The organism is Mycobacterium sp., assembly GCF_047975165.1.
In the GTDB taxonomy this organism is placed as follows: domain Bacteria; phylum Actinomycetota; class Actinomycetes; order Mycobacteriales; family Mycobacteriaceae; genus Mycobacterium.
In genome coordinates this window covers 1-41,632 of sequence record NZ_JBKECZ010000041.1, presented here as the reverse complement: position 1 = coordinate 41,632, position 41,632 = coordinate 1, and the positions used below count along the sequence as shown (strand labels likewise).

At 67.5% G+C, this 41,632-nt stretch carries 42 protein-coding genes, 5 tRNA genes and 1 other RNA gene; 29 read left to right on the top strand and 19 right to left on the bottom strand.

Translation table 11 applies throughout. From position 1 onward, the window contains the following. Window positions 1-392, bottom strand: a 392-nt coding sequence (locus tag ACK5M9_RS04315; protein ID WP_416891955.1) for a YbaB/EbfC family nucleoid-associated protein, incomplete at its 3' end; no start/stop codon positions are given. 98 nt (window positions 393-490) lie between these two features. On the opposite strand from ACK5M9_RS04315, the gene ACK5M9_RS04310 reads away from it, so the two are divergent. Continuing rightward, window positions 491-1,261 (top strand): Rv3717 family N-acetylmuramoyl-L-alanine amidase, encoded by a 771-nt coding sequence (locus ACK5M9_RS04310; RefSeq protein ID WP_416891954.1) that lies wholly within the window; start codon window positions 491-493, stop codon window positions 1,259-1,261. Here ACK5M9_RS04310 and ACK5M9_RS04305 read toward each other — a convergent pair. Then, on the bottom strand, window positions 1,258-1,707 hold the full coding sequence (locus ACK5M9_RS04305) for an SRPBCC family protein (RefSeq protein ID WP_416891961.1): 450 nt from the start codon (window positions 1,705-1,707) through the stop codon (window positions 1,258-1,260). The genes ACK5M9_RS04310 and ACK5M9_RS04305 overlap by 4 nt on opposite strands. A 295-nt stretch (window positions 1,708-2,002) precedes the next feature. Between ACK5M9_RS04305 and ACK5M9_RS04300 the strand changes: the two genes are divergently transcribed. Together ACK5M9_RS04300 and ACK5M9_RS04295 are read left to right on the top strand one after the other, a co-directional pair. Then, window positions 2,003-2,392, top strand: a complete 390-nt coding sequence (locus tag ACK5M9_RS04300) for a TA system antitoxin ParD family protein (protein ID WP_416891953.1) — start codon at window positions 2,003-2,005, stop codon at window positions 2,390-2,392. 22 nt (window positions 2,393-2,414) lie between these two features. Further along, window positions 2,415-2,987: a zeta toxin family protein gene (locus tag ACK5M9_RS04295; protein ID WP_416891952.1), complete on the top strand. Its 573-nt coding sequence runs from the start codon at window positions 2,415-2,417 to the stop codon at window positions 2,985-2,987. A gap of 158 nt (window positions 2,988-3,145) precedes the next feature. On the opposite strand, the gene ACK5M9_RS04290 is transcribed toward ACK5M9_RS04295, so the two are convergent. From ACK5M9_RS04290 to ffs, 3 genes are all read right to left on the bottom strand, one after another. Beyond that, complete coding sequence (locus ACK5M9_RS04290; protein ID WP_416891951.1) at window positions 3,146-4,981, bottom strand: DNA polymerase III subunits gamma/tau; 1,836 nt, start codon at window positions 4,979-4,981, stop codon at window positions 3,146-3,148. Window positions 4,982-5,227: 246 nt separating this feature from the next. Beyond that, window positions 5,228-6,511 (bottom strand): aminotransferase class I/II-fold pyridoxal phosphate-dependent enzyme, encoded by a 1,284-nt coding sequence (locus ACK5M9_RS04285; RefSeq protein ID WP_416891950.1) that lies wholly within the window; start codon window positions 6,509-6,511, stop codon window positions 5,228-5,230. 44 nt (window positions 6,512-6,555) lie between these two features. Further along, window positions 6,556-6,652: signal recognition particle sRNA small type (gene ffs, locus ACK5M9_RS04280), an RNA gene on the bottom strand. Between the two features lie 89 nt (window positions 6,653-6,741). On the opposite strand from ffs, the gene ACK5M9_RS04275 reads away from it, so the two are divergent. After that, window positions 6,742-6,830, top strand: a tRNA-Ser gene (locus tag ACK5M9_RS04275). Window positions 6,831-6,911: 81 nt separating this feature from the next. Beyond that, window positions 6,912-7,901 carry a hypothetical protein gene (locus ACK5M9_RS04270; protein ID WP_416891949.1) on the top strand — a complete coding sequence of 330 codons (990 nt, stop codon included), beginning with the start codon at window positions 6,912-6,914 and terminating at the stop codon, window positions 7,899-7,901. Window positions 7,902-8,034: 133 nt separating this feature from the next. Here ACK5M9_RS04270 and ACK5M9_RS04265 read toward each other — a convergent pair whose 3' ends face one another. Then, window positions 8,035-8,178 carry a hypothetical protein gene (locus ACK5M9_RS04265; protein ID WP_416891948.1) on the bottom strand — a complete coding sequence of 48 codons (144 nt, stop codon included), beginning with the start codon at window positions 8,176-8,178 and terminating at the stop codon, window positions 8,035-8,037. Window positions 8,179-8,344: 166 nt separating this feature from the next. On the opposite strand from ACK5M9_RS04265, the gene ACK5M9_RS04260 reads away from it, so the two are divergent. From ACK5M9_RS04260 to ACK5M9_RS04250, 3 genes are all read left to right on the top strand, one after another. Next, window positions 8,345-9,322 carry an SDR family NAD(P)-dependent oxidoreductase gene (locus ACK5M9_RS04260; RefSeq protein ID WP_416891947.1) on the top strand — a complete coding sequence of 326 codons (978 nt, stop codon included), beginning with the start codon at window positions 8,345-8,347 and terminating at the stop codon, window positions 9,320-9,322. 72 nt (window positions 9,323-9,394) lie between these two features. Then, window positions 9,395-11,290 carry an alkyl/aryl-sulfatase gene (locus tag ACK5M9_RS04255; protein WP_416891960.1) on the top strand — a complete coding sequence of 632 codons (1,896 nt, stop codon included), beginning with the start codon at window positions 9,395-9,397 and terminating at the stop codon, window positions 11,288-11,290. 29 nt (window positions 11,291-11,319) lie between these two features. Next, a complete protein-coding gene (locus ACK5M9_RS04250) occupies window positions 11,320-11,745 on the top strand; it encodes a hypothetical protein (protein WP_416891946.1) in 426 nt (141 codons plus the stop codon). A gap of 59 nt (window positions 11,746-11,804) precedes the next feature. Here the strand turns inward: ACK5M9_RS04250 and ACK5M9_RS04245 are convergent, their stop codons facing one another. Beyond that, on the bottom strand, window positions 11,805-13,319 hold the full coding sequence (locus ACK5M9_RS04245; protein WP_416891945.1) for a carboxylesterase/lipase family protein: 1,515 nt from the start codon (window positions 13,317-13,319) through the stop codon (window positions 11,805-11,807). A 137-nt stretch (window positions 13,320-13,456) separates the two neighbouring features. On the opposite strand from ACK5M9_RS04245, the gene ACK5M9_RS04240 reads away from it, so the two are divergent. The 3 genes from ACK5M9_RS04240 to ACK5M9_RS04230 all read left to right on the top strand — a co-directional run bounded on the left by ACK5M9_RS04240 (window position 13,457) and on the right by ACK5M9_RS04230 (window position 15,623). Further along, a complete protein-coding gene (locus ACK5M9_RS04240; protein WP_416891944.1) occupies window positions 13,457-13,861 on the top strand; it encodes a hypothetical protein in 405 nt (134 codons plus the stop codon). Between the two features lie 160 nt (window positions 13,862-14,021). Then, a complete protein-coding gene (locus ACK5M9_RS04235) occupies window positions 14,022-14,381 on the top strand; it encodes a hypothetical protein (RefSeq protein ID WP_416891943.1) in 360 nt (119 codons plus the stop codon). A 108-nt stretch (window positions 14,382-14,489) separates the two neighbouring features. Next, window positions 14,490-15,623, top strand: coding sequence for a 1,4-beta-xylanase (locus tag ACK5M9_RS04230; RefSeq protein ID WP_416891942.1), 1,134 nt, complete (start codon window positions 14,490-14,492; stop codon window positions 15,621-15,623). A gap of 103 nt (window positions 15,624-15,726) precedes the next feature. On the opposite strand, the gene ACK5M9_RS04225 is transcribed toward ACK5M9_RS04230, so the two are convergent. The 3 genes from ACK5M9_RS04225 to ACK5M9_RS04215 form a co-directional block, all read right to left on the bottom strand. Continuing rightward, window positions 15,727-15,817: transfer RNA gene (locus ACK5M9_RS04225), tRNA-Ser, on the bottom strand. Between the two features lie 29 nt (window positions 15,818-15,846). Next, entirely contained in the window at window positions 15,847-16,305 is a 459-nt protein-coding gene (locus ACK5M9_RS04220) for a nucleoside deaminase (RefSeq protein WP_416891959.1), read from the bottom strand. 20 nt (window positions 16,306-16,325) lie between these two features. After that, window positions 16,326-16,847 (bottom strand): tRNA adenosine deaminase-associated protein, encoded by a 522-nt coding sequence (locus ACK5M9_RS04215; protein ID WP_416891941.1) that lies wholly within the window; start codon window positions 16,845-16,847, stop codon window positions 16,326-16,328. 93 nt (window positions 16,848-16,940) lie between these two features. On the opposite strand from ACK5M9_RS04215, the gene ACK5M9_RS04210 reads away from it, so the two are divergent. Then, on the top strand, window positions 16,941-17,912 hold the full coding sequence (locus tag ACK5M9_RS04210) for a prephenate dehydrogenase (RefSeq protein ID WP_416891940.1): 972 nt from the start codon (window positions 16,941-16,943) through the stop codon (window positions 17,910-17,912). On the opposite strand, the gene ACK5M9_RS04205 is transcribed toward ACK5M9_RS04210, so the two are convergent. Beyond that, window positions 17,875-18,429, bottom strand: a complete 555-nt coding sequence (locus ACK5M9_RS04205; protein WP_416891958.1) for a putative glycolipid-binding domain-containing protein — start codon at window positions 18,427-18,429, stop codon at window positions 17,875-17,877. The two genes, ACK5M9_RS04210 and ACK5M9_RS04205, sit on opposite strands and share 38 nt — an antisense overlap. A 232-nt stretch (window positions 18,430-18,661) precedes the next feature. On the opposite strand from ACK5M9_RS04205, the gene ACK5M9_RS04200 reads away from it, so the two are divergent. Next, the gene (locus ACK5M9_RS04200) at window positions 18,662-19,045 is read left to right on the top strand and encodes a LapA family protein (RefSeq protein WP_416891939.1); all 384 of its coding nucleotides are present in this window, start codon (window positions 18,662-18,664) and stop codon (window positions 19,043-19,045) included. Window positions 19,046-19,048: 3 nt separating this feature from the next. Here the strand turns inward: ACK5M9_RS04200 and ACK5M9_RS04195 are convergent, their stop codons facing one another. Beyond that, window positions 19,049-20,098, bottom strand: a complete 1,050-nt coding sequence (locus ACK5M9_RS04195; protein ID WP_416891938.1) for a phosphotransferase family protein — start codon at window positions 20,096-20,098, stop codon at window positions 19,049-19,051. A gap of 120 nt (window positions 20,099-20,218) precedes the next feature. After that, window positions 20,219-20,827, bottom strand: coding sequence for a histidine phosphatase family protein (locus ACK5M9_RS04190; RefSeq protein ID WP_416891937.1), 609 nt, complete (start codon window positions 20,825-20,827; stop codon window positions 20,219-20,221). A gap of 154 nt (window positions 20,828-20,981) precedes the next feature. Between ACK5M9_RS04190 and ACK5M9_RS04185 the strand changes: the two genes are divergently transcribed. After that, window positions 20,982-21,746 (top strand): SDR family NAD(P)-dependent oxidoreductase, encoded by a 765-nt coding sequence (locus tag ACK5M9_RS04185; RefSeq protein WP_416891936.1) that lies wholly within the window; start codon window positions 20,982-20,984, stop codon window positions 21,744-21,746. Between the two features lie 38 nt (window positions 21,747-21,784). Beyond that, the gene (locus ACK5M9_RS04180; RefSeq protein WP_416891935.1) at window positions 21,785-23,098 is read left to right on the top strand and encodes an acyl-CoA dehydrogenase family protein; all 1,314 of its coding nucleotides are present in this window, start codon (window positions 21,785-21,787) and stop codon (window positions 23,096-23,098) included. On the opposite strand, the gene ACK5M9_RS04175 is transcribed toward ACK5M9_RS04180, so the two are convergent. Both ACK5M9_RS04175 and ACK5M9_RS04170 read right to left on the bottom strand, forming a co-directional pair. Next, window positions 23,037-24,578 carry a sensor histidine kinase gene (locus tag ACK5M9_RS04175; protein ID WP_416891934.1) on the bottom strand — a complete coding sequence of 514 codons (1,542 nt, stop codon included), beginning with the start codon at window positions 24,576-24,578 and terminating at the stop codon, window positions 23,037-23,039. The two genes, ACK5M9_RS04180 and ACK5M9_RS04175, sit on opposite strands and share 62 nt — an antisense overlap. Continuing rightward, complete coding sequence (locus ACK5M9_RS04170) at window positions 24,556-25,260, bottom strand: response regulator transcription factor (RefSeq protein WP_416891957.1); 705 nt, start codon at window positions 25,258-25,260, stop codon at window positions 24,556-24,558. The genes ACK5M9_RS04175 and ACK5M9_RS04170 overlap by 23 nt, the downstream gene beginning before the upstream one ends. Before the next feature lie 174 nt (window positions 25,261-25,434). Here ACK5M9_RS04170 and ACK5M9_RS04165 point away from each other — a divergent pair, with 174 nt between their 5' ends. Continuing rightward, window positions 25,435-26,433, top strand: coding sequence for a phosphotransferase family protein (locus tag ACK5M9_RS04165; protein WP_416891956.1), 999 nt, complete (start codon window positions 25,435-25,437; stop codon window positions 26,431-26,433). A gap of 91 nt (window positions 26,434-26,524) precedes the next feature. Here ACK5M9_RS04165 and ACK5M9_RS04160 read toward each other — a convergent pair. Both ACK5M9_RS04160 and ACK5M9_RS04155 read right to left on the bottom strand, forming a co-directional pair. Continuing rightward, window positions 26,525-26,597 (bottom strand) — tRNA-Arg (locus ACK5M9_RS04160). A 29-nt stretch (window positions 26,598-26,626) separates the two neighbouring features. Next, window positions 26,627-26,718 (bottom strand) — tRNA-Ser (locus ACK5M9_RS04155). 82 nt (window positions 26,719-26,800) lie between these two features. On the opposite strand from ACK5M9_RS04155, the gene ACK5M9_RS04150 reads away from it, so the two are divergent. The 3 genes from ACK5M9_RS04150 (at window position 26,801) to lipE (ending at window position 30,138) form a co-directional block, all read left to right on the top strand. Continuing rightward, on the top strand, window positions 26,801-27,865 hold the full coding sequence (locus ACK5M9_RS04150; RefSeq protein WP_416891933.1) for a pyridoxal phosphate-dependent aminotransferase: 1,065 nt from the start codon (window positions 26,801-26,803) through the stop codon (window positions 27,863-27,865). A gap of 176 nt (window positions 27,866-28,041) precedes the next feature. Next, on the top strand, window positions 28,042-28,866 hold the full coding sequence (locus tag ACK5M9_RS04145) for a crotonase/enoyl-CoA hydratase family protein (RefSeq protein ID WP_416891932.1): 825 nt from the start codon (window positions 28,042-28,044) through the stop codon (window positions 28,864-28,866). A gap of 36 nt (window positions 28,867-28,902) precedes the next feature. Continuing rightward, complete coding sequence (gene lipE / locus ACK5M9_RS04140; protein WP_416891931.1) at window positions 28,903-30,138, top strand: lipase LipE; 1,236 nt, start codon at window positions 28,903-28,905, stop codon at window positions 30,136-30,138. 21 nt (window positions 30,139-30,159) lie between these two features. Here the strand turns inward: lipE and ACK5M9_RS04135 are convergent. After that, window positions 30,160-30,246 (bottom strand) — tRNA-Ser (locus ACK5M9_RS04135). Window positions 30,247-30,282: 36 nt separating this feature from the next. Here ACK5M9_RS04135 and ACK5M9_RS04130 point away from each other — a divergent pair. Further along, on the top strand, window positions 30,283-31,296 hold the full coding sequence (locus ACK5M9_RS04130) for an NAD(P)H-quinone oxidoreductase (protein ID WP_416891930.1): 1,014 nt from the start codon (window positions 30,283-30,285) through the stop codon (window positions 31,294-31,296). Window positions 31,297-31,337: 41 nt separating this feature from the next. On the opposite strand, the gene ACK5M9_RS04125 is transcribed toward ACK5M9_RS04130, so the two are convergent. Continuing rightward, window positions 31,338-32,534 carry a cysteine desulfurase-like protein gene (locus ACK5M9_RS04125; RefSeq protein ID WP_416891929.1) on the bottom strand — a complete coding sequence of 399 codons (1,197 nt, stop codon included), beginning with the start codon at window positions 32,532-32,534 and terminating at the stop codon, window positions 31,338-31,340. 127 nt (window positions 32,535-32,661) lie between these two features. On the opposite strand from ACK5M9_RS04125, the gene ACK5M9_RS04120 reads away from it, so the two are divergent. The 9 genes from ACK5M9_RS04120 to ACK5M9_RS04080 form a co-directional block, all read left to right on the top strand. After that, the gene (locus ACK5M9_RS04120) at window positions 32,662-34,620 is read left to right on the top strand and encodes a DUF6541 family protein (protein WP_416891928.1); all 1,959 of its coding nucleotides are present in this window, start codon (window positions 32,662-32,664) and stop codon (window positions 34,618-34,620) included. A gap of 31 nt (window positions 34,621-34,651) precedes the next feature. Beyond that, entirely contained in the window at window positions 34,652-35,227 is a 576-nt protein-coding gene (locus ACK5M9_RS04115) for a bacterial proteasome activator family protein (RefSeq protein ID WP_416891927.1), read from the top strand. A gap of 3 nt (window positions 35,228-35,230) precedes the next feature. Further along, window positions 35,231-36,073 carry an ABC transporter ATP-binding protein gene (locus ACK5M9_RS04110; protein ID WP_416891926.1) on the top strand — a complete coding sequence of 281 codons (843 nt, stop codon included), beginning with the start codon at window positions 35,231-35,233 and terminating at the stop codon, window positions 36,071-36,073. Beyond that, window positions 36,066-36,980, top strand: coding sequence for a glycosyltransferase (locus tag ACK5M9_RS04105; RefSeq protein ID WP_416891925.1), 915 nt, complete (start codon window positions 36,066-36,068; stop codon window positions 36,978-36,980). The genes ACK5M9_RS04110 and ACK5M9_RS04105 overlap by 8 nt, the downstream gene beginning before the upstream one ends. Continuing rightward, window positions 36,977-37,807: an ABC transporter permease gene (locus ACK5M9_RS04100; protein WP_416891924.1), complete on the top strand. Its 831-nt coding sequence runs from the start codon at window positions 36,977-36,979 to the stop codon at window positions 37,805-37,807. The genes ACK5M9_RS04105 and ACK5M9_RS04100 overlap by 4 nt, the downstream gene beginning before the upstream one ends. Window positions 37,808-37,879: 72 nt before the next feature. Next, entirely contained in the window at window positions 37,880-38,314 is a 435-nt protein-coding gene (locus ACK5M9_RS04095; protein ID WP_416891923.1) for a GtrA family protein, read from the top strand. A 32-nt stretch (window positions 38,315-38,346) separates the two neighbouring features. Next, window positions 38,347-39,741 (top strand): FAD-binding protein, encoded by a 1,395-nt coding sequence (locus ACK5M9_RS04090; protein ID WP_416891922.1) that lies wholly within the window; start codon window positions 38,347-38,349, stop codon window positions 39,739-39,741. Between the two features lie 10 nt (window positions 39,742-39,751). Then, window positions 39,752-40,528, top strand: coding sequence for a decaprenylphospho-beta-D-erythro-pentofuranosid-2-ulose 2-reductase (locus ACK5M9_RS04085; RefSeq protein ID WP_416891921.1), 777 nt, complete (start codon window positions 39,752-39,754; stop codon window positions 40,526-40,528). 2 nt (window positions 40,529-40,530) lie between these two features. Continuing rightward, window positions 40,531-41,632 (top strand): arabinofuranosyltransferase (locus ACK5M9_RS04080; RefSeq protein WP_416891920.1); only part of this gene is annotated, 1,102 nt, incomplete at its 3' end.

Below are 41,632 nucleotides of genomic sequence, written 5' to 3'. Positions count from 1 at the left end.
GCGGGCGGAGCGGGAGGCGCCGGCGGAGCGCCCGGGCCTGCCGGCGGGGCGCCGGGGGCTGCCGACGGAGCACCGGGGGGTGCGGGCGGACGCATACCGCCGGCCAGTGCGCCCAGCCGCTCCTGCGCCATCCGGGTGACCTGTTTGGACGCGTCGCTCATCGCACCGACGATCAGGTCCTGCAGGGTTTCGATGTCGTCGCTATTGACCACCTTGGGGTCGATCGACACCCCGATGAGTTCGCCGCTGCCCTTGACCACCACCTTGACCAGGCCACCGCCGGCCTGACCGTGCACCTCGGAGTTCGCGAGCTGCTGCTGGGCTTCGAGTAGTTTCTGCTGCATCTGCTGTGCCTGAGCCAGCAGCTGCGACATGTCTCCTCCGGGTTGCATGACAATCGCCTCGCATCTTGGTCTCGACTTGATTTCGCCTACGGGTGTCGGGTCATTCAGAGCATTCAGCGTAGCCCGCAGCGCGCTACCTTGGCCGAGTGGACGTACGTGCAAGGCTTCGTGTCGGGATCGCAATCCTGATCGGGGGGATCGCCGGGGTGTTGGCCGGTCCGCCTCCGATGACACCCCCCGCCACCGCCGCACCGGCCGGCATCGCCGGCATGATCGTATTCATCGACCCCGGTCACAACGGCGCCAACGATGCGTCGATCAGCCGTCAGGTGCCCACCGGCCGAGGCGGTACCAAGGACTGCCAGACCAGCGGCACGGCGTCGGACAGCGGATACCCCGAGCACACCTTCACCTGGGATACAGCCCTGCGGTTGCGCGCCGCCCTCAACGCCTTGGGTGTGCGAACGGCCATGTCCCGGGGCAACGACAACGCACTCGGCCCCTGCATCGACGAACGCGCCGCGGTGTCGAACTCGCTGCACCCCAACGCCATAGTGAGCCTGCACGGCGACGGCGGCCCGGCCTCCGGGCGGGGATTCCACGTCAACTACTCGGCGCCGCCGCTCAACGCGGCCCAGTCGGGTCCCTCGGTGCAGTTCGCCCGGGTCATGCGCGATCAGTTGCAGGCGTCGGGGATACCTCCGGCCAACTACATCGGCCAGGGTGGCCTGTACGGGCGTGCTGATCTGGCCGGCCTGAACCTGGCGCAGTACCCGTCGATCCTGGTCGAGCTCGGCAACATGAAGAACCCTGCGGACTCGGCACTGATGGAATCGCCGGCGGGGCGTCAGAAGTACGCCGACGCGCTGGTTCGCGGTGTCGCGAGCTATCTGGCCACCCAGGCGCAGGCGCGCTAGCTCGCCGACCCGCCTTCGAGCGACTGCTTCAGGTTGGCGAGCACCTCGCCCTGGATCTTCTTCAGCCCCAAGGGTGCGAACGTCTTCTCGAAAACCCCTTTGACCCCGCCGGCACCGGTCCAGGTGGTCGTCATGGTGACGCTGGCGCCCGGGCCGGCCGGCGCCACCGTCCAATTGATCACCATCGAGGAGTTCGCGTCCTTTTCGATCACGGTATGGCCGGCTACATCCACATCGACCTGGACATTGCGCACCCGCGACTCGGTCGCCTGCAATCGCCACTTGGCGACCGTGCCCTTCCCCCGACCACCCTTGACCACCTCGTACTCGCTGTACTGCGGGGAAAGAATTGCCGGACGGACGTTCCGGTAGTCGGCCACCGCGTCGAGCACCGCCCCGGGCTCGGCCTCGACCAATACCGTGCTGACCGCCCTCACCTGTCCCATCAGGCGCCACTCCTCTGCTGTGATGACCATGCCGCGGGCCAGGATCTCGATCCGCCGCACGCTCTGTTGTCTGCGACCACGATATATGCGGCGTCTGTCAGTGATCGCCGGCTGGCCTTCGACGGCGGAGCCCCGCGGTGGGACCCAGGGCCGGTACTCGCCGCCGGCTCGCGGATCATCCATACCCTTTGGCTGACCCGAGGATGCGGTAGTGGCCGAGAGGAAGTGCGTCACCGCACACATTTGTAGCAATCCGCTACACGCAATACCATTCTGCTACAGGAGGTGCAGAACTATGAAGAAGGCCACCGATCGCGTCACCAGGGTAGCCGCCGATTTGGTGGACAGTGCCGCCGCCGAGGGGGCCCGGCAGAGCCGGTCGGCCAAGCAGCAGCTCGACCATTGGCTGCGGGTGGGCCGGGCGGTGTCGAGCCATCAGACCGCCTCGGGTCGGCGCGTCGAGGCCGCGCTGGCCGGCCTTCTGGACACCAACGAGCTGTCCACAGACGAGGGGCTCGTCTTCAACGCAGAGGTTGCGGCCGCGCTCCAAGAGACCCTGGCCGCCACCCACTACGGTGATCTGCTGGCAACGCAGGGCATCACAACAGTGGCACTCAACGACGACGGCGAGATCGTGGAGTACCGGCCCGACGGCACCACCGCGGTCGTCGACCTCAACCGATGATCAATGCCGCCACCGAGCGCCGGTGAATCGACTCGACGTCGTCGCAGGCCCGAACGGCGCCGGAAAGTCGACCTTCATCGCGGTCACGCTCGCGCCGCTGTTGCCGCGCAGCGTAGTGGTCAACGCCGATGAAATCGCACGGCAACGATGGCCGGACGATCCCACCGCGCACTCCTACGATGCCGCACGGACCGCTGCGGATACCCGCGCCAAGCTGATCGTGACCGGCCGCGCATTCATCGCCGAGACCGTCTTCTCCCATCCGTCGAAGCTCGACCTGGTCCGCTCAGCAGGTAATGCGGGCTACGTCGTCGCTCTGCACGTGATGCTGATCCCCGAGAACCTCGCCGTCGAACGCGTGCGGCAGCACGTTCTGCACGGGGGCCACCACGTCCCCAAAGATAAGATCCGTGCACGGCACCGTCGAATGTGGCCAATTCTGGCTGAAGCGATCGAGTTGGCCGACATCGCTACCGTCTACGACAACTCACGGCTCGACGGCCCGCGAATCATCGCGCAGCTGACGGCGGGGGTGATCATCGGCGAACCGGCGTGGCCGGCGTGGGCGCCCGGGGAATTTCAGCACCGCTGGTGACTGCCGGGAGGATCCCCCGTCTGCGACGCACGGGCCGCACCCTGACCTGCCCTGGCGCCCCCCGGGTGCCCGTCCCCCGCCTACCCGTTTAGCCCAAGGCCCGACCTGGACCAGGCGGCCGCCGTCGGGCCCGTCCCCCGCCTGCCCGTTGAGCCCGGTCAGCCGTTGTCGATGCGGCGGGCGCCCAACTCGTTCTGCAGCAACTCCAGGGCGGCCTCTTCCGGATCTCGGCGCGACTCTCCTGATGCGCCGCGGCCGGCTTCGGCAAGCATGCTTTCCTCCTCATCGCGCCAAGTCGCCTCACCGGGCTCGGGCGCCGGCTCGGCCGCCCCCGACGGCGCGGCTGGAGTGTCGGCCGGCGCCACTGAGCCGGTCTGACAGCGCACCCGCCAGTCGACGCCCAGCGCGTCCCTGAGCGCTTCGGCGATGACATCGGCGTTGCGCTGTTCGGACAGCCGCCGGGCCAGCGGGGCGGCTTCGTGGGTCAGCACCAGGGTGTTGTCTTCGACCGCGTGGACCGTTGCGCCCGACAGCATCACCGCGGTGGTGCGGCTGCGCTCGCGGACCTTGTCGCACACCGTCGGCCACATGCTTCGAATGGCCGTCGCGTTGAGCTCGCCCGTTGCCGGGGCCGAAGCTAAGGCCGGCGCTGGGGCTGGGGCTGGGGCTGGGGCGCTGACGGACGGCTGTGCAGGTGTTTCCTTCGGCCCGCGCTCGGGCACATTTCTCGCCGCAGCCGATTCTCGGCGAGAAGAAGGCTGCCCGACCGAGGATTCCCCGGAACGGCGAGCCGCCGAAGCCGGCGCCGTTGACTGCTCGCCGTCGGGTTCGGGCAGCGACATGGCCAGCCGGGTCTCGATGCGTTCCACCCGCTGCAGTAGCGCCGACTCGGCGTCGGCCGCCGACGGCAGCAGCAGTCGTGCGCACACCACTTCCAGCAGCAGCCGGGGCGCGGTAGCGCCGCGCATCTCACCGAGGCCGGCCTGAACCACTTCGGCGTACCGGGTCAAAGCCCCCCGTCCGATGCGGGCAGCCTGTTCGCGCATCCGGTCCAGCACGTCCTCCGGGGCGTCCACCACGCCGCGAGAGATGGCGTCGGGGACCGCTTGCACAAGGATGAGATCGCGGAATCGCTCCAGCAGATCGCTCGCGAAGCGGCGAGGGTCGTGGCCGGCGTCGATCACCGCTTCGACGGCCCCGAACAGCGCCGCGGCATCCCCTGCTCCGAGTGCGTCGACCGCGTCGTCGATCAAGGCGACGTCGGTGGCGCCCAGCAATCCCAACGCGCGCTGGTAGGTGATGTGTTGCCCGTCGGAACCGGCCAACAGCTGGTCCAGCACCGACAGGGTGTCCCGCGGCGAGCCACCCCCGGCCCTGATGACCAGCGGGTACACCACCTCGTCGACGACGACGCCCTCCTGCTCGCAGATCCGGCTCACCAGGGATCGCATCGTGCGGGGCGGCAGCAGCCGGAACGGATAGTGATGGGTGCGCGAGCGGATCGTCGACAGCACTTTCTCCGGTTCGGTGGTGGCGAAGATGAAGATCAGGTGCTCGGGCGGTTCCTCGACGATCTTGAGCAGCGCATTGAAACCCGCCGTGGTCACCATGTGCGCCTCGTCGACGATGAACACCCGGTACCGCGACTGCGCCGGAGCGTAGAAGGCGCGGTCTCGTAGCTCCCTGGTGTCGTCGACACCGCCGTGGCTGGCGGCGTCCAGCTCAATCACGTCGATGCTGCCGCCCGCGTTGGGCGCCAATGCCTGACACGACTCGCACACTCCGCAGGGGGTGGGCGTGGGGCCTTGCGCACAGTTGAGCGAGCGCGCCAGGATGCGCGCCGACGATGTCTTTCCGCAGCCCCGCGGCCCCGAGAACAGGTACGCGTGGTTGACCCGGCCCGCCGTCAGCGCGACAGACAACGGCTCGGTGACGTGCTCCTGCCCCACCACCTCGGCAAAGTTTGCCGGCCGGTACTTGCGGTAGAGGGCCACGATGAGCAGGCTACCCAGCCGACTGGCACTGACGCCCGTCGGTTGCCGGGCAAATCGCCCGTTGCCACTGCGCCAGTGGGGCGATCTCCCCCACCGACTCTGCACTCATGGCGCAGTCCACTCGCACTTTCGCGCCCTCGGCGCAGAGTCAACGTCACCGCCCAGCCCCCCGGGCGTTCACTCTGCACTCACGGCGCAGTCCACTCGCACTTTCGCGCCCTCGACGCAGAGTCAACGCAGAAACCCTTACACCAGCAGCGACTCGGTCGCAGCCAGCAGCGCACACGTCGCCAGCCCGTCGACCGCATCGCGCAGGTCGGGTATCGACGGGAACGATGGCGCGATCCGGATGTTGGTGTCGTCGGGGTCTTTTCGGTAGGGGAATGACGCGCCCGCCTCGGTGACTGCGATACCGGCATCCTTGGCCAGGGCCACGGTCCGGCGCGCGGTGCCGGCCATGACGTCGAGGCTGACGAAGTAGCCGCCTTTAGGATCGGTCCACGAGGCGATCCCCGATGCGCCCAACCGCTGCTGGAGGATCTCGGCGACCAGGGCGAACTTGGGCGCCAGGATCTGCTGGTGCCGCTGCATATGCAGGCGCACCCCGTCGGCGTCACCGAAGAAGCGCAGGTGCCGCAACTGATTCACCTTGTCCGGCCCGATCGACTTCTTCCCCGCGTACTGCAGGTACCACGCGATGTTGCCGAGTGAACCGCCGAAGAAGCTCACGCCCGCACCGGCGAAGGTGATCTTGGACGTGGAGGCAAAGATGAGCGGCCTGTTGGCGTTACCGGTTTTGGTGGCCAGCCCGAGCACGTCGACCGGACGGACGAAGTCGTGCGTCAGGGTGTGGACCGCGTAGGCGTTGTCCCAGAACAACCGGAAGTCGGCGGCAGCGGTCGGCATCTGGACGAGGCGTCGGACGTTTTCCCAGGAATAGGTGACGCCGGTGGGATTGCCGAACACCGGTACCGTCCACATCCCCTTGATCGCCGGGTCTGCCGCGACCAATTCTTCGATCAGGTCGACATCGGGACCATCGTCGAGCATCGGGACCGGGATCATCTCGATGCCCATCGTCTCGGTGATGGCGAAGTGCCGGTCGTAGCCGGGAACGGGACACAGGAATTTGACGGCCGCCTCCTTGATCCACGGCCGTGGCGAATCCACCCCGCCGTGCAGCATCGAGAAAGCGACGACATCATGCATGAATTCCAGGCTGGCATTGTTGCCGGCGATCAGGTTCTGCACCGGCAGACCCAGCAACTCGGCGAAAATCGCGCGCAGCCCGGGCAGGCCGTGCAGCCCGCCGTAGTTGCGGGTGTCGGTGCCCTCCGGGTCTCTGAAACCGTCTGAGGACTGGTCGCCTGGCAGGCCAAGCAGCGAGTTGGACAGGTCGAGTTGTTCGGGGGACGGTTTTCCGCGGGTGAGGTCCAGGGACAGCTTCTTGGCTTTCAGCGCCGCGTACTCCTGCTGGTGTCGCGCGTGCACCGCCGACAACTCTTCGGCGCCAAGGGACTCGAACGACACTATGCTGCCCTTTCGCCGGCAAAACCCTGGGTAAACGGCATTCCAGAAAGGGGACCCCGCGCACCCGACAGAGCCTGTTGACCCTTGCTGCCTTCCGGCCCTGGGGGAGTTCACAGGATGGACGCCGCGCGGGGTCCATCGGCGAGTGTAATACCCGGGGTCAGCGATTCGGCGACGACGTTGGCCGGTCCAGGGGACAACCTGGCCGAGGAAGCCGCTACCATGACCACGGAGGATTCGCCTAGTGGCCTATGGCGCTCGCCTGGAACGCGGGTTGGGTTAACAGCCCTCGCGGGTTCAAATCCCGCATCCTCCGCCACCGAGAATTACCGGACGGCGAGGGACCGAGTCGCCACTCGGTAGCACCGGACGTCCGCACTGAACCACTTGAAGGAGGGGCATGGGGCGCAAAGTCGCCACGCTTTGGCACGCGTCGTTCTCGATCGGCGCCGGTGTCCTCTTTTTCTTTTTCGTCCTACCCCGCTGGCCCGAACTGGTCGGCGACACCTCGCATGCGCTGGGAACCACGCTGCGGATCGTGACCGGTGTGCTGATCGGCCTCGCCGCGCTGCCGGTGTCGTTCACCCTGGTGCACAGCCGAAAGCCGGAATTCGGTACTCCGCAGCTGGCACTGACGATCAGGACCTGGTCGATCGTGGCGCAGGCGCTGGCAGCGGTACTGATCATCGGCGCCGCGATCAGCGAGATCTGGTTCAGCCTGGACGATGCGGGCCCGTGGCTGTTCGCGATCTACGGAGCCGCCGCTGCGATCGCGTTGATCGGATTCGTCGCGTTCCACCTGTCGTTCGTCGCCGAACTTCCACCGCCACCGCCGAAACCGATCAAGCCGAAAAAGGTCAAGAAGCGCGGTATTCGGGGGAGGAAGCGGGGCAGGCGCGCCGACGACGCTGACGACACCGAGGACGCCGACGACGCTGAGGACGCCGACGACACCGACGACGCTGACGAGACCGACGACGCTGACAAGACCGCAGACGCCGACGACACCGACGACACCGACGACACCGACGACGCTGACAAGACCGCAGACGCTGACGAGACCGACGACGCTGACAAGACCGACGACGCTGACAAGACCGCAGACGCTGACAAGACCGCAGACGCCGACGACTCCGACGAGACCGATGATTCTGAAGACTCCGACGAGACCGAGACCGAGACCGAGACGGCTGCGGAGGCGGTTGACGACGAGGCTGCGGCGGAGGTCTCCGACGACACCGCAGAAGCCGTCGGCGCCACCAGCGAAGGCGAATCGGCCGACGCCGACGCGCGGTCCCGGCTACGAAACCGCCGCCCGACCGGCAAGACGTCACATCGCCGCAGGAGGACCCGCCGGGGAGCGGACGTCGAAGATGAGCCGCGGCCCTGACCGGCGAAGGACCATGCGACCAGCGGCGATTCCGTCAGTGGCGGGGCTGCCGAGGTCAAGGTCGACGGAAGCGACCTGTCCGGCCTCGACCCAGCCTCGGTAATCTGCGGCTGACGCCGCCAACCATCGGGTTCTAGTCCGGGTCGTCGTCCGGATCGGGAGTGGGCGGCGGTAAGGGCGGGGAGTTCTTCAGCCAATCCCGCAGCCGGAACAGGCCGTTGATCACGATCCCGAGCCCCAGCAGAACTAGGGCCACCACGATTGCTGCGGTGCTCACGTTTCCATCGTGACCCATAGCGGTCCGTCGGCGCCATCGGGCCGGTCCGGCCTCGGCCGCAATGAGGGATCGTGGCCGATTTCGAGTGTGCAACAACCTCCGCCCGCCGACCTCCGCCCGCCGACCCACCGACTCGCGGGCGAACCCGTGGCGGCACAATGCCAGCATGCATGTTCTGGTCACCGGCGGCACCGGATTCGTCGGAGGATGGACCGCCAAGGCGATTGCCGACGCGGGACATTCCGTGCGGTTCCTGGTACGAAAACCCGAACGTCTGCAGAGCTCGGTGGCCGCCCTCGGAGTCGACACATCGGATTTCGTCGTCGGTGACATCAAGGACCGCGACTCGGTGCGCGAGGCACTGACCGGCTGCGACGCCGTCGTACACAGCGCCGCACTGGTGGCCACCGACCCTCGCCAGACCGCACAAATGCTCGCCACCAATATGGAGGGGGCACGAAACGTCCTGGGGCAGGCGGTCGGCATGGGCCTCGATCCGGTTGTGCACGTATCCAGCTTCACCGCGCTGTTCCACCCCAACCTGGCAACGTTGACCGCCGACCTGCCGGTAGTAGGCGGATCCGACGGCTATGGAACGTCCAAGGCGCAGGTCGAGCTCTATGCGCGCGGCCTGCAGGACGCGGGCGCGCCGGTGAACATCACCTATCCCGGCATGGTCCTGGGCCCGCCCGTCGGCAACCAGTTCGGCGAAGCGGGCGAGGGCGTCAAGGCGGCGCTGCAGATTCACACGATTCCGGGGCGCAGCGCGGCATGGATGGTGATCGACGTCCGCGACGTGGCCGCGATGCACGCGGCGCTGCTGGAGCCCGGGCACGGACCGCGCCGATACATGGCGGGCGGGCATCGGATTCCGGTGGCGGACCTGGCGAAGATACTCGGCGAGGTCGCCGGCACACCGATGGTCGCGGTCCCGGTCCCCGATTCGGTCCTGCGTGCCGCAGGCACGATGCTGGACGTCGTGGGCCCGTATCTACCCTTCGACAATCCGTTCACCGCGGCGGGTATGCAGTATTACACCCAGATGCCCGAATCTGACGATGCGCCGGCCACGCGGGAACTCGGTATCAGCTTCCGCGATGCCCGCACCACCATCGCCGACACGGTGGCGGCGCTGCACTCCTAGCTCCGCGAAGGCCGAGCCGTACCCCGCGACTCGCGGGACTGCGCCCCGGTAGACCACGGTAATAATGTAGGCATACCGCAATCAGACCCGGCCTCCGTCGCCGCATCACCACACATCGCCTCGGCGCACGCCGAGAGTCTGGCAGCACTTCCCTTCTCCGACACCCAGGACTTCACCGACGCGGACCGCGGTTTCATCGCGAAGTTGTCCCCGTGTGTGGTGACTACCGCCGACGGTCGCGTGGTGTGGGACAACGATTCCTATTCCTTCCTCGACGGCGATGCACCGACGACGGTGCATCCCAGCCTGTGGCGCCAGTCGAAGTTGTGTGCCAAGCAGGGCCTGTACGAGGTGGTCGAGGGTATCTACCAGGTGCGCGGCCTGGACCTGTCCAATATCAGCTTCATCGAAGGTGAAACCGGCATCATCGTCATCGACCCACTGGTGTGCACCGAAACCGCTGCGGCAGCGTTGGCGCTCTACCGCGTCCACCGCGGTGACCGGCCGGTGGTCGCGGTCATCTACACCCACAGCCACGTCGACCACTTCGGCGGCGTGTTCGGGGTGACCACCCAGGCTGACGTCGACGCAGGCAAGGTCGCGGTGCTGGCGCCGGAGGGTTTCGTCGAACACGCGGTTCAGGAGAACGTCTACGCCGGCACCGCAATGACCCGCCGGGCCGCCTACATGTACGGGGCCGCCCTTCCCCGCGGTCCGCTCGGTCAGGTCGGGTGCGGTCTGGGGCAGTCACCGTCCACCGGCGAAGTCGGATTGATCGTGCCGACGATCGACATCGCCACCACCGGCGAGACCCACACCATCGACGGAGTCGACATCGAATTCCAGATGGCACCCGGCACCGAAGCGCCGGCCGAAATGCACTTCTATTTCCCGAAGTTCCGGGCGTTGTGCATGGCCGAGAACGCCACCCATAACCTGCACAATCTGCTGACCCTGCGCGGCGCGCTGGTGCGCGACCCCCACGCGTGGTCGGGATATCTCACCGAGGCCATCGACGCATTCGCCGATCGGACAGACGTCGTGTTCGCCTCGCACCACTGGCCCACCTGGGGGCACGAGGCCATCGTGGCGTTCCTGTCGCTGCAACGGGACCTGTACGCCTACCTGCACGACCAGACCCTGCGTCTGCTCAACCAGGGCTACACCGGCATCGAGATCGCCGAAAACTTCCAGATGCCACCGGCTCTGGAGAAAGCCTGGCACACCCACGGCTACTACGGGTCGGTCAGCCACAACGTCAAGGCGATCTACCAGCGTTACATGGGCTGGTTCGACGGCAACCCCGCCCGGTTGTGGCAACACCCACCGGAAGCGATCGGCCCGCGCTACGTCGAGGCCATGGGCGGCGCCGACCGCACCGTCGAACTGGCGCAGAAGGCCTACGACGGTGGTGACTATCGCTGGGCGGCAACACTTCTGGACCATGTGATATTCACCGATGAGAACCACGGCCCGGCACGCAGGCTCTACGTGGATACCCTTTCGCAGATGGCCTACGGATCGGAGAACGCCCCCTGGCGCAACTTCTTCCTCTCCGGCGCCACCGAGTTGGCCTCGGGCAATATGGGGACACCCACCGAGGCCGCCTCCTCGACCGCGCTGCTCGCCCAGCTCACCCCAGAACAGATGTTCGACATCCTGGCCATCAGCGTCAACGGGCCGACGGCGTGGAATCTTTCGCTGGCCCTTGACGTTTCGTTCGTCGACCTCGGCGTCAACTACCGGCTGACGCTGGCCAACGGGGTGCTCGTCTACCGCAGGGCCGCAGCCGACGCATCCACCGCCGACGCCACCATCGAGCTCGACACCAAGCTCAGGCTGATCGCACTGGCAGCCGGGGACCACAGTTCGCCCGGCCTGGAAATCAGCGGCGACCCGCAAGCGCTGCAGTCGCTCGTCGGCGTGCTCGACAAGCCCGACCCGAACTTCTCCATCGTGACTCCGTAACCGTCGGCAACCATCGCTATGCTGTGGCGATGCACATTGCCGCCTTGCTCGTGGCAGCTTCCGCCAGGATCGAGAACTCGGCGATCGACGCCACCCGGCTGCCCACGACCAGCTTCACGGTCCACCAGCTGCCCGCATGGCTGACCATTCCCCTCGTCCTCGTCCTGCACGCGCCGGCCCGCGAAGACTACGACCCGGAACTGTTCATCGTCTGCAAGGACTCCGCCGAGGCCATCCGCGGCACCACCCGGCTGACCTGGCAGTGGCCCGAGCAAGGTGGCCGGCCCTCCAAATACCGGTGCTTCACCCCGGAGCTTTCGTTCGCCGTCGAAAGCACCGGGGAACACAACATCGGGGTGTACCGAGACGCCGACGCCACCCGGCCGGTCGACGCACCGGTGCCACTGCAGATCGACTTCGCGGTGGCCCGTCGGGGCCGCAACAACGGAAACTAGGCCCTTGGACGCCGACGATCTGCGTCGGCAATCCCGACCGTTGTCGCAGCAGCCCGCTCCTATTGAGCCGCTGAGGATCTTGCCTCGCGCTGCGGCCCACGGTAATGCCGCCAGGCCTCCCCGGTGGCGCTGTAGAGGCCGGGCACCAGGGGCGACTCCGGGTAGTCGATGACCTGGGTTACCCGGTCAGCGCCGTAGGACGGCCAGCCTGGCGCCCCCGTTTGGGCGAATTCGAACCAATGGCGCTGCACCCAATCGCTGGTGGCGCGGTAGCCCCGGCGGCCGCCTACCGCAAAGGCGGTAAGGGCCGGTGAGTCGCCACCGAAGGCCATCGGCACGTCGGTGGCGTGGATCGCCCCCATCCCGATCAGGCGCAGCACTGGCGCTGCGTAGTCGAACCGGTACACATACGTCGCAGCGTATCGGGCATGACCTTCTGCCGCCGCCAGCATCGGCCGGACGAAGAAGCAATCGGTGGTCAGACGGGTTAGGGCAGCGGCGGCCGGATACCGCGGGTAGTGCGCGAGCACCCTCGTCCGAGCCTGGGGATCGGTCGCGGCAAACATGCGCTCCACCCGCTCCGGTGTTGTCGGGAACAGATCGACGAACCGCCGGACCGGGCGCCAGCCCGCGTGACCCATTTCGTCGCGCATCGAGCCGACAACCAGCGGAACCCGATGTGCACGGCCGGCTTCGATCGCGGCGATCGGGTCCTCGGGCAACAGGTCACCGTCGATCACCGGGGCCAGCGCCATCCGGCACGGGACTTCGCGCGCGGTCCGCAACATCACCGAGATCGCAGCCTTGGTGATTGCCTGAGCCGGCACAGTGCGCAGCCTGCCGGCGGCATTCTCGCCGTCCAGACCCAGCGCGTCGACGACTCGGCGGGCCGTTTCGGCGGCCTGCTCCGGCGTCCGCACCGCATCGGCGATCGGACTCTGGGCAATCGCCCGATGAAACAGACCCTTCGCCGCGGGCACTGCCATATGCGTCAGAATCGCACTGGCACCGGCGGACTGACCCCATAACGTGATCGCACCCGGGTCTCCGCCGAACGCAGCGATGTTGCGTCGCACCCATGCCAGCGCGGCAAGCTGATCGCGTAGGCCCACATTGGTTTCGAAATCCGGTGCGTATTGCGAGAAATCGACGAACCCCAACCCGCCCAGCCGGTAGTTGATCGTGACCAGTACGAGCCCGAAGCGGCGCACCAGCGGCTCGGGGTCGTGCACCGGCAACGCCGCGCTGCCCTCGAAAAAGCCGCCTCCGTGGATGAACACGAGCACCGGCCGGGGCGGCCCCCCTTCGGCTGGTGCGCAGACGTTGAGGGTCAGGCAATCCTCATCTTGCACTTGGCGTTTGACGATGCCCAACGGCGAACTGAACACGTGCGAATGCGCGGCATTGCCGAACCGGGTCGCATCACGCACACCGGTCCACGGCACGACCGCCTGCGGCGCGCGAAAACGCAGCGGTCCCGTCGGCGGGGCCGCGTAGGGGATCGAACGCCACACCACGACACCGCGATGGCGCCGACCTCGAATCACGCCCGACTCGACGCCAACGTCGCTCACCGATTGACCTCCCTGCCGAGCAGTGTGCCGGAAACCTCGCCGGTCGGCGAACCCAACCCTGTGCCGTCCGACGGCCCCGGGTGAGTATTTCCGTCGCGATGTCCCCACCATGAGATCGGTCGGGTAGGTTCAGCGGCGTGATCCTCACCGGTGCATTCCTTGCCGAACAGGCGACGGTTGTCGAAAACACGCTCAGCGTTTCCGGCGGCGTCCTGTCCAGATTCGGACTTGGGCCGGATCGCGCCGCAAGGTTTGTACTCGTGGTGCTCACCCAGGAGGATCCGGGCAGCACCGACCGGCAGATCAAGGTCGAGATGCGCCCACCCAACGACGACGAACCGTTCGACACCGAATTCGAGGTGCCCGAGACGGCGGTGACCGACCTCCCCGGGTTTGCCTTCTTCGAACTGCAGGTCAAACTGCCCGCGGACGGCCGCTGGCTGCTCGTGGTGACCAGCGACTCGGGTTCGATCTCACTGCCGGTGCTGGTGAGCGAGATGCCGCAGCAGGGTCCACCGCCCACGCCGTCGTTCGGCATCTGACAAGCGACGATAGTGGCTCGGAATCGGATACGTTCTGCGGTGACCTTCGCGGCATGGGCGGAGACGCCATCGAAAACCAGCGCGCAGCACTGCCACGACTCGATGAGGTCCGTGTCACCGGCCGCCACCGCTACCGGCAAGCAGCGATAGGTTCGGCCGGGTGTTGGTCGGTGCCTTCCTGGCCGAGTCCGCCCGAGCCGTGGACAACAAGCTAAACGTGAGCGGTGGCGTACTGCTGCGGTACGCCGTCGATGAAGATCGGCGTGCCGAATTCCTACTGGTAATACTTACCCAAGCGGAGACCGGCGATCCGGACCGTCGAGTCGAGGTCGAAATCGTACCGCCGACCGACGACGATCCACTGACCCTCGACTTCGATTTGCCGGAGGCGGCCACCAGTGCCGAACTCGGATTCGCCATGTTCCCCATCGACGTCAAACTCCCGGTGAACGGACGCTGGGTGCTGGTGGTCACCGGCGGTGCGGGAGTTGTCTCGCTGCCGCTGATCGTGCGCGGGTGAGCCGCGGTCGTCGCTGCGCGTGACGGTGCGATAACGATTTTCACCCTCGCGGGTTGCGAACCAGTTCGTGCCGGCCCACAGGCCGCCGCCGGACAGTACGGTCGCTGCGTGCATCGCCGCGCCGCTCTGAAGCTGCCCCTGGCGTTGGCGGCCGGCGCAGCACTTTCCCGTGCGCCGCGCGCCGCCGCGGAGCCCGGCCGGTGGCTGCCCGACCGGGCACACACCTGGTACCGGGCCCACGGATGGCTCGTCGGCGCCAACTACACCACGTCGAACGCCGTCAACCAGCTGGAAATGTTCCAGGCCGGCACCTACGACCCCCACCGAATCGACAGGGAGCTGGCCGCGGCCCGGTTCTACGGCCTCAACACGGTACGGGTCTTCCTGCACGACCAACTGTGGGCACAGGACCGTCGGGGTTTCCAGACCCGGCTGGCACAGTTCGTCGGCATTGCGTCGCGCCACCGCATCAAGCCGCTGTTCGTCCTGTTCGACTCCTGCTGGGATCCATTCCCGCGAATCGGTCCCCAACATGCACCCCGGCCGGGGGTGCACAACTCCGGGTGGGTCCAGGGCCCGGGCGCCGAGCGGCTCGACGACCGCCGCTACATCGGGACGCTGCGCGAATACCTCACCGGGGTCCTGAGCCAATTCCGCACCGACGACCGCGTCCTGGGTTGGGACCTGTGGAACGAACCCGACAACCCCGCGCGGGAGTATCGCGCGGTCGAACGCACGGACAAGATCGAGCGGGTCGCCGAGCTTCTCCCCCAGGTATTTCAATGGGCGCGTGCGGTCGATCCGGTTCAACCGTTGACAAGCGGCGTGTGGCAAGGCAAATGGGGGGATCCCGGTGAGCGCAGCGCTATCGCCGGCATTCAGCTGGCCAATTCGGACGTGGTCACGTTCCACAGCTACGCTCCGCCGGCTCAATTCGGGGACCGGATCGACGAGCTCGCGCCCCTGGGACGTCCGATCATCTGCACCGAATACCTGGCGCGCTCCCTGGGCAGCACGGTGTCAGGGGTGTTACCGATCGCCAAGCGGCGCAACGTCGGTGCGATCAACTGGGGATTGGTGGCCGGCAAGACCCAGACCTACCTGCCGTGGAGCTCCTGGGACCACCCCGCGACCAGCCTCCCCAAACCGTGGTTCTCCGACCTGCTGCAACCCACCGGGCAGCCGTTCGACAACGCGGAGATGCAGACGATCCGTCAGCTGGCCACCGGGCGGGTTTCGTGAGCGTAACGCTGGTGCGATTCCCGGAGGACTTTCCCGCACTGGCGTTACGCTCGCGGGCCAGGGGCCAGGGGCCGGGGGCCGGGGGCCAGGGGCCGGGTTGGGTTGGCGGTGGCGGAGGGATTTGAACCCTCGGACGGGGGTTACCCGTCACACGCTTTCGAGGCGTGCTCCTTAGGCCGCTCGGACACGCCACCGAGCGGTACCTTACCGAACCACCGTCCTCTCACCCCAATCGCCGGCCCGCGAAAAACTCCTCCAGCAGCGCGGCACACTCCGCGGCCAGAACCCCGCCGCGTACCTCGGGACGATGATTGAGCCGACGATCCCGAACCGCGTCCCACAGTGAGCCCACCGCGCCGGTCTTGGGCTCCCAGGCTCCGAACACCAGGCGGGCCACCCTGGCCTGAACCAGAGCGCCCGCGCACATGGTGCAGGGCTCGGCGGTCACCGCCAGCGTGGCACCCTCCAGGCGCCACCCGTCGCCCAGCACACCGGCCGCTGCCCGAAGCGCCAGAATCTCGGCGTGCGCGGTGGGATCGCCGAGAGCCTCGCGGGCGTTGGCCGCGCGGGCCAGTTCGGTTCCGTCGGCCGCCATCACCACCGCACCGATCGGCACGTCCCGGGGTCCGGCATCACCGGCCGCCACCAGCGCAGCCCGGATCAGCTCCTCATCGCTTGCGATCGAGGAGCCGGGACCGTAAATCACCGGCCTAGGCCGTCTAGCACCACCGACAGCTGATCGGCAAAGCCCATCTCGCCCGCGATTCGGCCCAACTGCTCGTCGGCATACAGGTCCGATTCGTCGAGGATCACGCTCAGCACCGCTTCGGGCAGGCCGATGTCGGACAACAGACTCAGATCTCCTTCGTCGAACGGATCGACATCCTCAAGGTCCTCGGGGTCGATATCGGCATCGAGGGCGTCCAATACCTCGGCGGCGATGTCGTAGTCCAGTGCTGCGGTGGCATCGGAAAGCAACAACCGGGTCCCCGACGGCGCCGGCCGGACGATGACGAAGAACTCGTCGTCGATGTCCAGGAGTCCGAAGACGGCGCCGGCACTGCGCAACTCCCGCAGCTCGGTTTCGGCGGCGGCCAAACTGGTCAGCACCCTGACCCCCATCGCCGTACAGCACCATTGGCCGTCCTCGCGCACCACCGCGACGCCGAAGCCCTCCGGCGCATCTGCGGACGGGCCCGATGCCGAAGCACGCTGTGCTCCCATGGGCGCCTACGCTAGTCCCTGACCAGGCCTCTGGCCAGATGAAATCAAGCCTGGAAGACCCGCGGCCCGAGTGGATATGCCAACCTTGAACCCGTGAGCAACAGTGACCGCCGGCCCCCGGTATGCGTGCTCGGACTCGGACTGATCGGCGGGTCGATTCTGCGCGCCGCCGCCGGGGCCGGCCGCGAGGTGTTCGGCTACAACCGCTCCCGTGACGGCGCTGCCGGCGCGCGCGCCGCCGGGTTCGACGCCACCACCGACCTCAAGGCGGCACTGAATCGCGCCGCCGCCGCCGATGCGCTGGTCGTGCTGGCCGTACCGATGCCGGCGTTGGGCCGGATACTCTCGCACATCGCCGATTTCGCACCCGAATGTCCGCTGACCGACGTCACCAGCGTGAAAACCGCGGTATTGGAAGCGGTCACGGGCGCGGGTCTGCTCACCCGCTTCGTGGGCGGCCACCCGATGACCGGCACCGCGGAATCGGGATGGGCAGCCGGGTACGCCGGGTTGTTCAACCGCGCACCCTGGGTGGTGAGCGTCGACGACTACGTCGACCCCGGCGTCTGGTCGATGGTGGCGACGCTGGCGCTGGACTGCGGAGCTCACGTGGTTCCGGCGAAGTCCGACGACCACGACGCCGCCGCCGCCGCGATTTCCCATTTGCCGCACCTGCTCGCCGAGGCGCTGGCCATCACCGCCTCCGAGGTCCCCCTGGCCTTTGCACTCGCCGCCGGATCATTCCGGGACGCAACGCGGGTCGCCGGCACAGCTCCCGACCTGGTGCGCGCGATGTGCGAGGCCAACACCAGCCACCTGGTGCCCGCCACCAACCGGATCATCGAGCTACTCGGCCACGCCGGAGAGGCGCTGGCCCGCCACTCCTCGGTAGCCGACCTCGCCGACGAGGGCCACGCGGCCCACACCCGCTACGAGAGCTTTCCCCGCTTCGACATCACCGGGGTCGTCATCGGCGCAGACCACTGGCGTCAACAACTGGCCACCGCCGGACGTGCCGGCGGCGTGCTCAGATCCGCACTGCCAAGCCTGGATACGTCACGATGAAGCCGTCGGTATCGACGGCCACCGTGGTTTCGGCCATCGGCGAACTCAGCCTGATGCCGTCGGGCCTGCCATCACCGGCGTAGCGCACAGTGGCCACGTCAACGGTCATCGCCGGCACATTCACGTAGACCATCGGAACGGCAACGGTTTCCGCCCGCTCGTGAATACCCAACCGCCGAATGGGCAGCGCGTTGAAGAACGGGCTGTACGCCAAGTCGACATCGAGGGCACCGTCGTACCCGGCGCGGCGTTCGCCCTGATGGTCGGTGACCAACCACATGTTCTCCTCGTCGCGGGCGATCGCCAGCTGGTGTTCACGCTCGGCGAGGGTGACCGTCAAACCGAATCGCCTGGTCGCACCGGACTCGTCGGTCTGCAATTCATAGAACGCGCCGAACGCCGGGCTGGTCGGGGTGGCTGCGGCGACGATGCGGCCGTTGGCCCTGATTCGCTTGCCGGATAACTGTATTCGTACCGATTCCATCCGCGATACGTCCTGTGCACGCCAGGTCATCATCTGCGGCCAAACATTCGGACCCGGTTGCCGAGGGGCTGCGTTCACACTTCTACGGTAAATCGTCTCCCGGAATTGCGGCGCATATGGCACTTACCGTCATGTCGTACCGCCCGCCCGCGCCACCGGGGAACGCAATCGTCGCACGGCAGCGACTCCCCTCAACTCGCACATCCCGCAGATTTTCCCGCGCGGTTCGGTTTCATTCCGGGCGGGATGGGACAAAGATGTAGCCATGAGCAGCAACCCTTCCGGCTCGCCGTCGCCCGGGCCCTCGTCCTCGCCACCGCCGTCGAAGAATCCGTCGGCATCGCCCCCACCGGCGACACGATCCGGTCCGAAGGCCGAAAACAAGGCGTCCAAGTTCACCCGGGCCGGGGCCCTGTGGCTGTCGTTGATGCTGGGATTCCTGATCCTGACCGTGCTGCTGATATTCGTCGCACAGAACGTCGAGCCCGCGACATTCGACCTCTTCGGCTGGCACTGGACGCTACCGAAGGGAATCGCACTGCTGCTGGCCGCAATCGGCGGCGGCCTGCTGACCTTCACGGTCGGTACAGCACGCATCGTTCAGCTGCGCCGCGCAGCCAAGAAGAACCTCGCTGCCGCGCTGAAATAGCCGTCAGCTCAGCTTGGCGATCTGGGCCAACCCCCGGGAGATCAACGGCGCCACCACGTCAGGTGCGTCGTCGGATCCGTCCAGGTTGCCCGCCGCCTGCTCTGCCATGCGCCGGCGGAAATCGATACCCGCGGCGATAATCGCGAGTTTGAAATACGCCAGCGCCATGTAGAACTCCCAGGCCCCCAGCGACTGCCCGGAAACCAGGGAATACCGGTCGGCCAGCTCGTCGGCCGTCGGCAGCAGCGGCGATGTCCACGCGGCCTGGGTGTCGATGATCAGGTCCAGCGCGGGGTCACGGTAGACGCACATCAGGGCGGCGTCGCTGATCGGGTCCCCCAGCGTCGACAATTCCCAGTCCACGACCGCGCGCACTCTGGTCGGGTCGTCGAGGTCGAGAATGGTGTTGTCGATCCGGTAGTCGCCGTGCACGATCGACGTGCGGCTCTGCCGCGGCATGGACTGCTGCAAGGCCGAATGCAGACGCGCAACATCGCCGTCCCGCCGGTCGTCGGGCAGCCGGACCAATTCCCACTGCGAACCCCACCGGCGGATCTGGCGCTCCAGGTAGCCCTCGGGTTTGCCGAAATCGCCCAGCCCGACCGAGCCCGGGTCGATGCCGTGCAGATCGACCAGCACCCGGATCAGCGCATCGACGCAGCCATCGATGGTGCTCCTGCCCAGCGATTCCAGCTGAGCCCGCCGCCGCACCACCTGGCCCGCAACGAATCCGACGACCTGAAACGGCGCACCCAGCACGCCGTCGTCGTCGCACAGGGCGATCGCATCTGCCACCGGAACCGACGTGCCCCGCAGCGCCGCGACCACCCTGAACTCGCGGCCCATGTCATGCGCCGACGGAGTCAACCCATGCAGCGGCGGACGCCGGACCAGCCAGCTCGTCGCGTCGTCATAGACCCGAAACGTCAGATTCGAGCGGCCACCGGAGATGAGTTCGCCCCGCAACTCCCCATCGCGGGCAATACCGAGCGAACGCAGATACCCGTCGAGTGCGGCCAGGTCCAAGCCCTCAAGTCGGTCCACCGAAGTCACCGCACTTGTTTACCATCGCCGGGCCGAAGGCCCACCCAGGGCATGCCCACGTCGGCTCGCCCCTGCTCACGTCCCTACCCGGCGCACATCGCCGGCGCAGCGGCCAGATCGCTGCTCTGCTCACCCGCGCAAATTCCGGGGCAGCAGATCCCACACATGCTCGGTGCCGTTCACCGCGGTCACCGTCCCCTGGCCGGCCCGGGAGAACAACAGCCTGGTCACCGAGGCGTAGTCGATGGGAAACGACAGCAACCGCGCGGTCCCCAGCAGCTCGTGCAGTATCACGTTGATCACCCCGCCGTGGCTGAATACCGCAATGGTGGCTTCCGGGTCGGTGGCCGCAACCAGATCATCGACTGCCGCGCGAACCCGCGCACGGAAGGCCTTTTCGTCAACGGTGCTCGGCAGCTGCCCTGAAGACATGCGCGCCCACTCCTCGGGGAATTCGGTGCGAATCTGTTCGACGGGGATGTAGTGGGTCATGTCGCGGTCGTACTCGGCCAGCCGGTCGTCGATTTCGACGGCCAGGTCGCGAATCTCGGCAACCGGACCGGCAGTTTGGACCGCGCGCCGCTGCGGACTGCTCACCACCCGCGAGACGGGAAACCTGGACAGCGCCGGAGGCAGCCGTGCCGCCTGCTGCAATCCGGTGTCCGACAGCTCCGGGTCCGCTCCCTCCCCGGGTTCGCTGCGCAGCGGCAGGGCATGCCTGACCAGAAGCAATTGCATGCCGACCAGCCTCGCACAGAAATCCGCGGGTCTTCCCCACGCATCGCCAGTGCTAATCTCCACCCGGAGCCCCGCGATGCGGACGGGAGGGTGCTGCGCATGCCGGACCCGAAGACAAGCGCAGCCCGCGGTACGCCGGAGAGTGCCCGCTGAAATGGGTTACGCCGACCAGCTTTTCGACCTCACCGACCGGGTGGTCCTGGTCACCGGAGGCAGCCGCGGACTGGGGCGCGAAATCGCCTTCGGTGCCGCCCGCTGCGGCGCGGACGTGGTGATAGCCAGCCGCAACCTCGACAACTGTGTGGCCGTGGCCCGGGAAATCGAATCGGAAACCGGCCGCAGCGCCCTGCCCTATCGGGTCCACGTGGGCCGTTGGGACCAGCTCGGCGGACTGGTCGATGCCACCTACGACGCCTTCGGGAAGATCGACACGCTGGTCAACAATGCCGGCATGTCACCGCTGTACGACAAACTCTCCGAGGTCACCGAGAAGCTGTACGACTCGGTGATGAACGTGAATCTCAAAGGCCCCTTTCGGCTTTCGTCGCTGGTCGGCGAGCGGATGGCGGCGTCCGGCGGCGGCTCCATCATCAACGTGAGCTCATCCGGCTCGCTGCGGCCCAGCCCCGACATCGTTCCCTACGCGGCGGCCAAGGCGGGACTCAACGCCCTGACCGAAGGGCTGGCCCGGGCGTTCGGGCCGAACGTGCGGGTCAACACGCTGATGGCCGGCCCGTTTCTCACCGACGTCAGCAAGGCCTGGGACCTCGACGAACACGGGGCCGACATGTTCGGGAACCTGTCGCTGAAACGCGCCGCAGAGCCCTCGGAGATCGTCGGCGCCGCGCTGTTTCTGGCCTCCGACGCATCCAGCTTCACCACCGGCTCCATCCTGCGGGCCGACGGCGGCATCCCCTAACCGACGACGATCCCCTAACCGACGACGGGAGTATTCGAATGTCCTGGGATTTTTCCACCGAACCGGAGTTCGAGACGAAACTGGAGTGGGTCCGCGACTTCGTGCGCAACGAGGTCGAACCTCTGGAAGTGCTGTTCGGAGGCTGCGAATTCCTGCCGCTGAACGACGAGCGCCGACGCATCGTCGATCCCCTCAAGCAGCAGGTTCGCGACCACGGTTTGTGGGCGCCGCATCTGGGGCCGGAACTCGGCGGCCAGGGCTTCGGCGCGGTGAAGCTGACGCTGATCAACGAGATCCTGGGACGCAGCCCCTGGGCCCCGGTCATTTTCGGAACGCAGGCGCCCGACACCGGCAACGCCGAAATCCTCGCGCGCTTCGGCACTTCGGACCAGAAGGACCGCTACCTGCAGGGGCTGCTGTCCGGTGAGATCTTCTCCTGCTTTTCGATGACCGAACCGCAGGGCGGCGCGGACCCGCGCGTCTTCACCACCCGGGCCGTCCGCGACGGCGACGACTGGGTGATCACCGGACGGAAATTCTTCTCCTCCAACGCCTCGGTCGCCTCGTTCTTCATCGTCGTGGCCATCACCGACCCGGAGGCCGGCATTCACCGCGGCGCATCGACCTTCCTGGTCCCCGCCGGGACAGCCGGACTCACCATCGAGGCCAATCACCACCTCGTCGGAGCCGATCCGCACGAGCCAGGGCATTCACTGGTGCGCTACGACGGCGTCCGGGTCGGCGCCGAGGCGCTGCTGGGTGACCCCGGGCAGGGTTTCCTGATCCTGCAGACGCGACTGGCCGGAGGCCGGCTGCATCACGCGATGCGCTCGCTCGGCGTGGCGCATCGTGCCGTCGAGATGATGTCGCGGCGCGCCAAGAGCCGGTTCACCCAGGGCAGCTCCCTGGCTGACAAGCAGCTGGTGCAGGAGTTCATCGCCGACTCCTACACCGAGTTGATCCCGTTCCGGTTGACAGTGCTGCACGCGGCCTGGCTGATCGACAGCGGCGACGAACACGCCGCCCGTCCCGAGATCGCGGCCTGCAAAATCCTCGCCTCCCAGGTCCTGAAGTCCATCGCCATGCGGGCAATCCAGGTGCACGGCGCACTCGGACTCAGTAACCAACTACCGCTGGTGGGCGCGCTGCTGGGCGGTATTGCCCTGGGTCTGGCGGACGGGCCGACCGAGGCGCACAAGGTCAACCTCGCCCGGATGCTCCTGAAGGGCTACGACGCCGAGGACGGGGATTGGCCCAGCGAAATGCTCGATGTGCGCCGCGCGGCCGCGCTCAAGAAGTATGCGGGCCTCGTCGATCGGGTTCCGTCGCCCCCAGGGGCAGCCGCACCGTGAACCGGGTGCACCCGGGTGCGCTGTCCACCGAGATCGTTCCGTGGTGCGCCCCGACGATGGCCGAGACGATCGCCAGGCCCAGCCCGGTGCTGCCCGCCTTGCGGGACCGCGAGGTATCGCCGCGCACGAACCGTCCGAACACCTCCGGCTGCTGCTCGGCCGGAATTCCCGGGCCATTGTCGATCACCTCGAGCAACACGTGTGCGGGTTGTGCGGGCTCGGCGCCCAGCCGGGTGGTGACGACGGTTCCGGGCCCGGTGTGCACCCGGGCGTTGGCGAGCAGATTGGCCAGCACCTGCCGCAGTCGGGCTTCGTCACCTACGACCGTGACGGGCTCGGACGGGAGGTCGAGTTCCCACCGGTGATCCGGGCCGGCGACGTGGGCGTCGTTGACGGCGTCCACCGCCAGCCGGGACAAGTCGACCGCTTCGCTGACCAGGGGGCGCCCGGAATCCAGCCGGGCCAGCAGCAGCAGGTCCTCGACAAGGTGCGTGATGCGCTCGGTCTCCGACGCCACCCTGCTCATGGCGTGGGCAACCGCCTCGTGGTCCCCACCCTCCCTGTCCATCCGCCGGGCGATTTCGGTGTAGCCGCGGATCGCGGCCAGCGGCGTGCGCAGTTCATGGGAGGCGTCGGCGACGAATTGGCGAACCCGGGTCTCGCTGGCCTGGCGGGTGGACAGGGCGGCGGCGATGTGGTCGAGCATCCGGTTGACCGCGGAGCCGAGCTGGCCCATTTCGGTGTAGGGGTTGGTGTCGGATTCCGGGACGCGCACCGGCAGCTCGACCTCGCCACGGTCCAACGGCAGGTCGCGGACCATCGTCGCGGTCTGAGCCACACGCCGCAGCGGAGCCAGTGCCCGCCGGATGGCCACCAGGCTCGCGGTGACCGCCGCCGCCAACGCGATCGCGGTGACGACGGCGAAGATGACCAGCATCCGCAGCATGGTGGCGTCGACGCCGGCCAGCGGCAGGCCGGTGACGATCACGTCCCTGCGGTTGCGGCTCACGGTGGCGACGACGCGGTATCGGCCCAGACCGTCGAGGTTCAGCGTTACCGGGGAACGGTTCGTTGCGATCCGCTCCAACTGACGTTGAGCGTTCGGCGTCAGAGCCGCCCGGTCGCCGCTGCCGGTCAGGTATCCCGAATCGACGGTCCTGCCGTTGCCGAGGACCGCCGCGACCATTCCCGCCGGCTGCCCGGGGGCATCGAGGAACCTCGGACCCGGGCCCGTCTTGACGGCGCGGCGCGGATGGTGATGATGGTGATGGTGGGGCCGATCCGGAAAGAGCAATGACGAGCGGTCCGCGGCGGCGTCGAGCTGGTTGTCGAGTTGGGTGAGCAGATAGCTGCGCAGCGCCAGTTCGGTTGCCGCACTGATACCGACACACACCAGCGCCAGGATCACCACCTGCCCCACCAGGATCCGCAGGCGCAGCGACCAGGCCTGCGGCCGCCTAGAGCGCCGGCTTGAGCACATATCCCGCGCCGCGCAGCGTGTGGATCATCGGATCCCGGCCAGTGTCGATCTTCTTGCGCAGGTAGGAGATGTACAGCTCGACGATGTTGGAGCGCCCGCCGAAGTCGTAGTTCCAGACGCGGTCGAGAATCTGTGCCTTGCTCAACACCCGTTTGGCGTTGTGCATCATGAACCGCAGCAGTTCGAACTCGGTGGAGGTCAGCGAGATCTCTTCGCCGGCGCGGGCGACCTCGTGGCTGTCCTCATCGAGGACGAGGTCGCCGACGACCAGCTGTGCGCCGTCGTCGGCCGTCGTCACGCCGGTGCGCCGCAGCAACGCGCGCAGCCGCAGCACCACCTCTTCGATGCTGAACGGCTTGGTGACGTAGTCGTCGCCGCCCGCGGTCAGTCCGGCGATGCGATCCTCCACCGCATCCTTTGCGGTGAGTAGCAGCACCGGCAGACGCGGGTTGTCCTGACGTAGCTTGTGAAGGACGTCCAGGCCGCTCATATCGGGCAGCATCACGTCCAGTACCACCACGTCGGGTCGTTCGGCACGGGCGGCCGCCACCGCCGAGGCCCCGTCACCGGCGGTGGCGGCATTCCAGCCCTCGTAGCGCAGAGCCATCGACACCATCTCGGCGAGCACCGGTTCGTCGTCGACGACCAGCACCGTGACCGGCTGCCCGTCGGCACGGCACATGACCACGCGCTCAGTTCCCGCTGTCGCCATGCCGTCCAGTATCCGCGTCTGCCTTGGGCCGAAGCTATGGCGTCGCTGTGTGCCGGCTGTGAAACGGCGGCCTGTGCGGCACCGCGCGCGCCGCATAGGCTGACATCCGTGGATTCCGTGAATCTGGACGCGGTCGCCGCGTGGATGTCCACCCGGGGTCTCGGCGAGGGGCCGCTGAGCGACGCCGTTCCGATCACCGGCGGAACGCAGAACGTCATGCTGCGCTTCACCAGGTCGGGCAGGTCGTATGTGTTGCGCCGCGGCCCCACCCACCTGCGTGCGCGCAGCAACGGCGTGATCCTGCGGGAAACGCGGGTGCTGGCGGCACTGGCGGGTTCGGCGGTACCGCACCCGCGGTTGATCGCCGCGTGCGAGGACACCTCCGTGCTGGGCGAGGCGGTGTTCTACCTGATGGAGCCGATCGACGGGTTCAACGCCGGCGAGGGCCTGCCACCGCTGCACGCCGGGTCCGCCTCAGTGCGCTACGGCATGGGGCTGTCCATGGCCGATGCGCTGGCCGAACTCGGCGCGGTGGACTACCTCGCGGTGGGGCTCAAGGATTTCGGAAAACCGGACGGGTTTCTGGAACGCCAGGTACCGCGGTGGCTTTCGGAACTGGACTCCTACCGACAGTACGACGGCTATCCCGGACCCGACCTCCCCGGCATCGAGGCGGTGGCCAGCTGGCTGGAACGCAACCGGCCGACGGACTGGACGCCGGGCATCCTGCACGGCGACTACCACGCCGCCAACGTGATGTTCTCCCGAACCGGCCCGGAAGTGGTGGCCATCTGCGACTGGGAGATGTCCACCATCGGCGACCCGCTGCTGGACCTGGGTTGGCTGCTGGCCACCTGGCGCCAGGACAACGGGTCATCGGTGTTCAGCCACGCCCTGGGCACCAGCGAAGGGCTGGCCAGTACCGACGACCTGCTGCAGCGCTACGCCGCCAACACCACCCGCGACCTGGCCCACATCACCTGGTACACGGTGCTGGCCTGCTTCAAGCTCGGCATCGTGATCGAGGGCACCCTGGCCCGCGCGTTCGCCGGCCAGGCTCAGCAGGAGGTCGGCGACCAGTTGCACGCCGCGGCGGTGCACCTGTTCGAGCGGGCGCTCGACATGATCGGAACGGGCGGATAGCGGCCGGCGAAAGTAGCCGGAAAGTAGTCGCCGAGGCCATTTCCAGGCCTACCAGCGGCCCCGAAAAAGGGGGGCTTCCGCTGGTAGTGAGCGCGCCCGAAGAGATTCGAACTCCCAACCTTCTGATCCGTAGTCAGATGCTCTATCCGTTGAGCTACGGGCGCCGTTGTTGTGTTGTCAAACTTATGGTGCATGGCGGAGGCGAGAGGATTTGAACCTCCGGTCCCCTTTGAGGGGGACAACTCATTAGCAGTGAGCCCCATTCGGCCGCTCTGGCACGCCTCCTTGGCCTCCCTGAGGGTACCCGAACGCCGCACCCTGAGCCGCCGGAGCCATAGCGTACACAGCCGCGACATATGCTGTCGAAGTGACCGCCCGCCTGCGGCCCGCGCTGGCCGGGCTGCCCGTCTACGTTCCGGGCAAAACCGTGCCGGGTGCGGTCAAACTGGCCAGCAACGAGACGGTTTTCGGCCCGTTGCCCAGCGTCCGCGCCGCTATCGAGAACGCAACCCACCTGATCAACCGCTACCCCGACAACGGCTGTGTCCAACTCAAGGCCGCGCTGGCCCGCTACGTGAGTTCCCCGGGACGAGACTTCACACCCGGGCACGTCGCCGTCGGCTGCGGCTCGGTGAGCCTGTGCCAGCAGCTCGTGCAGATCACCGCCTCGGCAGGCGACGAGGTGATCTTCGGCTGGCGCAGTTTCGAGCTGTACCCGCCGCTGGTCCGGGTCGCCGGCGCTACCCCGGTGCAGGTTCCGCTCACCGAGGACACCTTCGACCTCGACGCGATGGCGGCCGCGGTCACCGACCGCACCCGGCTGATCTTCGTCTGCAACCCCAACAACCCGACCTCCACCGTCGTCGACCCCGAGGCCCTGACCCGGTTCGTCGAAGCGGTGCCATCGGACATCCTGATCGCCATCGACGAGGCCTACGTCGAATACATCCGCGACGCCATGGCACCAGACAGCCTGCGGCTGGTCGCCACCCACCCCAACGTCGTCGTCCTGCGCACGTTCTCCAAGGCCTACGGACTGGCGGGGCTACGGGTGGGCTACGCGATCGGCCACCCGGAGGTGATCGAGGCGCTGGACAAGGTCTACGTGCCGTTCACCGCGACCAGCATCTCGCAGGCGGCGGCGATCGCGTCACTGGAAGCCGGCGATGAGCTGCTCGCACGCACCGACGCCGTCGTCGCCGAACGGGTACGTGTGCGCGCCGAATTGCGTGCCGCGGGCTTCGCCGTGCCGCCCTCGCAGGCCAACTTCGTCTGGCTGCCGCTCGGCCCGCGCACCGGCGACTTCGTGGCGCGGGCGGCCGAGGCGCACATCGTCGTCCGCCCGTACGGAACCGACGGGGTGCGGGTCACCGTCACCGCCGCGCCGGAGGAAAACGACGCGCTGCTGCGGTTCGCCGGCGGGTGGATCTGAGGGGCGCAGCGCGCCCCCCGGCCCCCGGCCCCCGGCCCCCGGCCACCGGCCCGCCGGCTGGCCGGCTGGCCGGCCGCCCCGCTGCCCTCCGCGAGCGTAACGCCAGTGCGGAATCCGGCCCGTTTTTTCGCACTGGCGTTACGCTCGGCGACGGCAGGCCGCGATACGGTCTGGATATGAGCAAAACATTCGAATCCGTCACCGTCGAGACCAAGGGTCGGGTCGCGCAGGTGACGCTGATAGGCCCGGGCAAGGGCAACGCGATGGGGCCCGCGTTCTGGTCGGAGATGCCCGACGTGTTCGCCACCCTGGACGCCGACCGCGAGGTCCGGGCGATCGTGCTGGCCGGGTCGGGCCGGAACTTCAGCTACGGCCTGGACCTGCCGGCGACGGGCGGCACCTTCACCCCGGTGCTGGCCGAGGGCGCGCTGGCCCGGCCCCGCACGGACTTCCACGCCGAGATCAAGCGAATGCAGAACGCGATCAGCGCCGTCGCCGACTGCCGCACGCCCACCATCGCCGCGGTGCACGGCTGGTGCATCGGCGGCGGCGTCGACCTGATCTCGGCGGTGGACATCCGCTACGCCAGCGCCGACGCCAAATTCTCGGTCCGCGAGGTCAAGCTGGCCATCGTTGCCGACGTCGGCAGCCTCGCCCGACTGCCGCTGATCCTCAACGACGGGCACCTGCGTGAACTCGCACTGACCGGCAAAGACATCGACGCCGCCCGGGCCGAGAAGATCGGCCTGGTCAACGACGTCTACGACGACGCCGAGGCCACTTTGGCCGCCGCCCACGCGACCGCTGCGGAGATCGCGGCAAACCCGCCGCTGGCCGTGTACGGCGTCAAGGACGTACTCGACCAGCAGCGCATCGCCGCGGTGTCGGAGAGCCTGCGCTACGTCGCGGCCTGGAATGCGGCGTTCCTGCCCTCCAAGGACCTGACCGAGGGCATCACGGCGACGTTCGCCAAACGGCCGCCGCAGTTCACCGGCGAGTAGCGCCGCCCCTATTCCGTGGCAAGTACCCTCACGAAGATGACTTCCGACGGGAAGATCCGCGTGCCGGCCGATCTGGATGCCGTGACCGCGATCGGCGAGGAAGAACACGGCGGAGTCGGCGGTGCGACCGTCGAACGCATCTGGCAGGCCGCCCGGCACTGGTACCGGGCCGGCATGCAACCGGCCATCCAGCTCTGCCTCCGACGCAACGGCTGGGTCGTGCTCAACCGCGCCATCGGCCACGGCTGGGGGAATGCCCCGACCGACGAATCCGGCACCGACCAGGTCCCGGTCACCACCGACACCCCGTTCTGCGTGTATTCGGCCTCCAAGGGAATCACCGCCACCGTGGTGCATATGCTTGCCGAACAGGGGTTCTTCGCCCTCGACGACCGCGTCTGCCAGTACCTCCCGAGCTACACCAGCCACGGGAAAGACCTGACCACGATCCGCCATGTGCTGACCCATAGCGCGGGCGTCCCCTTCCCCACCGGCCCCAAACCGGACCTGCGCCGGGCCGACGACCACGACTACGCCCAGGAACAGCTCAGTTACCTGCGTCCACTGCACCGGCCGGGCCGTGTGCACATCTACCACGCGCTGACCTGGGGCCCGCTGATCCGCGAGATCGTCTACGCCAGCACCGGAAGGGACATCCGGGACATCCGGGCCACCCAGATCCTGGAGCCACTGAACTTCCGCTGGACCAACTTCGGTGTCGCCGACGCGGATGTACCGCAGGTAGCGCCCAGCCACCCGACAGGCCGTCCGTTGCCACCGGGAATCGCGGCGATCTTCCGCAAGGCAATCGGCGGAACGGTCCACGAGATCGTCCCGTACACGAACACACCGGCGTTCCTGACCGCGGTGGTGCCCTCGTCGAACACGGTGTCCACCGCGAACGAACTGTCGCGCTTCGCCGAGATCTGGCGCCGCGGCGGCGAACTCGACGGCGTCCGGGTTATCCGCCCGGAACGGCTGCGCAGCGCGGTACGACCGGCCCGGCGCCTGCGGCCGGATTTCGCGGTCGGGCTCAAACCGGCCCGCTGGGGCACCGGGTTCATGCTGGGGACGAACCGGTTCGGGCCGTTCGGACGCCACGCGCCGGCGGCGTTCGGCAACCTGGGCCTGACGAACATCGCGGTCTGGGCAGATCCGGCGCGCGGGCTGGCAGCCGGTCTGATCAGCAGCGGCAAGCCCGGCCGGGACCCCGAGGCCGGGCGCTACACCGCGCTGATGGACACCATCGCCGCGGCGATTCCGCAGCTGTGACTCAGGTGCGCCCGAGACCCGCGGTGGCGGAGGGATTTGAACCCCCGGACGGTGTTAGCCGTCTCTCGCTTTCAAGGCGAGTGCATTAGGCCGCTCTGCCACGCCACCGCCGATAAGGGTAGCGGGGCTTGTAGCGTGGCCGGCATGCGCGCCGTCGTCGCTGAATCCGCAGAACATCTGGTCTGGCGAGACGTCGGCGAGGTCTCCCCCGGGCCGGGTGAGGTCCTGATCAAAGTGGCCGCGGCCGGTGTCAACCGCGCCGACGTCCTGCAGGCCGCCGGCCGGTACCCTCCGCCGCCCGGTACCAGCGACATCATGGGGCTGGAGGTCGCCGGCACCATCGCCGGCATCGGGCGCGGCGGTCCGGAAGGCACGGACGGCACGGACGGCACGGACGGCACGGAATGGTCCGTCGGGCAGCAGGTTTGCGCGCTGCTGGCCGGCGGTGGCTATGCCGAATACGTGGTGGTCCCCGCCGGGCAGGTGATGCCCATCCCCCCAAGGGTCGACCTGCTCGACGCCGCCGCAGTCCCCGAGGTGGCCTGCACGGTGTGGTCGAACCTGGTGATGGCCGCGCGCCTGAGGCCGGGTCAGCTCCTGCTGGTGCACGGCGGGGCCAGCGGTATCGGCACCCACGCCGTCCAGGTGGCGCGAACGCTGGGCGCCCGAGTGGCCGTCACAGCCGGATCACCAGAGAAGCTGGCGTTCTGCGGTGAGCTGGGAGCGCAGATCACCATCTCCTACCGGAACGAGGACTTCGTCGCACGCATCGGCGAGGAGACCGGCGGCGCCGGCGCCGACGTCATCCTCGACATCATGGGGGCGGTCTACCTGGACCGCAACATCGACGCACTGGCCGCCGATGGGCAGCTGATCGTGATCGGCCTGCAGGGCGGGGTGAAGGCCGAACTCAACCTCGGCAAACTGCTGGCCAAGCGAGCGCGGATGCTCGGCACCACCCTGCGCGCTCGACCGGCGGTCGGACCGAGCGGCAAAAGCGCCATCGTCGACGCGGTGCGGACCTCGGTGTGGCCGATGTTCGCCAGCGGAGCGGTCCGGCCGATCATCGGCGCCCGTCTGCCCATCCGGCAGGCCGGGGAGGCTCACCGACTGCTGGTATCGGGCGAGGTCTCCGGGAAGATCCTGCTGACCGTCTGATCCCGGCAACCCTGCCGATCCCCGATCCCGGCCCCCTGTGGTCAGCCCAACGAGGCCAGCGCGCGTACCAGCTGATCCACCTCGGTCATCGTCGAATAGTGGGCCAACCCCACTGTCACCGCACCGCCGATGTCGTTGACGCCCAACACGTCGAGCACCTGGGAACTGGTATCGGCAATCGCCAGAATGCCGTTGTCCGCCAGTCGCTGCACCACCCGGGCAGCCGGCACATTGCCGACCACGAAGCTGACCACCGGGATCCGCACTTCCGCATTCCCGAGCAGAACAACCAGCGGCAGCGACCGCAACGATGCGATCAGGTAGTCGTATATCCGGTCCAGATAGGCCGACGCGGACTGCATCGATGCCGTCAGCCGTTCCCGTCTGCTGCCGCGGGCGGATTCGTCCAGCCCCGCGAGATATTCGATGCTGGCGACCACCCCGGCCAGCATGCCGAATTGGTGGGCCCCCACCTCCAGCCGCGCAGCGCCGGTGGCGTTCGGGTTCGTCGACACCGAGCCCAACGTGTCCAGCAACTCCGGGTCGCGGAATACCAACGCGCCGATCGGCGGCCCGCCCCAGGCTGCCGCATTCACCGCAACCACATCGGCGTCGACGTCGTGGCTGTCGAACAACCGGTACGGCGCGGCCGCCGAGTGATCCACCACCACCAGCGCGCGAAAGTTGTGAGCCAATTTGGCCATCGCTCGCAGGTCGGTGACCACACCGAGAGTGCCCGAGGCCGAGGTCGCCGCCACCAGCCTGGTCGACTTGCCGATCAAGCTCTCCCACTGCCACGTCGGAAGCTCGCCGGTCTCGATATCGATCTCGGCCCATTGGACCTTGGCGCCGTAGCGGTCGGCAGCGCGCAGCCACGCAGCGACGTTGGCGTCGGCGTTGAGGCGGCTGACGATGACTTCGTAGCCGAGACCGGACCGCGCCGACGACGCCTCGGCCAATGCGGACAGCAACACCGCGCGATCGGCACCCAGCACCACACCGTCGGGATCGGCGTTGACCAGATCCGCCACCGCCCCGCGCGCCGCGTCAAGTATCGCCGCGCTGCGCTGCGCCGACGGATGGACACCCGCAGCGGTGGTCCCCGAACTGCGGAAGGCCGTCGACACCGTGGTCGACACCGAATCGGGAATCAGCATGCTCGCGGGTGCGTCGAAGTGCACCCACCCGTCTCCCAGGGACGGGTGCAACCCGCGCACCCGGGCGACGTCGTAGCTCATGGCAGCCACCTTAAACCGATCCAGAACTACCAAAACTCCAGCAACCGCACGACGCTGTCAGCTTCATCATCGATCGCGGGCGGCGCCGTACCGAAAATCAGATTATCCCGGCAGCCATAATAGTCGCGTGAGCCTGTGGTTCGGAACGCTGATCGCATTGGTTCTGCTGATCGCACCCGGCGCCACGATTGCCCGCATCGCACAGTTGAACTGGCCAACCGCCATCGCGACCGGACCGCCCCTGACATACGGCGTGCTAGCGCTCGCGATCGTCCCCTACGGTGCGCTCGGCATCCCCTGGAACGGCTGGAGCGCGCTCGCCGCGCTGGCGATCGTCGGTGTGCTGGCGACGGCCTGCCAGCTGCTGCTCAACCGCTTTCGCGACCCGCAGGCCGAGGCGCGCGCCCCGCAGACCGGCCCGGCGTGGGTGGTCGCCGTCGGTGTGCTGCTCGGCGCCGCGATGATCGCCTACGCCGCGATGCGCGGCATACCGCACTGGCAATCGATACCGAGTAATTGGGACGCGGTCTGGCACGCCAACGAAATCCGCTGGATCCTCGACACCGGGCAGGCCTCGCCCACCCACATGGGCGAATTGCGCAACGTCGAGACCCACGCCCTGCTGTACTATCCCTCGGTCTTCCACGCCCTGACTGCCGTCTTCTGCCAGCTGACCGGCGCCGCCGCCACCACCGGCTACACCCTGAATTCCCTGGCGGCCGCGATCTGGCTTTTCCCGGTCACCGGGGCCGTGCTCGCCTGGCGCGCGGTGCGCCCGCGTACCGGCCAGTGGCGCACCGCGGCGGTCGCAGCGACGGCAGCGGCGCTGTCGGCGTCGTTCACCGCGGTGCCCTACGTCGAGTTCGACACCGCCGCCATGCCCAACCTGGCGGCCTACGGGGTGGCCGTACCCGCCATGGTGCTGATCACCTCGGCCGTGGGCCACCGGGACCGGATTCCGGTGGCCGTACTGGCGCTGGTGGGCGTCTTCTCGGTGCATATCTCCGGCGGCATCATCACCGTGCTGCTTGTCGCGGCGTGGTGGCTGGTGGAAGCGCTCTGGCATCCGGTGCGGGGGCGGTTCGCCGACCTGGCGACCCTCGCGGGGGTCGCGGTGGCCTCCGGGGTGATCCTGGCGCCGCAACTGCTCGCCGTCGCCAAACTGGAGGACATCGTCGCCGGGCATTCGTTCCTGACGTATCTGAGCAAAAGGCGCGGGCTGTTCGATGCCGTCTTCCAGCACTCCCGGCATCTCAACGACTTCCCGGTCCAGTACGGACTGATCCTGGCCGCCGCCGTCGGCGGGTTCGTCATGCTGGTCAAAAAGGTTTGGTGGCCGCTGGTCGTCTGGCTGGGGTTCATCGCCGTCAACGTCAATGCCGGAACACCGGTGGGCGGGCCGATCGGCGCTCTCGCCGGAGTGGTCGGCGAGTTCTTCTACAACGACCCCCGCCGCATCGCCGCGGCCACCACACCGCTGCTGACACTGATGGCCGCCGTCGGGGTGGTTGCCACCGTCACCGCGGTGGTGCGCCTGGCCAACCGGCTCGCCGACCGGGTCCGGCCCATGCCGCCGGGCTTCTGGCCGGCGACCACCGGTGCCCTGTTGCTCCTGGTCACCGTGGGCAGCGCCTGGCACTACTATCCCCGGCACCGGTTCCTGTTCGGTGAGAAATTCGACCAGGTGATGATCGACCAGCAGGACCTCGACGCCATGGCCTACCTGGCCAAGCTGCCCGGCGCCCGCGACACCGTGATCGCCAACGCCAACACCGACGGCACCGCCTGGATGTACGCGGTGGCCGGTCTGCACCCGCTGTGGACGCACTACGACTACCCGGTGCAAATGGGTCCCGGCTATCACCGCTTCATCATCTGGGCCTACGCCCGCAACGGCGACGCGGATCGGCGGGTCGTCGAATCACTCAAGGCCCTCAACATCCGCTACGTCTTGGTGAGCAGCCCGACGGTCGGCGGGTTCGTGGTTCCCGACGGACTAGTGTCACTGGACAGGTCGCCGTACTGGACGATGCTCTACGACAACGGCGGCGCCCAGATCTATCAGTGGCACAGCTACCCGTGGTAGGCCTCGAGACGCACGGTCAGGACGCACAAGGATGGTGATTCGGTTGGGCGACGGAAACGGGCGTCCCGACAACCCGGACGTCGATGACGCTGCTGACATCGAGGGCGTCGAGATCATCGGCGGTGTCGATCCACGTTTGATGGCGCTGCATCAGTCCGCCGATCCCGACGACGCCGACGGGCCGTCCCTGGCCGACCTCGTCGAACAACCCGCCAAGGTCATGCGCATCGGCACCATGATCAAACAGCTCCTCGAAGAAGTCCGGGCCGCACCGCTCGACGACGCCAGTCGCAGCCGGCTCCGCGATATCCACGCCACCAGCATTCGTGAGCTGGAGGAGGGCCTGGCCCCGGAACTCCGGGAGGAATTGGAGCGCCTGACGCTGCCGTTCGACGAGGAAACCCCGCCCTCGGACGCCGAGTTGCGGATCGCCCAGGCCCAGCTGGTCGGCTGGCTCGAGGGGCTCTTCCACGGAATTCAGACCGCCCTGTTCGCCCAGCAGATGGCCGCGCGCGCACAGCTGGAACAAATGCGCCAGGGGGCCCTGCCGCCGGGGCCGCACCGGCCGGGCCACGTCGGCGGACACGGCACCGGACAGTACCTGTAAGCCGTGCCCGACACACCGCACATCGAAACCCGCGACGCATGGGTGGAGTTCCCCATCTTCGACGCCAAGTCACGGTCGTTGAAGAAGGCCTTTCTGGGCAAGGCCGGCGGTGCGATCGGACGCAACAGCTCCAACGTGGTGGTTGTCGAGGCGTTGCGAGACATCACCATGTCACTCGAGCACGGGGACCGCGTCGGTCTGGTCGGACACAACGGCGCGGGGAAATCGACTCTGCTGCGCCTACTTTCGGGCATCTACGAGCCAACGCGCGGGTGGGCAAAGGTAACCGGACGGGTGGCGCCTGTCTTCGACCTCGGGATCGGCATGGATCCGGAGATCTCCGGCTACGAGAACATCATCATCCGGGGGCTGTTCCTGGGCCAGACCCGAAAACAGATGCAGGCCAAGGTCGATGAGATCGCCGAGTTCACCGAGTTGGGCGATTACCTGTCCATGCCGATGCGCACCTATTCCACCGGCATGCGGGTCAGATTGGCAATGGGTGTGGTCACCAGCATCGATCCGGAGATCCTGCTGCTCGACGAAGGCATCGGCGCGGTGGATGCCGAATTCCTCAAGAAGGCGCAGTCGCGGCTGGAGAAGCTGGTCGAACGATCGGGAATCCTGGTCTTTGCCAGCCATTCCAACGATTTCCTGGCCCGGTTGTGCAAGACCGCGATGTGGATCGACCACGGCGTCATCAAACAGCGCGGCGAGATCGAAGATGTGGTACGCGCCTACGAAGGTGAGGACGCCGCACGGCATGTGCGCCATGTGCTCGCCGAAACCCAAAGGGATCGAGGGAATCCCGAACCGCTGACTCACCAGGCTTCCGTAGATGAGTGATGCGGTCATCGTCGTGGTGGTCACCCATCGGCGCCCCGAGGAACTAGCGCGGTCGCTGGGCATGCTCAGCGCCCAGAGCGTTCAGCCGGTAAAGCTGATCGTGATCGACAACGACGACTCCGGTGACCCTCGGGTACGCAATCTGGTTGCCGAACAGGACATCCCATCGATCTATCTGAATTCGCGTCGAAATCTCGGTGGCGCGGGGGGTTTCGCACTCGGCATGCTGCTCGCACTGGCGCACGGCGCCGACTGGGTCTGGCTTGCCGACGACGACGGGCGCCCGCGCGACGAGCGGGTTCTGCAGACCCTGCTGTCCTGCGCCCGCCGGCACGCCCTAGCCGAGGTGTCGCCGATGGTCTGCGATTCCGCCGATCCCGAACGGCTGGCGTTTCCACTGCGGCGCGGTCTGGTGTGGCGCCGGTTTGCCGGCGAACTGCGCACCGACCCCGGTCGGGATCTGCTGCCGGGGATCGCATCGCTGTTCAACGGTGCGCTGTTCAAGGCGTCCACGCTGGAGGCCATCGGAGTTCCGGACCTGCGGTTGTTCATCCGCGGCGACGAAGTCGAAATGCACCGCCGGCTGGTCCGTTCCGGGTTGCCGTTCGGCACCTGCCTGGATGCGGTCTACCTGCACCCCTGCGGCTCGGACGAATTCAAACCGATTCTCGGCGGCCGCATGCACACCCAGTATCCCGACGACCCCGCCAAGCGGTTTTTCACCTACCGCAACCGCGGCTATGTCCTGGCGCAGCCGGGGCTGCGAAAGCTGCTTCCTCAGGAGTGGGTTCGGTTCGGCTGGTTCTTCCTGGTCACCCGGCGCGACCCCAAGGGCCTGCTGCAGTGGTTCCGGTTGCGACGGCTGGGCCGCCAGGAGAAATTCACCCGACCCGGAGGTGGGCGATGACGGTCGTCGATGCGGCGGTTCAGTCCAACACGTTCGCCCGCGCCCGGGCCGACCTGGCCGGGGGCTTCCTGCGCCACGAACTCTGGCTGCACCTGGGCTGGCAGGACATCAAACAGCGCTACCGCCGCTCGGTGCTGGGGCCGTTCTGGATCACCATCGCAACGGGAACCACCGCCGTCGCGATGGGCGGGCTGTACTCCAAGCTGTTCCACCTCAACCTGGCCCAGCACCTGCCCTACGTCACACTCGGCCTGATCGTCTGGAACATGATCAATGCCGCCATCATCGAGGGAGCCGACGTCTTCGTCGACAACGAAGGGCTGATCAAACAACTCCCGACACCGCTGAGCGTGCACGTCTACCGGCTGGTCTGGCGGCAGATGATCCTGTTCGCCCACAACATCGTCATCTACGTCATCGTCGCGATCGTCTTCCCCAAACCGTGGTCCTGGGCGGATCTCTCGGTGGTGCCGGCACTGGCCCTGATCATGCTCAACTGCGTGTGGGTGTCGCTGTGCTTCGGCATCCTGGCCACCCGCTACCGCGATATCGGACCGCTGCTGAGTTCGGTGGTGCAGCTGCTGTTCTTCATGACACCGATCATCTGGAACGACGACACCCTGCGGCAGCAGGGGGCGGGCAGATGGTCGCAGATCGTCGAGCTCAACCCCCTGCTGCACTACCTCGACATCGTCCGGGCGCCGCTGCTCGGTGCGCACCAGGAGCCGCGGCACTGGGCCGTGGTACTGGTGCTGACAGCCGTCGGCTGGGTGCTCGCGGCATTGGCGATGCGACAGTACCGGGCCCGCGTGCCCTACTGGGTGTAGGCCGGCCCGCCGCGCTCGTTGCGTTCGCGCAAACGCCTGACGTGGTCCGAACCACGGCTAGACTGCCTTACGATGATCGCGCAAGAGCCGACTTTCGCAGCCGTGGACCAGCACAAACACCTGCATCTGACGACGCAGGCGCTGCGGTTCATCATCACCGGCTGCTTCGCGGCGATCGTCGACTTCAGCGTCTACGTGACCCTGTATAAGGGCGCCGGCCTGCAGGTGGACCTGGCGAAACTGGCCAGCGTCATCGTCGGCACTCTGACCGCCTACCTGATCAACCGGCGCTGGACGTTCCGGGCGGCCCCGAGCCGGGCGCGGTTCAGTGCCGTCATGGCGCTCTACGCCGTCACCTTCGCCGTCCAGATCGGGCTCAACCACCTGGTTCTGCATCTGCTGGGTTACCTCGGGTGGGCGATACCGGTCGCATTCGTCGTCGCCCAGGGCGTCGCCACGGTGATCAATTTCGTCGTCCAGCGAACCGTGATCTTCCGCGCCCGCTGAGTCCGGCCCGGCGCGCGGTACCCTCTTTCACGATGTTCAGCGCCGAGATCCCGACGACGCCGACCCGCTTGACGGGGTTCGGCCGGGCTGCGCCGTCGGTGGCTGACGTGCTTTCCACGCGCGATCCCGAGATGATCGTCAAGGCGGTCGCCCGGGTCGCGAATGCGGCTGGCCCATCGCCGAACCGGGGCGTGATCGCCCGCGGACTGGGCCGCTCCTACGGGGACAACGCCCAGAACGGCGGCGGCCTGGTGATCGACATGACCGGCCTGAACCGCATTCACTCCATCAGCGCCGACACCCGCCTGGCCGACGTGCAGGCCGGGGTGAGCCTGGATCAGCTGATGAAGGCCGCGTTGCCGCTCGGGTTGTGGGTTCCGGTGCTGCCCGGGACGCGTCAGGTCACCGTCGGCGGGGCGATCGGCTGCGATATACACGGTAAGAACCACCACAGTGCGGGCAGCTTCGGCGATCATGTGCGGTCGATGGATTTGCTGACCGCCGACGGTCAGATCCGTCAGTTGACCCCCGACGGCGAGCAGGCCGAGCTCTTCTGGGCGACCGTCGGCGGCAACGGCCTGACCGGAATAATCCTGCGCGCCACCATCGCGATGACGCCGACGGAGACGGCGTATTTCATCGCCGACGGGGTGGCCACCAAGGACCTCGACGAGACGGTCGCCGTCCACCTCGACGGCAGCGAAGACAAGTACACCTATTCCAGCGCCTGGTTCGACCTGATCAGTCCGCCGCCGAAGCTCGGCAGGGCCGCCGTCAGCCGCGGCAGCCTGGCGAAGCTGGATCAGCTACCGAAGAAGCTCGCCAAGAACCCGCTCAAATTCGATGCGCCGCAACTGTTGACGGTGCCGAACGTGTTTCCGGTGAGCGCGATGAACAAGGCGTCGTTCACCGCGATCGGTGAGGTGTACTACCGGCTCGGCGGAACCTACAGCGGCAAGGTGATGAATCTGTCGCAGTTCTACCACATGCTCGACCTGGTCAGCGGCTGGAACAACGCCTACGGCCCGGCCGGTTTCGCCCAGCACCAGTTCCTGGTTCCCCCGGACGCGATGGACGAATTCAAGGCCATCATCCGCTGGATCCAGACGCAGGGCCACTACTCGGCGTTGAACGTGTTCAAGCTATTCGGGCCGGGAAACCGTGCGCCCCTGAGTTTTCCGATGGCCGGCTGGAATGTGGCGATGGACTTTCCCATCAAGCCCGGGTTGAACGAGTTCCTCACCGAACTCGATCGGCGGGTGCTGGAATTCGGCGGCCGGGTGTACACCGCCAAGGACTCCCGCACCGCCGCGGCGACCTTCCACGCCATGTATCCGCGCATCGACGAATGGATTGCGGTGCGCCGCAAGGTAGATCCGTCAGGGGTGTTCGCCTCCGACATGGCCCGACGTTTGGAGCTGCTCTAGATGGTGCGACATGGTTCTTGACGCCGTCGGAAATCCGCAGACCATCCTACTTCTCGGGGGCACCTCCGAGATCGGGCTGGCGATCTGCGAACGGTATCTGCGCAACACCGCCGCGCAGATCGTACTGGCCTGCATGCCCGGTGATCCCGGGCGGGAGGCCGCAGTCGAACAGATGACGGCTGCCGGGGCGAAGTCGGTGCGACTGGTCGACTTCGACGCCGTGCAGACCGACACCCACCCGAAAGTGATCGCAGAGTGCTTCGCCGATGACGACGCTGGCATTGACATCGACGTGGCGATCGTCGCATTCGGAGTGCTCGGCGACGCCGAGGAGCTTTGGCAGAACCAGCGAAAGGCTGTGCAGGTCGCCGAGATCAACTACACCGCGGCGGTTTCGGTTGGCGTTCTACTGGGTGAGAGGATGCGCGCTCAGGGCTCCGGCCAGATCATCGCCATGAGTACGGTTGCCGGTGAGCGCGTGCGCCGGTCCAACTTCGTCTACGGCTCTACCAAGGCCGGCCTCGATGGCTTCTACCTGGGCCTCGGAGAGGCGTTGCGGGAGTACGGTGTTCGAGTGCTGGTGATCCGTCCCGGCCAGGTGCGCACCCGGATGAGTGCCGACATCGATGAAGCTCCGCTGACCGTCGACAAGGAGTACGTCGCCGACCTCGCGGTGAACGCCGCCGCCAAAGGTAAGGAATTGGTTTGGGCGCCAGCAACATTCCGGTATGTGATGATGGTGTTGCGCCACGTCCCGCGGAAGATCTTCCGCAAGTTGCCAATCTGATTATGCGCAACGCGCTGGCCACCCTGGGTCAGATGGTCATCGCGGTACTGGTGTCCGTCACGGTGGCGGTTGGGACACTGTTGCCCATCTCGCGGGTTCAATGGCCGGCCTATCCATCGTCCAACCAACTGCATGCGCTGACCACCGTCGGCCAGGTCGGCTGCCTGGCGGGGCTGCTCGCCGTCGGTTGGGTGTGGCGACGGGGCCGCTTCCGGCGGCTGGCGGAACTTGTCGCGGTAGCACTGGTCTCCGCCTTCACCGTGGTGACCCTGGGCATGCCGCTGGGCGCCACCAAGCTGTATCTGTTCGGCATTTCGGTCGACCAGCAGTTCCGCACCGAATACCTGACCCGGCTTGCCGACGGTCCGGCCCTGCACGACATGACGTATCTGGGGCTGCCGCCGTTCTACCCGCCGGGCTGGTTCTGGATCGGCGGGCGGGCGGCGGCGCTCTCCGGGACCCCGGCCTGGGAGATGTTCAAGCCGTGGGCGATCACGTCGATCGCCGTCGCGGTCGCCGTCGCGCTGGTGCTGTGGTGGCGGCTGATCCGCTTCGAGTACGCCCTGGTGGTCACGACCGCCACCGCTGCGGTCACATTGGCCTACAGTTCGCCGGAACCCTACGCCGCCATGATCACTGTGCTGTTGCCGCCGGTGCTGGTGCTGGCATGGTCGGGCCTGCGCGCCGGGGCCGAGGCGGGCGGGAACCCCGCCCCCGCCGCACCCGCCGCACCCGCCGCACCCGCCGCACCCGCCGCACCCGCCGCACCCGCCGAACGTGACTCCACAGTCGCAGCGGGCGCCGAACGTGACTGTGGCGTAACGCTCGGCGGAGAAGGTGGTGCCGGCGCCGGTGGCGCCGGTGGCGCCGCCCCTGCCGAACGTGCCTCCACAGTCGCAGCGGGCGCCGCACGTGGCTGTGGTGTGACGGTCGGCGGGGAAGGTGGCCGCGCGGGCGCCGAGCGGGACTGTGGCGTAACGCGCGGCGGAGGCGGCCGGGCCGCGGTCGTCGCCCTCGGGCTCGTGCTGGGCGTCGCCGCCACCAGGGACACGCTGCTGTTCGCCTACAGCGCAGTCACGATCACCCTGAAGGCGCTGGTGCTGG

Coding starts and splice junctions, on each gene's coding strand:
- ACK5M9_RS04185 (WP_416891936.1), top strand. CDS start 20,982: ATGGGTTACGCCGACCAGCTTTTCGACCTCACCGACCGGGTGGTCCTG.
- ACK5M9_RS04115 (WP_416891927.1), top strand. CDS start 34,652: ATGGTGATTCGGTTGGGCGACGGAAACGGGCGTCCCGACAACCCGGAC.
- ACK5M9_RS04105 (WP_416891925.1), top strand. CDS start 36,066: ATGAGTGATGCGGTCATCGTCGTGGTGGTCACCCATCGGCGCCCCGAG.
- ACK5M9_RS04300 (WP_416891953.1), top strand. CDS start 2,003: ATGAAGAAGGCCACCGATCGCGTCACCAGGGTAGCCGCCGATTTGGTG.
- ACK5M9_RS04305 (WP_416891961.1), bottom strand. CDS start 1,707: ATGGGACAGGTGAGGGCGGTCAGCACGGTATTGGTCGAGGCCGAGCCC.
- ACK5M9_RS04145 (WP_416891932.1), top strand. CDS start 28,042: ATGAGCAAAACATTCGAATCCGTCACCGTCGAGACCAAGGGTCGGGTC.
- ACK5M9_RS04270 (WP_416891949.1), top strand. CDS start 6,912: ATGGGGCGCAAAGTCGCCACGCTTTGGCACGCGTCGTTCTCGATCGGC.
- ACK5M9_RS04125 (WP_416891929.1), bottom strand. CDS start 32,534: ATGAGCTACGACGTCGCCCGGGTGCGCGGGTTGCACCCGTCCCTGGGA.
- ACK5M9_RS04090 (WP_416891922.1), top strand. CDS start 38,347: ATGTTCAGCGCCGAGATCCCGACGACGCCGACCCGCTTGACGGGGTTC.
- ACK5M9_RS04130 (WP_416891930.1), top strand. CDS start 30,283: ATGCGCGCCGTCGTCGCTGAATCCGCAGAACATCTGGTCTGGCGAGAC.
- ACK5M9_RS04095 (WP_416891923.1), top strand. CDS start 37,880: ATGATCGCGCAAGAGCCGACTTTCGCAGCCGTGGACCAGCACAAACAC.
- ACK5M9_RS04215 (WP_416891941.1), bottom strand. CDS start 16,847: ATGGGAGCACAGCGTGCTTCGGCATCGGGCCCGTCCGCAGATGCGCCG.
- ACK5M9_RS04180 (WP_416891935.1), top strand. CDS start 21,785: ATGTCCTGGGATTTTTCCACCGAACCGGAGTTCGAGACGAAACTGGAG.
- ACK5M9_RS04205 (WP_416891958.1), bottom strand. CDS start 18,429: ATGATGACCTGGCGTGCACAGGACGTATCGCGGATGGAATCGGTACGA.
- ACK5M9_RS04175 (WP_416891934.1), bottom strand. CDS start 24,578: ATGTGCTCAAGCCGGCGCTCTAGGCGGCCGCAGGCCTGGTCGCTGCGC.
- ACK5M9_RS04190 (WP_416891937.1), bottom strand. CDS start 20,827: ATGCAATTGCTTCTGGTCAGGCATGCCCTGCCGCTGCGCAGCGAACCC.
- ACK5M9_RS04260 (WP_416891947.1), top strand. CDS start 8,345: ATGCATGTTCTGGTCACCGGCGGCACCGGATTCGTCGGAGGATGGACC.
- ACK5M9_RS04085 (WP_416891921.1), top strand. CDS start 39,752: ATGGTTCTTGACGCCGTCGGAAATCCGCAGACCATCCTACTTCTCGGG.
- ACK5M9_RS04170 (WP_416891957.1), bottom strand. CDS start 25,260: ATGTGCCGTGCCGACGGGCAGCCGGTCACGGTGCTGGTCGTCGACGAC.
- lipE (WP_416891931.1), top strand. CDS start 28,903: ATGACTTCCGACGGGAAGATCCGCGTGCCGGCCGATCTGGATGCCGTG.
- ACK5M9_RS04200 (WP_416891939.1), top strand. CDS start 18,662: ATGAGCAGCAACCCTTCCGGCTCGCCGTCGCCCGGGCCCTCGTCCTCG.
- ACK5M9_RS04100 (WP_416891924.1), top strand. CDS start 36,977: ATGACGGTCGTCGATGCGGCGGTTCAGTCCAACACGTTCGCCCGCGCC.
- ACK5M9_RS04165 (WP_416891956.1), top strand. CDS start 25,435: ATGTCCACCCGGGGTCTCGGCGAGGGGCCGCTGAGCGACGCCGTTCCG.
- ACK5M9_RS04250 (WP_416891946.1), top strand. CDS start 11,320: ATGCACATTGCCGCCTTGCTCGTGGCAGCTTCCGCCAGGATCGAGAAC.